Source organism: Chitinophaga sp. H8 (assembly GCF_040567655.1).
In the GTDB taxonomy this organism is placed as follows: Bacteria; Bacteroidota; Bacteroidia; order Chitinophagales; family Chitinophagaceae; genus Chitinophaga; species Chitinophaga defluvii.
This window is the reverse complement of sequence record NZ_JBEXAC010000002.1, coordinates 1,441,787-1,499,457: the sequence shown is the minus strand read 5'-3', so window position 1 is coordinate 1,499,457 and position 57,671 is coordinate 1,441,787. Positions and strand designations below refer to the sequence as shown.

At 44.3% G+C, this 57,671-nt stretch carries 52 protein-coding genes (2 of these 52 running past the window's edge); 24 read left to right on the top strand and 28 right to left on the bottom strand.

Annotated features, from left to right (window positions below; translation table 11 throughout):
* A protein-coding gene (locus ABR189_RS19990) for a helix-turn-helix domain-containing protein (RefSeq protein WP_354662244.1) crosses the window boundary here: on the bottom strand, positions 1 to 492 show its 5' portion. Its footprint begins 435 nt before the window's first position; only the first 492 of its 927 coding nucleotides appear in the window; the start codon lies at positions 490 to 492; the stop codon falls past the left edge of the window.
* Positions 493 to 664: 172 nt separating this feature from the next.
* Here ABR189_RS19990 and ABR189_RS19985 point away from each other — a divergent pair, with 172 nt between their 5' ends.
* Together ABR189_RS19985 and gyrB are read left to right on the top strand one after the other, a co-directional pair.
* Positions 665 to 2,341 (top strand): hypothetical protein, encoded by a 1,677-nt coding sequence (locus ABR189_RS19985; RefSeq protein WP_354662243.1) that lies wholly within the window; start codon positions 665 to 667, stop codon positions 2,339 to 2,341.
* Between the two features lie 121 nt (positions 2,342 to 2,462).
* Complete coding sequence (gyrB, locus tag ABR189_RS19980) at positions 2,463 to 4,445, top strand: DNA topoisomerase (ATP-hydrolyzing) subunit B (protein WP_354662242.1); 1,983 nt, start codon at positions 2,463 to 2,465, stop codon at positions 4,443 to 4,445.
* Between the two features lie 106 nt (positions 4,446 to 4,551).
* Here gyrB and ABR189_RS19975 read toward each other — a convergent pair whose 3' ends face one another.
* Both ABR189_RS19975 and ABR189_RS19970 read right to left on the bottom strand, forming a co-directional pair.
* Positions 4,552 to 5,769 carry a tetratricopeptide repeat protein gene (locus ABR189_RS19975; protein WP_354662241.1) on the bottom strand — a complete coding sequence of 406 codons (1,218 nt, stop codon included), beginning with the start codon at positions 5,767 to 5,769 and terminating at the stop codon, positions 4,552 to 4,554.
* Positions 5,770 to 5,774: 5 nt separating this feature from the next.
* The gene (locus tag ABR189_RS19970) at positions 5,775 to 7,109 is read right to left on the bottom strand and encodes an AAA family ATPase (protein ID WP_354663606.1); all 1,335 of its coding nucleotides are present in this window, start codon (positions 7,107 to 7,109) and stop codon (positions 5,775 to 5,777) included.
* Between the two features lie 157 nt (positions 7,110 to 7,266).
* Here ABR189_RS19970 and ABR189_RS19965 point away from each other — a divergent pair, with 157 nt between their 5' ends.
* The 4 genes from ABR189_RS19965 to ABR189_RS19950 all read left to right on the top strand — a co-directional run bounded on the left by ABR189_RS19965 (position 7,267) and on the right by ABR189_RS19950 (position 9,140).
* Positions 7,267 to 7,662, top strand: a complete 396-nt coding sequence (locus ABR189_RS19965) for a VOC family protein (protein ID WP_354662240.1) — start codon at positions 7,267 to 7,269, stop codon at positions 7,660 to 7,662.
* Positions 7,663 to 7,789: 127 nt separating this feature from the next.
* Entirely contained in the window at positions 7,790 to 8,239 is a 450-nt protein-coding gene (locus ABR189_RS19960; RefSeq protein WP_354662239.1) for a hypothetical protein, read from the top strand.
* 118 nt (positions 8,240 to 8,357) lie between these two features.
* A complete protein-coding gene (locus tag ABR189_RS19955) occupies positions 8,358 to 8,630 on the top strand; it encodes a hypothetical protein (RefSeq protein ID WP_354662238.1) in 273 nt (90 codons plus the stop codon).
* A gap of 192 nt (positions 8,631 to 8,822) precedes the next feature.
* Entirely contained in the window at positions 8,823 to 9,140 is a 318-nt protein-coding gene (locus ABR189_RS19950) for a hypothetical protein (RefSeq protein WP_354662237.1), read from the top strand.
* Positions 9,141 to 9,230: 90 nt separating this feature from the next.
* On the opposite strand, the gene ABR189_RS19945 is transcribed toward ABR189_RS19950, so the two are convergent.
* The gene (locus tag ABR189_RS19945) at positions 9,231 to 9,959 is read right to left on the bottom strand and encodes an SIMPL domain-containing protein (RefSeq protein ID WP_354662236.1); all 729 of its coding nucleotides are present in this window, start codon (positions 9,957 to 9,959) and stop codon (positions 9,231 to 9,233) included.
* A gap of 256 nt (positions 9,960 to 10,215) precedes the next feature.
* Between ABR189_RS19945 and ABR189_RS19940 the strand changes: the two genes are divergently transcribed.
* A complete protein-coding gene (locus ABR189_RS19940; RefSeq protein WP_354662235.1) occupies positions 10,216 to 12,141 on the top strand; it encodes a lectin-like domain-containing protein in 1,926 nt (641 codons plus the stop codon).
* Positions 12,142 to 12,146: 5 nt separating this feature from the next.
* Here ABR189_RS19940 and mfd read toward each other — a convergent pair whose 3' ends face one another.
* On the bottom strand, positions 12,147 to 15,539 hold the full coding sequence (gene mfd, locus ABR189_RS19935; RefSeq protein WP_354662234.1) for a transcription-repair coupling factor: 3,393 nt from the start codon (positions 15,537 to 15,539) through the stop codon (positions 12,147 to 12,149).
* A 202-nt stretch (positions 15,540 to 15,741) separates the two neighbouring features.
* Here mfd and ABR189_RS19930 point away from each other — a divergent pair, with 202 nt between their 5' ends.
* Complete coding sequence (locus ABR189_RS19930) at positions 15,742 to 16,467, top strand: ferredoxin--NADP reductase (protein WP_354662233.1); 726 nt, start codon at positions 15,742 to 15,744, stop codon at positions 16,465 to 16,467.
* 153 nt (positions 16,468 to 16,620) lie between these two features.
* Here the strand turns inward: ABR189_RS19930 and ABR189_RS19925 are convergent, their stop codons facing one another.
* From ABR189_RS19925 to dtd, 4 genes are all read right to left on the bottom strand, one after another.
* Positions 16,621 to 18,051, bottom strand: a complete 1,431-nt coding sequence (locus tag ABR189_RS19925) for a glycine--tRNA ligase (RefSeq protein ID WP_354662232.1) — start codon at positions 18,049 to 18,051, stop codon at positions 16,621 to 16,623.
* Between the two features lie 72 nt (positions 18,052 to 18,123).
* Positions 18,124 to 19,086: a YihY/virulence factor BrkB family protein gene (locus tag ABR189_RS19920; RefSeq protein WP_354662231.1), complete on the bottom strand. Its 963-nt coding sequence runs from the start codon at positions 19,084 to 19,086 to the stop codon at positions 18,124 to 18,126.
* Positions 19,087 to 19,103: 17 nt separating this feature from the next.
* Positions 19,104 to 19,430 carry a nucleotide pyrophosphohydrolase gene (locus tag ABR189_RS19915; RefSeq protein WP_354662230.1) on the bottom strand — a complete coding sequence of 109 codons (327 nt, stop codon included), beginning with the start codon at positions 19,428 to 19,430 and terminating at the stop codon, positions 19,104 to 19,106.
* A 34-nt stretch (positions 19,431 to 19,464) separates the two neighbouring features.
* Positions 19,465 to 19,917, bottom strand: a complete 453-nt coding sequence (dtd, locus tag ABR189_RS19910) for a D-aminoacyl-tRNA deacylase (RefSeq protein ID WP_354662229.1) — start codon at positions 19,915 to 19,917, stop codon at positions 19,465 to 19,467.
* A 154-nt stretch (positions 19,918 to 20,071) separates the two neighbouring features.
* Here dtd and arfB point away from each other — a divergent pair, with 154 nt between their 5' ends.
* Together arfB and ABR189_RS19900 are read left to right on the top strand one after the other, a co-directional pair.
* Positions 20,072 to 20,473, top strand: a complete 402-nt coding sequence (arfB, locus tag ABR189_RS19905) for an alternative ribosome rescue aminoacyl-tRNA hydrolase ArfB (RefSeq protein WP_354662228.1) — start codon at positions 20,072 to 20,074, stop codon at positions 20,471 to 20,473.
* An 85-nt stretch (positions 20,474 to 20,558) separates the two neighbouring features.
* The gene (locus tag ABR189_RS19900; RefSeq protein WP_354662227.1) at positions 20,559 to 22,100 is read left to right on the top strand and encodes an oligosaccharide flippase family protein; all 1,542 of its coding nucleotides are present in this window, start codon (positions 20,559 to 20,561) and stop codon (positions 22,098 to 22,100) included.
* A 186-nt stretch (positions 22,101 to 22,286) separates the two neighbouring features.
* Here the strand turns inward: ABR189_RS19900 and ABR189_RS19895 are convergent, their stop codons facing one another.
* Positions 22,287 to 22,931: an MBL fold metallo-hydrolase gene (locus ABR189_RS19895; protein ID WP_354662226.1), complete on the bottom strand. Its 645-nt coding sequence runs from the start codon at positions 22,929 to 22,931 to the stop codon at positions 22,287 to 22,289.
* Positions 22,932 to 22,989: 58 nt separating this feature from the next.
* Between ABR189_RS19895 and ABR189_RS19890 the strand changes: the two genes are divergently transcribed.
* The gene (locus tag ABR189_RS19890; RefSeq protein WP_354662225.1) at positions 22,990 to 26,352 is read left to right on the top strand and encodes a hypothetical protein; all 3,363 of its coding nucleotides are present in this window, start codon (positions 22,990 to 22,992) and stop codon (positions 26,350 to 26,352) included.
* A 30-nt stretch (positions 26,353 to 26,382) separates the two neighbouring features.
* Here ABR189_RS19890 and ABR189_RS19885 read toward each other — a convergent pair whose 3' ends face one another.
* The 5 genes from ABR189_RS19885 to ABR189_RS19865 form a co-directional block, all read right to left on the bottom strand.
* A complete protein-coding gene (locus ABR189_RS19885) occupies positions 26,383 to 27,066 on the bottom strand; it encodes a DUF1361 domain-containing protein (RefSeq protein WP_354662224.1) in 684 nt (227 codons plus the stop codon).
* Between the two features lie 21 nt (positions 27,067 to 27,087).
* Positions 27,088 to 27,459, bottom strand: coding sequence for a diacylglycerol kinase (locus ABR189_RS19880; protein ID WP_354662223.1), 372 nt, complete (start codon positions 27,457 to 27,459; stop codon positions 27,088 to 27,090).
* Positions 27,460 to 27,529: 70 nt separating this feature from the next.
* A complete protein-coding gene (gene creD, locus ABR189_RS19875; RefSeq protein WP_354662222.1) occupies positions 27,530 to 28,921 on the bottom strand; it encodes a cell envelope integrity protein CreD in 1,392 nt (463 codons plus the stop codon).
* Positions 28,922 to 28,972: 51 nt separating this feature from the next.
* Complete coding sequence (locus tag ABR189_RS19870; RefSeq protein ID WP_354662221.1) at positions 28,973 to 29,269, bottom strand: winged helix-turn-helix domain-containing protein; 297 nt, start codon at positions 29,267 to 29,269, stop codon at positions 28,973 to 28,975.
* 72 nt (positions 29,270 to 29,341) lie between these two features.
* A complete protein-coding gene (locus ABR189_RS19865; RefSeq protein ID WP_354662220.1) occupies positions 29,342 to 30,004 on the bottom strand; it encodes a hypothetical protein in 663 nt (220 codons plus the stop codon).
* A gap of 121 nt (positions 30,005 to 30,125) precedes the next feature.
* Between ABR189_RS19865 and ABR189_RS19860 the strand changes: the two genes are divergently transcribed.
* On the top strand, positions 30,126 to 32,633 hold the full coding sequence (locus ABR189_RS19860) for a DUF5686 family protein (RefSeq protein WP_354662219.1): 2,508 nt from the start codon (positions 30,126 to 30,128) through the stop codon (positions 32,631 to 32,633).
* A gap of 73 nt (positions 32,634 to 32,706) precedes the next feature.
* On the opposite strand, the gene ABR189_RS19855 is transcribed toward ABR189_RS19860, so the two are convergent.
* The gene (locus ABR189_RS19855) at positions 32,707 to 33,891 is read right to left on the bottom strand and encodes an aspartate aminotransferase family protein (RefSeq protein ID WP_354662218.1); all 1,185 of its coding nucleotides are present in this window, start codon (positions 33,889 to 33,891) and stop codon (positions 32,707 to 32,709) included.
* A 172-nt stretch (positions 33,892 to 34,063) separates the two neighbouring features.
* On the opposite strand from ABR189_RS19855, the gene ABR189_RS19850 reads away from it, so the two are divergent.
* Together ABR189_RS19850 and ABR189_RS19845 are read left to right on the top strand one after the other, a co-directional pair.
* On the top strand, positions 34,064 to 34,588 hold the full coding sequence (locus ABR189_RS19850; protein WP_354662217.1) for a gamma carbonic anhydrase family protein: 525 nt from the start codon (positions 34,064 to 34,066) through the stop codon (positions 34,586 to 34,588).
* Positions 34,589 to 34,651: 63 nt separating this feature from the next.
* Positions 34,652 to 34,804, top strand: coding sequence for a hypothetical protein (locus ABR189_RS19845; RefSeq protein ID WP_354662216.1), 153 nt, complete (start codon positions 34,652 to 34,654; stop codon positions 34,802 to 34,804).
* A gap of 180 nt (positions 34,805 to 34,984) precedes the next feature.
* On the opposite strand, the gene rsgA is transcribed toward ABR189_RS19845, so the two are convergent.
* From rsgA to ABR189_RS19820, 5 genes are all read right to left on the bottom strand, one after another.
* The gene (gene rsgA / locus ABR189_RS19840) at positions 34,985 to 35,914 is read right to left on the bottom strand and encodes a ribosome small subunit-dependent GTPase A (RefSeq protein ID WP_354662215.1); all 930 of its coding nucleotides are present in this window, start codon (positions 35,912 to 35,914) and stop codon (positions 34,985 to 34,987) included.
* A gap of 77 nt (positions 35,915 to 35,991) precedes the next feature.
* The gene (locus ABR189_RS19835) at positions 35,992 to 37,002 is read right to left on the bottom strand and encodes a vWA domain-containing protein (protein WP_354662214.1); all 1,011 of its coding nucleotides are present in this window, start codon (positions 37,000 to 37,002) and stop codon (positions 35,992 to 35,994) included.
* Between the two features lie 110 nt (positions 37,003 to 37,112).
* A complete protein-coding gene (locus ABR189_RS19830; RefSeq protein WP_354662213.1) occupies positions 37,113 to 38,069 on the bottom strand; it encodes a hypothetical protein in 957 nt (318 codons plus the stop codon).
* A gap of 66 nt (positions 38,070 to 38,135) precedes the next feature.
* Positions 38,136 to 39,002, bottom strand: a complete 867-nt coding sequence (locus ABR189_RS19825; RefSeq protein WP_354662212.1) for a DUF58 domain-containing protein — start codon at positions 39,000 to 39,002, stop codon at positions 38,136 to 38,138.
* A 114-nt stretch (positions 39,003 to 39,116) separates the two neighbouring features.
* On the bottom strand, positions 39,117 to 40,118 hold the full coding sequence (locus ABR189_RS19820; RefSeq protein ID WP_354662211.1) for an AAA family ATPase: 1,002 nt from the start codon (positions 40,116 to 40,118) through the stop codon (positions 39,117 to 39,119).
* Positions 40,119 to 40,447: 329 nt separating this feature from the next.
* Between ABR189_RS19820 and ABR189_RS19815 the strand changes: the two genes are divergently transcribed.
* The 4 genes from ABR189_RS19815 (at position 40,448) to ABR189_RS19800 (ending at position 42,566) form a co-directional block, all read left to right on the top strand.
* A complete protein-coding gene (locus tag ABR189_RS19815; RefSeq protein WP_354662210.1) occupies positions 40,448 to 40,786 on the top strand; it encodes a hypothetical protein in 339 nt (112 codons plus the stop codon).
* A gap of 71 nt (positions 40,787 to 40,857) precedes the next feature.
* The gene (locus ABR189_RS19810; protein WP_354662209.1) at positions 40,858 to 41,520 is read left to right on the top strand and encodes a peptidylprolyl isomerase; all 663 of its coding nucleotides are present in this window, start codon (positions 40,858 to 40,860) and stop codon (positions 41,518 to 41,520) included.
* 135 nt (positions 41,521 to 41,655) lie between these two features.
* On the top strand, positions 41,656 to 42,036 hold the full coding sequence (gene gcvH, locus ABR189_RS19805; protein WP_354662208.1) for a glycine cleavage system protein GcvH: 381 nt from the start codon (positions 41,656 to 41,658) through the stop codon (positions 42,034 to 42,036).
* Positions 42,037 to 42,179: 143 nt separating this feature from the next.
* Positions 42,180 to 42,566, top strand: coding sequence for a VanZ family protein (locus ABR189_RS19800; protein ID WP_354662207.1), 387 nt, complete (start codon positions 42,180 to 42,182; stop codon positions 42,564 to 42,566).
* A gap of 405 nt (positions 42,567 to 42,971) precedes the next feature.
* On the opposite strand, the gene ABR189_RS19795 is transcribed toward ABR189_RS19800, so the two are convergent.
* The 3 genes from ABR189_RS19795 to prfA form a co-directional block, all read right to left on the bottom strand.
* Positions 42,972 to 43,649, bottom strand: coding sequence for a YiaD family glycine zipper/OmpA-like lipoprotein (locus tag ABR189_RS19795; protein WP_354662206.1), 678 nt, complete (start codon positions 43,647 to 43,649; stop codon positions 42,972 to 42,974).
* 204 nt (positions 43,650 to 43,853) lie between these two features.
* On the bottom strand, positions 43,854 to 44,459 hold the full coding sequence (locus ABR189_RS19790; RefSeq protein ID WP_354662205.1) for a hypothetical protein: 606 nt from the start codon (positions 44,457 to 44,459) through the stop codon (positions 43,854 to 43,856).
* Positions 44,460 to 44,724: 265 nt separating this feature from the next.
* Complete coding sequence (prfA, locus tag ABR189_RS19785; protein WP_354662204.1) at positions 44,725 to 45,792, bottom strand: peptide chain release factor 1; 1,068 nt, start codon at positions 45,790 to 45,792, stop codon at positions 44,725 to 44,727.
* A gap of 154 nt (positions 45,793 to 45,946) precedes the next feature.
* On the opposite strand from prfA, the gene ABR189_RS19780 reads away from it, so the two are divergent.
* Together ABR189_RS19780 and ABR189_RS19775 are read left to right on the top strand one after the other, a co-directional pair.
* The gene (locus ABR189_RS19780) at positions 45,947 to 47,101 is read left to right on the top strand and encodes an amidohydrolase family protein (RefSeq protein ID WP_354662203.1); all 1,155 of its coding nucleotides are present in this window, start codon (positions 45,947 to 45,949) and stop codon (positions 47,099 to 47,101) included.
* A gap of 73 nt (positions 47,102 to 47,174) precedes the next feature.
* Entirely contained in the window at positions 47,175 to 48,266 is a 1,092-nt protein-coding gene (locus tag ABR189_RS19775; RefSeq protein ID WP_354662202.1) for a mechanosensitive ion channel family protein, read from the top strand.
* 113 nt (positions 48,267 to 48,379) lie between these two features.
* Here the strand turns inward: ABR189_RS19775 and ABR189_RS19770 are convergent, their stop codons facing one another.
* The 3 genes from ABR189_RS19770 to ABR189_RS19760 form a co-directional block, all read right to left on the bottom strand.
* On the bottom strand, positions 48,380 to 48,883 hold the full coding sequence (locus ABR189_RS19770) for a thioredoxin domain-containing protein (protein ID WP_354662201.1): 504 nt from the start codon (positions 48,881 to 48,883) through the stop codon (positions 48,380 to 48,382).
* 10 nt (positions 48,884 to 48,893) lie between these two features.
* Complete coding sequence (locus ABR189_RS19765; protein WP_354662200.1) at positions 48,894 to 49,460, bottom strand: MerR family transcriptional regulator; 567 nt, start codon at positions 49,458 to 49,460, stop codon at positions 48,894 to 48,896.
* Positions 49,461 to 49,578: 118 nt separating this feature from the next.
* Positions 49,579 to 50,550: a peptidoglycan DD-metalloendopeptidase family protein gene (locus tag ABR189_RS19760; RefSeq protein WP_354662199.1), complete on the bottom strand. Its 972-nt coding sequence runs from the start codon at positions 50,548 to 50,550 to the stop codon at positions 49,579 to 49,581.
* A gap of 396 nt (positions 50,551 to 50,946) precedes the next feature.
* Here ABR189_RS19760 and alaS point away from each other — a divergent pair, with 396 nt between their 5' ends.
* The 3 genes from alaS to ABR189_RS19745 all read left to right on the top strand — a co-directional run bounded on the left by alaS (position 50,947) and on the right by ABR189_RS19745 (position 55,197).
* A complete protein-coding gene (gene alaS, locus ABR189_RS19755; RefSeq protein ID WP_354662198.1) occupies positions 50,947 to 53,568 on the top strand; it encodes an alanine--tRNA ligase in 2,622 nt (873 codons plus the stop codon).
* A gap of 74 nt (positions 53,569 to 53,642) precedes the next feature.
* Positions 53,643 to 54,062, top strand: coding sequence for a hypothetical protein (locus ABR189_RS19750; RefSeq protein ID WP_354662197.1), 420 nt, complete (start codon positions 53,643 to 53,645; stop codon positions 54,060 to 54,062).
* 118 nt (positions 54,063 to 54,180) lie between these two features.
* Positions 54,181 to 55,197, top strand: a complete 1,017-nt coding sequence (locus ABR189_RS19745) for a PDZ domain-containing protein (RefSeq protein ID WP_354662196.1) — start codon at positions 54,181 to 54,183, stop codon at positions 55,195 to 55,197.
* Between the two features lie 91 nt (positions 55,198 to 55,288).
* Here ABR189_RS19745 and ABR189_RS19740 read toward each other — a convergent pair whose 3' ends face one another.
* Positions 55,289 to 56,671, bottom strand: a complete 1,383-nt coding sequence (locus ABR189_RS19740) for an aldehyde dehydrogenase (protein ID WP_354662195.1) — start codon at positions 56,669 to 56,671, stop codon at positions 55,289 to 55,291.
* 168 nt (positions 56,672 to 56,839) lie between these two features.
* On the opposite strand from ABR189_RS19740, the gene gatB reads away from it, so the two are divergent.
* A protein-coding gene (gatB, locus tag ABR189_RS19735) for an Asp-tRNA(Asn)/Glu-tRNA(Gln) amidotransferase subunit GatB (protein ID WP_354662194.1) crosses the window boundary here: on the top strand, positions 56,840 to 57,671 show its 5' portion. It continues 626 nt past the right edge of the window; 832 of the gene's 1,458 nt are visible here — the first part of the coding sequence; the start codon lies at positions 56,840 to 56,842; its stop codon lies beyond the right edge, outside the window.

Here is a 57,671-nt window from a genome sequence, read left to right as displayed (position 1 = left end):
CCCATCATAGTTGTGATGTACCATATGCTCCAATACCGCTTTTGATTTGGTACAGGGCTGTATGTTCTTCACAAAGGGTTTGCGGGATTGCAATTCAAACAGGGAGAAGTTGGTGGTACCTTTTTGCAGCGACTGGATAAAGGCAGGCTGAAAACGTACGGTAATAACATCTACAGAAGGTATTTTTTCACTACAGGATGATTTATCCTGACCATCTGCACACAGCTGGTCAGTACAGGCAGGATTTTTACAGTACTTGCTCCCGGCTACGCAATAACGTAGTTCAATAGCAGCAGACTGTCCGCGCTTGGCAGGCTGATACACCACCATCGCCACATCCTCTACCGGCAGCGGCTTATCGTAAGTAAAGCGCTGTAAGGTAAAGTCCAGGCAATCCGGCACCGTAATCGCATCCTGTTCCGCCAATTGCAACTGGTCGCTCATGGCTGGCTGCGGTATGGCCAATGATAGTATTTCCTGTATCTCCTTCAATCAACTGTAATTAAAATCCTTGCAAATTTAGGTAATCCATATTTAATCAGATACGTTTTGACACGCAGGTTACAAATATCCCCATTCCACTATCTTATCTTAAATTGTACTAATTTAATAAAACACCGTATAACAATACAGGTTGGTATGAATTTAGCAAACACATCCCCATATGGAAATGATGCCGAAAGCCCGTAAATACATCAGGATAGGATTTATCATCGTAGCACTGCTAACCGTTATTGTGCTTTGTACCGGCTGGTACCTGAGCCGGCACTGGAAAAAAGTGCTGAATACACAATTGAAGGAGTATGTAAAAGATATGTCCGACAGCTTATACACGCTCCAATATGCCGATTTACACCTGAATGTGCTCGCTGGTACCATATCCCTCCATAAAGCAAGCCTGGTAATAGATACTGCGGTATACCGCAAATTAAGGGAACAACAAAAAGCACCCTCTTTTTTATATACCCTGAGCGTAGACGACCTGGAATTACGCCACGTCAAGCTATGGCGTTATTTTGGACAAAAGGAAGTGAATGCCGGTGCACTCGTACTGCAAAGCCCCCATATTATCCTCGAACAAAATGCAGGTAATATAGATACCAGCCAGAAAAGGACTGCCTACCAGAATATTTCCTCCAAAATAAAGTCGCTGTATATAGGACGCCTGCTGCTGGACAATAGCCACCTGAAATATACCTATATCAAAAAAGACAGCAGCCTGATGATGACAGAACTCCACGAACTGAAGGTAAATGTAAACGACCTGCTGATCGATTCCATTGCGCTGAAAGATCCTACCCGCTTTTTATATGCCCGGAATTATGAGCTGGACCTCCACAATTACCGGCATCGTACCAAAGACAGCCTCTACTGGATGCATATACGGGATGTACATTACAGCGCGGCAGAACGCACGTTTACAATCGGGCAGTTTGAAGTGGAACCCCGCTATAATAAAGCGGATTTTGATAAACAGATCGGTACCCAGCAAGACCGGTTTCACGTGCGCCTGGATGGTATCAATATCCGGAATTTAAGGCCCACAGAGCTTTTACAGGACCAGGTGATCTGGGCGGATAAAATAGATATCAACGGCGGACTGGTAGACATATACCGGAACCGTACCCTCCCCATGCCTCCAGGCAATAAATTGGGACAATACCCCAACCAATTGCTGGCAAAACTGCCCATTCCGGTCAGAATAGACTCCCTGGAAGGCAGCCGCGTTCACATAAAATATACAGAACTCAGCCCCGAATCCAACCAATCAGGGGTGGTATCCTTCAAAAATACCCATGGTTTGTTCCGGAATATTACCAATATGGATTCCCTCGTAGCCCAAAACAATCACTGCATTGCAGATATGGATGCCATATTCATGGAAAGTGGTAAGCTCATGGCCCGGTTCGACTTCATCCTGGGTGATAAGGCAGGTAGTTTCGGGGTGTCCGGACAACTAAAAAGCATGAATGGCAAACAATTGACGCCTATTACCCAACCACTGGGTAAGATAGAAATCAAATCCTGCAATATCCAGGACCTTACATTTACCATCAAAGGGAATGAAAAAAGCGCCGCCGGTACCGTAAAATTCATCTATAATGACCTTAAAATAGCTATTCTGAAGCAGGAGGGCAACAGCCAGCAGTATAAAAGAAAAGGATTATTAAGCCTGGTAGCCAATGCCCTGGTGATCAAAGACAGTAACCCCCTGCCTGGCGAGGGCGTCAGAGTATCCCATCCACAATACACCCGCGATATCAAAAAATCATTCTTTAACCTGGTGTGGAAAACACTTTTTACCGGTGTCAAAGAAACAGCAGGCACCGGAAGGCTATAATACACTTTTTACTTTGATATCCCCCCTTAAAGCATGCCATCTTTTATGCGAATTAGCCTTATTTTTCGTATATTTGCATGATTCACTACTGATTTAGATCCTAACAGCATTTTCACCAAATATGAGCGAAGAACTAGTGCAAACAACAACTACCTCCAGCAACGGATATGATGCGGAGAGCATACAAGTATTGGAAGGACTGGAAGCGGTGCGTAAGCGCCCGGCCATGTATATCGGAGATATCGGTATAAAAGGTCTTCACCACCTGGTATATGAAGTGGTGGACAACTCAATAGATGAGGCCTTAGCCGGTTACTGCAAAAACATCGACGTCACCATTCATACCGATAATTCCATCAGTGTAAAGGATGATGGCCGTGGTATTCCTACCGGAATCCACAAAAAGGAAGGCCGCTCCGCACTGGAAGTGGTAATGACCGTATTACATGCCGGTGGTAAGTTTGATAAAAATACCTACAAGGTATCCGGTGGTTTGCACGGGGTAGGGGTAAGCTGCGTAAACGCATTGAGTACCCTTTTACATGTTACCGTTCGCAGTGGAGGCAAACTGTTTGAACAGGAATATCACCGCGGGGTACCGCAATACGCTGTACGGGAAATCGGTACCAGTGAAGATACCGGTACTACCGTGCATTTTAAACCCGACAACGAGATTTTCAAGGAAACGGTGTACAACCGTGAAATACTGGCCAGCCGCTTACGCGAACTGTCTTATCTGAACCGTAAAATCAAAATCAGCCTCACCGATGAACGCGAACTGGACGACAATGGCCAGCAACACAGCGAAATATTCTACAGCGAAGGTGGTATCACCGAATTTGTTCAGATGCTGGACAAAGGCGCCCGCCGTAACCCATTACTGCCCGAACCTATCTTTGTAGAAGTACATGACGCAGGCTCCAATGTAGCGGTAGAAGTAGCACTGGTGTACAACGACTCCTTCAACGAAAACATCTTCTCCTACGTTAATAATATCAACACCATCGAAGGGGGTACACACGTAGCCGGTTTCCGCCGCGCCATCACCCGTGTATTCAAATCTTATGGTGATAAGAATAAATTATTCGAAAAGTCTAAGGTAGAAGTAACCGGTGATGACTTCCGCGAAGGTTTAAGCGCTATCCTCAACATCAAAGTGCCTGAGCCTCAGTTTGAAGGTCAGACCAAAACCAAACTGGGTAACTCTGATGTAATGGGGGTGGTAGACAGTGCCGTTGCTGGTGTGCTGGAAGCATACCTGGAAGAACATCCGCGGGAAGCTAAAACCATTATCAACAAAGTGGTACTGGCAGCACAAGCCAGGGAAGCTGCCCGTAAAGCCCGTCAGCTGGTACAACGTAAAAGCGTGATGACCGGAAGCGGTTTACCTGGTAAACTGGCCGACTGCTCTGATAATGACCCGGAAAAATGCGAACTGTACCTGGTGGAAGGGGACTCGGCAGGTGGTACGGCAAAACAAGGCCGTAACCGTGCTTTCCAGGCTATCCTCCCTTTACGTGGTAAGATCCTGAACGTGGAAAAAGCCATGGAACACAAGATCTACGAGAACGAGGAAATCAAAAACATCTTTACCGCACTGGGGGTAACCATCGGTACGGAAGAAGATGATAAAGCCCTTAACCTCGCCAAACTCCGCTATCACAAACTGATCATCATGACGGATGCCGATGTGGACGGTAGCCACATTGCCACCCTGATCCTCACATTCATATTCCGCTACATGAAAGCCATGGTAGAAAGCGGATATGTATACCTCGCGCAGCCACCTTTATACCTGGTGAAAAAAGGCAAGGACCAGATTTATGCCTGGACAGAAGAAGACCGGAAAGCAGCAGTTGCCAAACTTGCCGGCGGTGGTAAAGAAGACAGCGTAAACATCCAGCGTTATAAAGGTTTGGGAGAAATGAACGCAGAACAACTGTGGGATACTACCCTCAACCCGGACAACCGTACCCTGAAACAGGTAACGATTGAAAGCGCTGCGGAAGCAGACCGTATCTTCAGTATGCTGATGGGCGACGAGGTACCTCCACGCCGCGAATTCATCGAATCTCACGCCAAGTATGCCAAGATTGATATCTAATCGTATATACTATTACGTTATTACAATAAAAAAGGTCCTGGTGAAAAACCGGGACCTTTTTATTTATAGTTTAATACTTTACGTGTAATCCGTTGTGCAATGACCGCTATTCTCTGGAGATAATGTAATTAGCTACCCACTGATAAGCAAACACTCCGATCAACATAATCCCCATCAGCACATTCAACGCCTCATTACTGATAAAAGCATAGATAATACCGGCCACAGCCAGCAGTGCCAGTACACCCGTATATAATTGCAACACCTTTTGTTTGCGCTTTGCTACAGGTGAATACATACTGGATGCCGGCAATAACAATACTCCTGCACCAATACAAAGCGCCAGGATACCTGCCATCTCCGTAAAGAAGAAAACAATTGCCGACAAAGCAGCTACCAGGATCAGGATACCGGTAATATTGGAGGCCTGCACTTCTTCTTTAGACAAGGCATATCTGCCATAGGCGTTTAAACGCAAAAACAGGTTGCTTACCGGCCCTATCAGCCAGGTAGACAGTACAAATATGGCCAGCAATACATACAAAGGAAAAAAGACCTTATTGGCTATCTGCGTGAGAATAAACACACCTACAATGATAGCCCACTGCATACCTGCCTTTTGCCTGCCCATAAAAAAAGCATAATTCAGGAACTGGCGATACAGCCAATACCTGGCTTTCATTGCCTGCACCATCCCATGCTTGGCCCACTGCTGATTAGGATCAATTTTAAGGGACTCCCGGAAATGTTCCAGCGACTTCCGGTGATCGCCCGCTTCCAGCCACTTCCAGCCCAGATTGGCATGGGTATAGGCATTTTCAGGATTATGCTCCAGCGCTTCATGCAAATCCGCAAAAGCGGCGGCTTTGTTCCCCAGACTGAACATTGCGTGAGAGCGGAGATTAAGACATACCTGATTTTCAGGATCCAGCGCCAAGCCTTCTTCTGCTTTTTCAAGAGCGCCCCGGTAATCTTTCTTCACTAACAATATCTGGCTCCACATCCCAAAGTAATCTGCCACATAAGGATGAATAGCCACCGCCTCCCGGATGGCATCAATGGCTGCATTGTACTGATCCGTCTCCAGTAATACCCTGGCATGCAGATACAGGAACCGGTCATCGTCCGGCACCATGCTGAGTGCATTTTTAATTACTGTAGCAGCGCTATCCGGCTGCTTGAGTTCCAGGTAACAAATAGCTAAGAGAAAGAGTCCATCTATATCATTAGCCTGGTGTTGCAGGTGCTGCTGTAACATGGTAACAGCATCCTGAAGGCGGCCCTGCTGCAGTAACAACTGAGCACGCTGAATTAATACAGGCATAAACGTTATTTCTTAATATCCAGGTATTTCAGCACATCATCATACAGCCCGGCTTCATTGGCATACAGCGCATAGTTACGGGCTGTATTAAACCATTCACGGGTGGTAGCTTTGTGCGTTTTTGCTGCCTTTAACAGCTCCTTTTGCGTAATGGGTAGTTGTACCCCTTTCTGCAAGGCTTCCAGCAACTTTTCTTCCACCGCTATATCAATAATAGCTTTCAGATCAGCACCGGAATAACCGGTAGTAGCTTTGGCCAGCGCAGCATAATCTACATTAGCTACAGGCTTGTCCTTCAGCTGCAACTGCAGGATGTCTTCCCGGCCCTGTGTATTAGGTGGTTCTACAAAAATAATCCGGTCAAAACGTCCTGGCCTGCGGAAAGCAGGGTCCAGATGCCAGGGCGCATTGGTGGCTCCTATGATCAGCAGATTTTCATTGTCGGCGGCAATACCATCCATTTCAGATAAAAACTGGTTGATCAGGTGACTGGCACCACTGCTGCGCATGGTATTGCGGTTGGCCCCCAATGCATCCACTTCATCAAAGAACAATACACAAGGTTTGCATTGCCGCGCCAGCTCAAACAAACTGTGCAGGTTCTTCTCACTGTTGCCGATCCACATATCCAACACATCATGTATGCCTACATTGATAAACTCTGCCTGTATCTGCCCGGCAGTTGCTTTGGCCAGATAGGTTTTACCACAACCCGGAGGACCATACAACAAAATACCCCCACCTGCTTTCTTACCATAAGCTTTATACAACTCAGGAAATTGCAAAGGCTTGATGATCTTCAGGTCTATTTCCTGCTTTTCCCGCTCCATACCACCTACATCAGAGAAATTGATGTCCGGCTTTTCCAGCAAAAACACCTTGCCTGTTTCATCCTCCTCATCTTCATCATCTTCATCCAGAGAGGATACATAATGCTGCTGTGTAACACGGAAATGGCCATCCAGGGTTTCATCCCTGAATCCCGGACTCAAGTGGAGCAGCTGCTCATAGATATCCCGCGCAGCTTCCAATGAATTTTCCTTTACCAATATGCGGCAATGCAGCAGCAAGGCATCAAAGTGATCCCCTTCATGCTGCTCCAGCTGCTCTAATACCACAATGGCTGCTGAATATTTCTGCTGATGATAAAAGGTACGGGCCAGCCCCAGCTCTGCAGCTGTGTTCTCCGGCGATAGCTCCAGCACTTTCCTGTATTGCTCTTCTGCCTGCACATATTCAAAATCCTGTAGCAACACCTGCGCCAGGTGCATACGTAAAGGAACATTCTCCGGTGAAAACTGTACGGCTTCCTGCAATTGTTTGATCACTTCTGTTGACATCAAAAAAACGTATCTTTTATTCGTGTAATAAGATTTGTAATAATAGTAATTTAACCCGCAAAAATATTGTTAATTATACTATTTTGGCTGTAAAGGTAACGGTGTTACAGTTAGCAAAGATACCTGCCCCCTGAACAACCCTTCAAAATCCCCGATTATGCAAAACACATTAGGAAGAATGGTACTGCTGGTGAAGGATTATGACGAAGCATTTTCATTCTATGAAACAGCCCTGGGCTTCAAAAAAATATTTGAAACAACTACCCCCAACGGTCAGCGCTTTCTTCACATCGCGCCTCAAACAGGTGATGCTACCGGCATATGGTTCCTGCAGGCACAAACGCCTGCTGATCTGCAACTGGTGGGCAAACAAACTGGTGGTCATCCTACTTTTGTACTCTATACCGATTCATTTGAGGAACTTCATCAGCAATTAATTTCACACCAGGTACGTATTACAAAAGCGCCCCAAACTACTCCCGAATACCAATTCCTGCATTTCCTCGACCTCTATGGCAATGAAATCATATTGGTGCAATTAAATCAATCATAAAAATATTACTCGCTATCAATTACTTACAAAACACACCAGCTACCTCTGTAAAATAACCCATAAATAAAATATTTAATTAGTAATATTCACTATATATTGCAACCATATTTATCCCTATACCACACCTATGCCTATGAAATTTAGATGGTTAATGCCTGCATTTTTTGCAGGCATAGCAGGATTGACCAGCTGTGAGAAAAAAGAAACCGTACCACAGGATGCCTTCTCTTTTAAAGTAGATGGTATGGCCTATAACGCCAACCAGATTTTTACTGAAATCATTGATACGGCAGGTAAAAAAGCATTGATCGTAGATGGTGTTTCCAACAACTTTGTAAACCATCAGGAGCTGATTGTTTTTTTTCCGGATGTGATAAAGCCCGGCACTAATACCAGGGCCAGCCTGACGTTGATGAATATCAAACAGGAAGGAGTGGGTTACATTACCAGCACATTAACTGTAAACATTACAAGCATTAATAGTAAGTACGCGGAAGGAACCTTTACGGGTACATTAACAAGTGGCGAAACTGAAAAGCCATTAACGGACGGGACTTTTAAAGTCTATATTCATTAATCATCGTTTTACGAACTATCAAAACAGCCCCGCCTTTTCAGGCAGGGCTTTTATCTTTTGTCATTCTACTTTCTAAGCGACCTCAAATAACTGACATTAATGTAAAGGATGATTTGTAATGAAACGAAAAAATGTGGCTCTGAAAACACAGCATTCAGGCACATCTGAAAAAGAAACAAACCAAACACCTATCTCTAAAAAACAAATGAATGACTTATTAAGTAAGCTGAACGATAGAGATAAAATTGAAATTTCAGGAACTGCCAGGATTTCAACACCCATTAGCGGAACTACAACTTCCAATTCGGCCAGGACTAATGATGATCATCCACTCCCCCGAAAAACCTACCAGTATAGAAGAGACGAACCGAGCTACCAAACCCAACCCTAATAAACAATCCTATAATACTATCAATTAATGGAACTTTAATAGAGACAATAACCTTTTTGATACCTTTGTCTTTTATAGAAATTACTTATCCAAGGCGGATATTAAAAATGCAGGTGCAGTGGAATGGATATATGATCCGAATTATGCTCCTGAATTTCTTAAAGCAACTGCAACTATACAAAAACTGTAAATTTGAAAAAAGTACTAACTATAATATTCCCATTATTTATTTTAGGGTGTAGCAATCAAAAAAGAATTGGTAAACGTCTTCTTCAATTACAAACTGATTATCAGACTGATTTAAATATTGATGCCAATCTTAAAAAATTGCGTAGCATGAAAAAATATAAATTAATTGAAAAAAAACTGGAGCATACGCTGGCACTCGGCCCCGATAGCACTGTGATAAATTCTACCGGAGGAACCGACTACTATTACAGAAATAAAAATAAAATAAAATACATTTTGTCCCACAACTTGAAGACAGAAAACATTCACTTCATAGAATAACTTCTAACCGCTTATTTAGCTATCAGAAAAAACAGAGGTTGTCTCAACTCAAATGAGACAACCTCTGTTTTAATACCCGTTCACCAATCATTATTTAATCGCAAATACGGCTCTTACTTCTGCACGTACTTTTATGGTCTTGAAGTCAATGTCAGGGATAGATTCTGCTACATAATCCCGGCTCACACTACCTGTCATTTTTCCGGTCATTACATTTGCCATCGGGCGTGCATCACTGTAATTATCAGTAGGGATTTCCTGCACTTCCAGCACGCCATTTATCTTTTCGCCAATACCATCCAGCATATACCCTGCTTTCTCTTTAGCAGCCTGTAAAGCCTTGATCTTTGCTTCTTTACGGAACTGATCCATTTTAGTATGGTTAAAGGAAGCAATATTTACATTTTCGATACCTTCTGCGTCCACTGCAAATAAGATGCTGTTAACCTTATCCAGCTTGCTCAGCTTAAGACGGTATTGCTTACGGGCAATAAAATCCTGATCGTTTTTCTTTTTACGCCAGAACCAATCATAGTTACTGCCATACACATTTTCAATGGTCAGGCTTTCCTTGGGAAGTCCTGCATCTGCTACTGCCTTTTGCAATTGTTTTTCCAGTGTGCTGATATCTACTTTGGTGCTTTTGTTCTTATTATACTCTCGCAGTGAAATATTCAGGAAAATCTCATCCGGTGTAATCTCAATTTCTGCGGAGCCGTTTACTTCAATCTTCTTTACCGGAGGCTTGTTGTCTGTCTGCTGTGCCCAGGTGGTCATGGCTAAAAATAAACCCGCTGCTAATAACATTACCTTTTTCATCTTAAACGTTTTGTATTTAATTATTAATGTTTGTTTTTATCGATCACATCTGCTTTATTAATACTGCAGATGCCTGTTACAAATTTTCACTAGCATGATGCACCCCTGTTTCCATTTTCCATAAAATACCCCAAAAAAATATTCCCAACCCCTTACTTTATAAAAATGAATATATGTGTAATGCTGGGTATGAAACGTTTAAACAAAGCATATGTTACACAAGAAAAAAACACTATTTTTCTAGTCATTCAAAAATATGCACAAAGCCTTATGCCTTCTGTTGTTAGTATTATCCCTCCATGTAATGGCATATGGGCAAACACCCTATATCTTAAACGGAGATGCTGTTCAGCGCACCTGCAATTGTTATATACTGACACCGGATGCGGGCTTTAAAAGCGGTACGGTATGGAATAAAAACAAGATCAACCTCCTCCAGTCATTCGACTATGTATTTGACGTAAACCTGGGGTGCAGAACTACCGGCGCAGACGGGATCGGGTTTATCCTGCAAACAAAAGGCACCAATCTGGGCGCTTCCGGGCAAGGCATCGGCTTCAAAGGCATTGCTCCTTCATTGGGCGTGATCATAGATACCTATCAGAACCTGGATGAGAACGATCCTGCTTATGATCACCTGGCCATCCAGGTAAATGGCATTACAGATCACAGCAGTCCCGAAAACCTGACTGGTACCATAGAAGTGTTGCCCAACACGAGTAACATAAAAGATTGTAAATGGCATATTTTCCGCATTAAATGGGATGCAGCCCGGCAGTTGCTGGAAGTAAGTGTGGATGGCCAGTTACGGCTCTCTGCCACCAAAGACCTGGTGAACGACGTATTTGGGGCGGATCCCATGGTTTATTGGGGCTTTGCTGGTTCTACCGGTGGGGAAATCAACGAACAACAGTTTTGTGCGGCCCTCCGTCCGCAACTCCGTTTTGATCATCAACAGCTGTTTTGCGAAGGCACACCCGTAGTGTTTGGTGATGACTCCCAATCTTTCGGTACCATAACCCACTGGTTCTGGGATTTTGATGATGGTACTACCTATACACAAGCACAGCCTCCGCCTCATCTGTTCCCACCTGGGCAATATGATGTTAAACTGGTGATCGAAGATAATAGTGGTTGTATTTCTGATACCCTGCAACAACGGGTGGCAGTGGATACTTACCCCATAGCCGATTTTACGGCCGACCTGTTATGTGTGGGCAGAACCATCCAGCTCAGAGATGCCTCTGCTGTAACCACCGGCACAGTGCAAAAATGGCAATGGGAACTGGGTAATGGTGCTACTGCCACCACACAACATCCTCAAACGGTTTATGACCGTCCTGATAACTATACCGTAAACCTTACTGTTACTACGCCTGGTGGCTGCAGTAACAGCGCCAGCAAAATACTGCCGGCCTACCCCATACCGGAAGTAAGCGCTCAGGGAAATAATGTTTGCCTGGGATTACCCGTAAATTTCACCGCCAATAACCTGACGCCACAGGTCAGCATCCGCGATTGGCTATGGCGACTGGATGATACCACTACCTCCGGCATACAAAATCCTACCCATACTTATCCCAATGGTGGTACCTATCATACAAGACTATACGCAATAAGTGAAGATGGCTGTGCATCAGACAGCGCTTATGCGGATATCAGTATTATTGACCTGAAACTGGACGCAGGACCAGATACGCTGGTGGCAGTACTGCAACCCTTACAATTACAGTCCGTTTCCAATGGTGCCACACAGTTCCAGTGGGAACCTGCTACAGGACTTTCCGATAGCCACATTGCCAATCCGGTAGCCATACTGCAGAAGGACCAGCAATTCCGCCTTACGGTAATGTCGCCGGAAGGATGTATACAAAAAGATTCCTTATTGGTACGTGTATATAAAGGCCCTGCGTTTTATGTGCCTACCGCCTTTTCTCCTAATGGAGATGGTACGAATGATTTTTTCCGTGCTATTGCAGCAGGCATTCCCAAGCTAGACTATTTCCGGGTATGGAATCGGTGGGGGCAGGAACTTTTTTATACCACTTCTCTTACCCGGAGCTGGGACGGTACATATCAAGGCATACCGCAGCCCATAGACACTTACATCTGGGTGATCAGTGGAAAAGATTACACCGGCAGGCAGCATGTACAAAAAGGGACATTAACCCTGATACGATAAGCTGGTTATTCCGTTTTTTCCGCCGGTGCTTTTTGCATCATGCCATGTAGGAAAGTATACATTTCAGTCATAGAACGGATACGTTCCACAACCAGCATAAAATTCTTTCCTACCTGCTTTAAGCGGGCATTATTGGTGCGTGTTTGAATGTAGTGTAAAATATGATGGAAGCCAGGAGATTCAAAGTAAGGAGAATCCGGATTGCTGATGAAATAACAACGTAGTTTCTCTTCTTTCAGCATCATCTTTTCAAAGCCCAGCTGGATTGCCATCCACCGGCAACGGATAGCCGCAAACAAATCTTTTACAGGAGCAGGAACAGGCCCAAATCGGTCCTGCAGCTCCATCTCAAAGACCTGCAACTTGTCTTCTGTAGCAATGTTATCCAGTTCCTGATAAAGGTTCAATCGCTCCTGTATACTTTCTACATACGTGTCCGGAATGAGTATTTCCAGATCTGTATCTATCGTACAATCATTAATGTAGTCTTTCTTCTCTTCCATCTGTTCGCGGAACAGCTCCCGGAATTCATTTTGCTTCAGCTCCCGGATAGCTTCGTCCAGGATTTTCTGGTACATATCAAAGCCTATCTCTGCCATAAACCCGCTTTGCTCACCACCCAGCAGATTACCTGCACCACGTATATCCAGATCGCGCATCGCTATCTGAAAACCACTACCCAGTTCACTATGCTGCTCCAGTGTTTGCAAACGTTTACGGCTGTCAGCAGGTAAGGTGCTCATAGGAGGTGCCAGCAAATAACAGAATGCTTTTTTATTACTACGCCCTACACGGCCACGCAGCTGGTGCAGATCACTTAATCCAAAGTGATGCGCATTATTGATGATAATTGTATTTGCATTCGGTATGTCCACCCCGCTTTCTACAATGTTGGTACACACCAGCACATCATACTTGCGGTCTATAAAATCCAGGACTACTTCTTCCAGCTGATGCCCTTCGAGTTGCCCGTGCGCAGTAGCAATAGACAAATCAGGACAAAGCCCCTGTATAAGCCCCGCTATTTCACCTAACCCCTTAATCCTGTTATGAATAAAATATACCTGCCCACCCCGCTCTGTTTCAAAATAAATAGCGTCCCTGATCTGGTCCTGGTCAAACACCAGTACCTCTGTTTCAATGGACTGCCGGTTAGGCGGAGGCGTATTGATAATGGAAAGATCACGGGCGCCCATCAATGAGAACTGCAATGTACGGGGTATAGGCGTAGCCGTTAATGTCAACGTATCCACATTGTACTTAAGTTGCTTCAGCTTTTCTTTTGCAGATACACCAAATTTTTGTTCTTCATCTACTACCAGCACCCCCAGGTCTTTAAACTTCACATCCTTACTCAGCAAGGCATGGGTGCCGATAATAATATCTATTTTACCTTCTGCCAGTCGCTGAAGGGTTTCTTTCTTTTGTTTGGAAGATTTAAAACGGTTCAGGTAATCAATGGTGCAGGGGAAATCCTTCAGCCTTTCAGAAAACGTTTTGTAATGCTGAAAAGCCAGGATAGTGGTAGGCACTAATATCGCAGCCTGCTTACCATCTACCAGTGTTTTAAAGGCAGCACGAACGGCTACCTCCGTTTTACCAAAGCCCACATCCCCGCACACCAGCCGGTCCATTGGCGCCGGCGACTCCATATCTCTTTTTACATCTGCCGTGGCTTTACTCTGATCCGGTGTATCATCATAGATAAAAGAAGCTTCCAGTTCGGTTTGCAGATAAGTATCCGGCGTATGCGCAAAACCTTCCTGCGCTTTACGTACCGCATACAAGCGGATCAAATCCTTCGCAATATCTTTAACCTGGGTTTTAGCCTTCTCTTTCAGCTTATCCCATGCATCACTACCCAGCTTGTTTACCCGTGGTTCTACCCCTTCCTTACCTGTATACTTACTGATCTTATGCAGGGAGTTGATATTTACATACAACAGATCGTTGTTTTTGTAAATAATGCGGATCGCCTCCTGCATTTTTCCGTTGGCCTCAATTTTCTGAAGTCCGCTATATACACCCACCCCATGATCAATATGCGTTACGAAATCGCCGGGTTGTAATTCCCGCAGCGTTTTCATGGTAATCGCCTTGTTCTTGTTGTAGGCCTGTTTTACTTTATACTTATGGTAACGCTGAAAGATCTGATGATCTGTATAACACGCAATCTTTAAGGTATGATCTATAAACCCTGCGCTGATAGGTACCGGAATAGGATAAAAAACAAACTCCGCTTTCAGGTCTTCAAAAATACTGCGCAACCTTTCCAGCTGCCGGGGATTATCAGCAAAGATAAACAGCCCGTATTTTTGTTTGTTATGTTGGTCCAGGTCTTTAATCAGCAGATCAAACTGCCTGTTAAAAACGGGTTGTTCTTTCGTTTCAAAATCAATAACTACAGGAGCAAGCTGCTGATCCTGCCACCAGTTATTATTTCCAAATACAATACAATGCCGCTGCAAAATTTCTGCGATCAGCTTGCTGGCCGGTACAAAATCATTTGCGGTAAGCGCCATCTCTTCCTCTTCATCTACCCTTACTTTTTTACCGGTTTGCAACCACTCATCCAGTCTTGTTTCCAGTTGTTCTACCACACCTGCCACAAAAGCAGGGTCCTTTATCCATACCACGGTATTTTCCGGCAAAAACTCCAACAGGGAAGTTTTCACATGTCCGGCGGTATGTGCGTCCATATTGGCAATCAGGGTAATCTGCGACAGCTTACGTTCGCTCAGCTGGGTTTCCGGATCAAACAAGCGGATGGAATCAATATCCTCCCCAAACAGTTCTATCCGGTATGGTTTCTCATTCCCAAAGGAGTAGATATCCAGAATACCGCCACGCACGGCATACTGACCAGGTTCATACACAAAATCAGTAGCGTGGAATCCCCAGCCTACCAGCTTTTCCAACAGAGGATCTACCTTCAGTACATCCCCCACTTTTAACTGTACCATGTTGGTATTAAAAGCAGCGGCACCGGCTACTTTCTCCCACAGTGCTTCCGGGTAGGTGACCAGGATTTTTTTGCGCACCGCATTCCCATCGGAAGAAAACCGCATGAGCGCTTCCGTTCTCAACATACTGTGGCTGCTGTTAAACTCCTGGAACTGTCCTGTTTTTTTATAGGAATCCGGAAAGTAAAATACATCCAGCGCCTGGCTCAACTGCTCCAGGTCATTATGGAAATAGGCGGCTTCCTCTTTATCGTTGAGGATAAAAAGATGATTTGCATCTGCATGTGCCCAGGCTCCCACTGCCACAAAGTTGATGGAACTACCCGAAAGAGCGGTCAACTGAAAGTGCTGTGGGGCGGACTGTTGTATCCCTTTTACCAGCGACTGCAGGCGGGTATCGCGTTGGTAAAGTTGTAAAACACCCTGTAAATTCATGAAGGTTGCAAAGATAAGGAATTTTAAAGCACCATAAACGGTGCCACACCTGCCTAAAACCATAAAAGCCTGACGGATCCTCCCCACCCGAAGCCACATGGCCATAACCCGGTTATCCGTCAATAGAAGCTGTTTTTAACAGGCAATACATAAGGGAAACCATTAACTTATTTTCCTTATATTTATAACAAACACCAACTCAATGTTAGAACAATGGCAAACTGGCTACGTCACAAAGATTGTGGACGCCACTCACAATACCCGCAGGTTTTGGATCAGCATTCCTGAAAAGGACCGTTTTGATTTCAAACCAGGTCAGTTTGTTACACTGGACCTGCCCATCCACGAAAAGAAGAATAAACGCTGGCGGAGCTATTCCATCGCCTCCCACCCTAATGGTAGCAATGAAATAGAGCTGGTCATCGTATTGCTGGAAGGAGGAGCCGGCAGTACCTATCTGTTCAATGAAATAAAGGAGGGGAGTGAGCTGACCCTTCGTGGCCCATTAGGGGTGTTTGTATTACCTGAACCACTGGAAAAGGAATTGTTCCTCATTTGTACAGGTACGGGCATTGCCCCTTTCCGCTCTATGGTACATCATATTAAAAAACATGCTATACCATACCAAAAAATCAACCTGATCTTTGGCTGCAGGTACCAGAAAGATCTCCTGTATGCGGAAGAGCTACAGCAATTGCAGCTGGAAATGCCTGGTTTTAACTATATCCCTACCCTCTCAAGAGAAGATCCCAACTGGCATGGGCAAAAAGGATACGTTCATAAAATTTATGAAGAAATGCTGGCTGCCGATAAGCGCCCGGCTAACTTTTTCCTCTGCGGATGGAAAGAAATGATTGATGAAGCCCGTCAACGTATTCAGGCTATGGGGTATGATCGTAAAGATATTCACCTGGAGCTGTATGGATAGCTCCGAGCCGTGAGCCACGAGCTGCGAGAACATATTTTGCTGTAAAATGCGACGAGCCACCCAATGCCATAAAAAAGCTGCGAGCCATAAACCGTAGTAAATAATCTACGGAGTATATCTCGCAGCTCAAAGCTCGTAGCTGGCAGCTCCTTTCTAGCGATTAATTTCCAACAAAACCATTTCCTTCACTTTTTCCAACGGCACACGTTCCTGCTCCATACTATCCCGGTGGCGAATGGTTACTGTGTTATCTTCTTTAGTCTGATGGTCGATTGTTACACAGAAAGGGGTACCAATAGCATCCTGACGGCGGTAACGCTTACCGATGCTATCTTTCTCTTCATAGTAGCAATGGAAATGCTGTTTACAAGTATCCATCAGTTCCCGCGCTACCTCCGGTAAACCATCCTTTTTGGTCAATGGCAATATAGCCAGCTTAATAGGCGCCAGCTTAGCCGGGAATTTCAGTACCACACGGCTATCTTGCTTATCTGCTGTACTCAGGTCCTGCTCTTCATAAGCATTACACATGGTCAACAGGAACATACGATCTACCCCTATGGAAGTTTCAATTACATAAGGAATGTAGTTCTGGTTGATCTCCGTATCAAAATATTGCAGCTTCTTCCGGCTGTATTCCTGGTGCTGTTTCAGATCAAAGTCAGTACGGGAGTGAATACCTTCTACTTCTTTGAATCCGATAGGGAACTCATACTCAATATCCACGGCAGCATCTGCATAGTGTGCCAGTTTGATATGATCTTTAAAATGATACTTAGCGGGGTCTACGCCCAGGCTCAAGTGCCATTTCATACGCTCTTCCTTCCATTTCTCATACCATTCCTTCTGTGTGCCAGGGCGGATAAAGAACTGCATTTCCATCTGCTCAAATTCACGCATACGGAAAATGAACTGACGGGCCACGATCTCATTACGGAAGGCTTTACCTATTTGTGCAATACCAAAAGGGATCTTCATCCGGCCGGTTTTCTGCACATTCAGGAAGTTAACGAAGATACCCTGAGCCGTTTCCGGACGCAGGTATATTTCGCTGGCATCCTCAGCCACGCTACCTACCTGGGTGGAAAACATCAGGTTAAACTGACGCACATCCGTCCAGTTGACCGTACCACTCACCTGGCATTTTATCTTGTTATCTTCGATTAACTTTTTCAACCCTTCAAAATCATTCTCTTTCAGCAACTCATCCATCTGCGCCAGCAAAGCTTCTCCTTCCGCCGGAGCCAGCGTTTCCGCATGTGCTTCCAGCAGATGATCAACCCGGTAACGCTTTTTGCTATCCTTGTTGTCGATCATGGGATCACTGAAATTATCTACGTGGCCGGATGCTTTCCAGGTGGTAGGATGCATAAAAATGGCAGCATCTATACCAACTATGTTCTCATGCAGCTGCGTCATGCTCTTCCACCAATAATCCTTGATGTTTTTCTTCAATTCAGAGCCATACTGACCGTAATCATATACTGCGCTCAACCCATCATATATCTCACTTGAAGGGAAAATAAAACCGTATTCCTTACAATGCGAAATGATCGCCTGGAATTTATTCTGATCTGTAGCCATAGTGGGGCAAAGATAATTTTGAAAATTGAATATACGTATGCTAATTTTTAATACCCCATTAACAATTAACGCTCACTTATTGAGGTGTATTGACTGTTGAGCGCCATGTTCCAGGGCCATTGCCTCCTCATGAGGGATTTCCGTTTCTTTTATCCAGACAGCATAATCATTCGGATAAATAGTAGATCCCCGGTATTGAATGTATACCCGTGTAAACACGGCCCCAAAATATAAGATCGCTGCGGAATAATATACCCACAAAAGAATGATCACAATAGAGCCGGCAGCACCATAAGAAGAGCTGATCTTACTGGCGCCCAGGTAATAACCTATTCCAAATTTTCCCAGCATAAAAAGCACTGCCGTGGTAACGGACCCTACCAATACATCCCGCCACTTGATCCGGGCATCAGGCAACACCTTAAAAATAATGGCAAAAAGCGAAGTGATGACAATCACCGTAATAGCGATATTTAACACGTAAATGGTTACCACAGCCAGTTCGGGAAACATAGTCGCCAGCCTTTTATTCAGGATCTCCATCAGACCATTGATCACCAGTGACACCAATAATATAAACCCCATGCTTACCACCAGGGAAAATGACAGTAGCCGGTTAAGCAACATTTTCAGCAGCCCCTTTTTAGGTTTTGCTTTCAGCCGCCAGATTTTGTTAATGGAATCCTGGATTTCTGCAAATACCCCTGTAGCACCAATAATCAGGGTAATAACCCCCAGTATAGTGGCCCAGCCGGCATCCTGCGATAAGGTAGCATTGCGGATCATATCCTGTATCTGTATAGCGGCATCACTTCCTACCAGCCCTTTAATCTGCCCATATACATTGTTCTCTATGGCTTCTTTCCCCAGAAACAGGTCGCAGAGGAAAATGATCACAATAAGCATAGGTGCTACTGAAAATATAGTATAATACGCCAGGGAAGCGCTCAGTTTCAGTACTTTATCATCAATAAAATCACTGCCTGACTGCTTTAATATCTGCCAGTAATCGCTTATTTTTCCAAAACGTTGCATACCTGTTTGATTTGTGCTTACTGCAATTTTTCATTATTACGATGCCGGTCAGCATCCCGGATACTCTTTTTGGCGAAGTTCTTCTCCAGTGCCGCTGTCATATCAATACCTGTTTGATTGGCTATACAGAGCAACACCCACATCACATCTGCCAGTTCATCTGCCAGCTCCTTATTTTTATCGCTTTCTTTAAAAGACTGGTCGCCATATTGTCTGGCCATTAACCGTGCCACTTCTCCTACTTCCTCCGTTAAAATCGCCATATTGGTAAGTTCACTAAAATATCTTACGCCGGTGGTATTCACCCATTTGTCAATACTTTCCTGTGCTTCCTGAATCGTCATAATATGCCTGTTTTATGTTTAAAAATAGCTGAAACTATTCCTTGTTCCTGGTATCAATCATAATAGTAACCGGACCATCATTCAGCAAGGCCACCTTCATATCTGCACCAAAGATACCTGTCTGCACCTCCCGGCCCAGATCCGCAGTCAACTGCGCAATCATTTTTTCATACAGGGGAATCGCGGTTTCCGGTTTACCAGATCGAATATACGAAGGACGGTTCCCTTTTTTGGTTGCCGCATATAAGGTAAACTGACTCACTAACAAAATCCCACCCTGCATATCTTTTACGGATAAATTCATCACCCCTTCCGCATCATTAAAGATGCGCAGGTTCACTATTTTATTGCTCAGCCAGGTGATATCTGCCATATTATCTGCATCTTCTATTCCCAACAATACCAGCAAGCCACCTGCTATCTCTCCGGTTATTTTGCCATCCACCGTAACGGAGGCCTGGGCAACCCTTTGTATAACTGTTCGCATATGTTCACTTAATAAAACCAACCCGGTTCCCCGGCAAATTATAGAAAATAACCTGTTTACACAGGGCACATATCTTAAAAAATTTCAACAGATAAGCTTTAAATAAATAAATTGCCAGTTCAAATAACCTTCATGGTTAATTAAAAAATACAATATGATTATTGAATTGTCCCCGGAAATTACTTTCCGCACCGCCCGCAGCGGTGGTAAGGGTGGACAAAATGTAAACAAAGTGGAAACCATGGTAGAAGGCTATTTTGATATAGCGGCTTCCACTTTATTCACTGCGGAACAAAAACAGCTGATCCGGGAAAAGCTGGCTAACCGTATCAATGCAGAAGGGCTTTTGCAGATAAAATCGCAAACCGCCCGTACCCAGCTGGGTAATAAGCAGGAAGTGATCAAAAAGATGAACGACCTGGTAAACAAGGCATTGATACCTCGTAAAAAACGTATCCCCAGTAAACCATCCCGGGCAGTAAAAGAAAAAAGACTGGCTTCCAAGAAGCTGTTATCTGAAAAAAAACAACTCCGGCGCAAAGGCCCGGAGTTGTAAATTGCATCCTTCATATAGCAGGCTATTACCTGTTGTACCTTCTTCTACCACGGAGAACCTTTATTTTTGATTTAAAATCCCGGCATTGAGCATAAAACAACTGGCAGGACAGACGATCTACTACGGATTAAGCAACATTGTGAGCAAGTTGCTCAATTATTTCCTCACCCCTTTTTACCTCGGAGGAATCCTCACCCAGGCTGCCTTTGGGGAAATGTCAAACGTATATGCCTACATTCCTTTTGCCAATATAATACTTACCTATGGCCTGGAAACGGCCTTTTTCCGTTTTGCCAAAAAGGACAATGAAGCCAGGGTGCTCAGCACTGCTACAATATCCCTGCTATTTTCTACGATCAGCATCACCATCCTGCTATTATTGCTCAAAGGCACTATAATTAATTCCTATACCGGCGAGCTGGCTGGTCTTGCAGGACATCCCCAGCTATATACCTATATTATTCTCATCATGGCTTTTGATGCCCTTACGGCCATCCCTTTTGCCCAACTCCGACAGGAAGGGCGGCCTAAACGCTATGCAGCCATCCGCATCGCGGGCATCACTACTACCATATTCTTTAATATCTTTTTCCTGAAACTATGCCCCGAATGGTACGCAAAAGGATACCACTGGCTGCCCAATGTAGAGGCAGGCAGCGACCAGCTGGGGTATATTTACTTAAGTAACCTGCTTGGTAGCGGGATTACCCTCCTGCTGTTTTTACCACAAATCATTCGTATCAACTGGCAATTTGACCCGCAGCTTTGGAAACAGATGCTGAGCTACGCACTGCCATTGATTATAGTGGGCATGGCAGGTATGGTCAATGAAACATTTGATCGGGCCTGGTTTTTACCACAATACCTCCCTGGTAATGACCTGGAGGCTAAAAAGGAAGTTATTGGTCTGTACAGCGCCAATTACAAGCTGGCGATCCTGATCACCATGTTCATACAGGCATTCCGGTTGGGGGCGGAACCCTTCTTCTTTAAACAGGCCAAAGAAGAAAATCCTCAGAAAACATATGCCCGCATTATGAAACTGTTTGTAGTAATGCTCTGCTTCATGTTCTTGTTTGTAAGCCTGTACCTCAATATCTGGAAGGCTTTTCTTCGCCAGGAAATCTACTATGAAGGACTCAGGATTGTACCTATTCTGCTGCTGGCCAATATATTCCTAGGGGTATACTATAATCTTACCATCTGGTTTAAATTGACAGATCGGACCAAAACAGGAGCAGTAATCACCATTATTACTGCCATACTGGCGTTTGCACTTAACTACTGGTGGATCCCCGTAATGGGATATTTTGGTGCTGCTCTGGCCACCATGGTATGTTACTTCATACAGATGGTAATTTGTTATGTATGGGGGCAAAAGCATTATCCCATTCCCTACCATCTGCCTAAACTTATTACCTATACGCTACTGGCCGTAATCATCTACTACGTGTATGCCTGGCTTAATAAAACCTGGCTGTCGCCGGAGGATATCTATGCAGTAAAGCCGCTTTCCCTGCTGGTAGCCACTACGTTATATGGGCTGTATGCCTGGTTTATTATCAAAATGGAGAAGCGGGAGTTTGCCAAACTTCCCGTAATCGGCAGGTTCGTTGCCAAACTGTAAGGAATGAACGAGGCATGCTAAATACAGTAGCAGAGTAGTATCTGCCATTATATTTAGCATGCCTCGGTACTTATTTACTTCCCGGTATGCTCCAGATGCCTTCGGGGGTACTTTACTATCAGCCTTTGGGCTGTTGCTGTAACCACGCCTCCTGGGTCAGGCAGCAACATACCAGCCTTTCTTTACCTATACTTCATTCAGAAAAGGGTTGTGCCGTTTTTCAAAGCCGATGGTAGTAGCTGGTCCATGCCCTGGCAATACCTTTGTATCATCCGGCAGCACAAACAGCTTTTCCCGGATGCTGGCCAGCAGGGTGGCATGGTTACCTCCCGGAAGGTCCGTACGGCCAATACTCTGATAAAACAACACATCTCCGCCAATCAGGAACTTTTCCGCGGCGCAATAAAAAGATACACTTCCCGGCGAATGCCCTGGTGTAAAAATCACTTCCAGCTCCACCCCGCCAAAGGAGATCTTATCCCCCTCCTCCAGATAGGCCGAAGGCATAGGGGACGGCTCAAAGCGTACATTATACATAGCTCCTACTTCAGGGGAACGTACCAGTACTATTTCATCCGCCCGATGAATTTCCAGCCCCACTCCATAAGTAACAGCTACCAGCTTATTCCCGAAAATGTGGTCCAGGTGGCAGTGCGTATTCAGCAGTCTTGTAACCTTTAACCCCTCCTTTTCGATATACAGGAGCAATTCCTTTCGCTCTTCTTCAAAATAACAGCCAGGGTCTATAATTATACACTCCCTTTTTCCGTTAATAAGAAGATAAGTGTTTTCCTGGAATGGATTAAAGGTGAATTGTTGGATTTCAATCATTCTTACCCGATTTTTGTCTAATTTTAAATCAGAACACAATATTATCAATACTTTCTGTATGAACCGATTTACTACCAGGTTATTATTCACCTGTACCCTATTACTTGGAACGATTGTATCGCAGGCCCAGACGAATACCGTGGAGTTCGGACAAAATCGTGTACAGCATAAGAATTTCAAGTGGAGGTTCTACCAAAGCAAGCATTTCAATACCTATTTCAGCCAAAACGGGCTGGAATTAGGGAAGTATGTGGCCCAGGTGGCAGAAAAAGAACTCCCCCAGCTGGAACAGTTTATGGAAACTTCTTTCCGGCAGCGCACCAATATTGTGGTCTATAACAGCTACGGTGAAATGAAACAGTCTAATATAGGCATCGGGGTAGACTGGCAGAATACCGGGGGAGTAACCAAACTGGTAGGTAATAAACTGATTGTATACTTTGATGGTGACCATGAAAATCTCCACCGTCAGATCAGACAAGGGATTGCCAGACTAATGCTCGAAACCTTATTATTTGGGGAAGATATTGGCGAATTTGCCGGTAATGCTGTATTAATAGACTTTCCGAAATGGTTCACGGACGGATTTATTGCCTACGCAGCAGAAAACTGGAATGCCAAGAATGATGAGGCGATGAAAGCGATCATCCTTTCCGGTAAATACAGCAATTTTAACCAACTGGCTTATGACCACCCACTGCTGGCAGGACACGCATTCTGGTATTATGTGGAATCTAAATACGGTAAAGATGCAGTGCCTTACCTCATGTACATTTCACGCATTAACCGCGGGCTGAAGAAAGGCTTTGAACAGGTGCTGAATCAAAACCCTAAAAATGCTACCAAAGACTTTATGCTGTATACCATGCGCAGGTATCAGCAGGATAACCGCCGCCGCCGACAGGTAACCAAAGGCCGTACCATCACTGCCAAGGAAACCAATAAATCCGACTTCTACCGCTTCCAGGCTAATCCTAAAAATAACTCCTACGCAGTGGTAGAATTCAAGAAAGGGGTATACCGTGTGCAAATTCAGTATGGATACAACACACACGTTATTCTGAAGAGCGGGGTACGCCAACTGGCCAACCAGCTGGATCCCAACTATCCCTTACTGGCATGGAACCAAAAAGGAAACCGCCTGGCAGTGATCTATGAACATGAAGGGAAAACCAAACTCCTGATCTACGACCTCATTACTAAAATAACAATTAAACAAGACCTCAAACAGTTCGACAGGGTAGTGGATATGAAGTACTTCTTCGAATTCGATAATACCCTGCTCTTATCTGCAATCAAGAATGGACACACCAACATATTTACATATAGCATCAGCAATTACAAGGTAGAACAGATTACCAACGACTCCTATGATAATCTGGAACCTTCTTTTGCAGCATTCCCAGGCAAAAGTGGGATTATATACGCATCCAACCGGCCATCCCCTCAAGCCAAAAGCGGGGATACCGTACTGCCTAATGGTCATTACAATATCTTCATGATAGATAACTGGAACAAGAGCTCTGAAAAACAGATCACCCAGCTAACTAACATGAAAACCGGTAATGCGCGATTACCAGTGCAATACAATACCACCCATTTCACATTCGTATCTGATGAAAATGGAATCCGTAACAGATATGCCGGCTTCTTTAAAACAGAAAGGGCGGGAATAGATTCCCTGTTCTTTGTCGGTTCTGAAATCCTGCACAACCCAACTCCGCTGGAGCTGGATTCTGCCCTGGCTGATTATGGTACTACTGCGCCTGATTCCGTACAGGCGGTAAGTATTACCAATGACTCTACCTATGTATTTCCGATCACTAACTATCAGTATGGCATTCAGGAATCAAGGGCTGCCGGTGACCAGGGAGAAGTGTCAGAGGTAATCGCCATGAACGATTATAAACGGCTGTATAAACTGAAAATAGATACCGTTGCCTTACGTAAACGGAATGTAAATGCACGCCCTACCAGCTTCCGCGCACGGCAAATGCATGAAGACAGCCTGCGGCTAGGATTACCAACTTATAACAGTGGTGCCAAAGACACTGCTGTCAAACATCCGGATTTCTTCCAGAGCGAGTTTGGCAATGAGCCGGCAGATACTACTGCAAAATCCAATGTGTCATCTTTTGATCAGCCTGAGCCGGAACCTATTCTTAAAAGGTCTAAACTGTTGCCGTATAAACTGAAATTCTCTTCAGATTATCTGATCGCACAAATTGACAACTCAGTACTGATTAACAGATACATGCCATATACCGGCCCTCCGGGTGGACCTATCCGGCTTACCGATCCCGTAAATGGATTGGTGCGTATAGGCATCAGCGACCTGTTTGAAGATTATAAATTCAGCGGCGGCTTCCGCGTTCCTTCTTCCCTGGACGGATCGGAATACTTCTTCTCATTTGCCTATCTGAAAAAACGGTTCGATTATAAACTGACTTATTACCGTAAGGTAGACCGGGCCGCTTTTGTAGGAGAAGGCGTGGAAATTCCTGTTAAACAAAAAACCAATCTGTACCAACTGGATATCCGCTATCCTTTTGATCAGGTTAGAAGTATCCGTATCCAAACCGGTATCCGGACAGACAGAATGGTATTCCTGGCAATAGATCCTTTTAAACGGGTACCTGATCTGAAAGAAAACTGGGCACTGTTAAGATTGGAATACGTACATGACAATACCATCAACCCGGCCATCAATATCTGGAACGGTACAAGATTCAAAATATATGGCGACCTGAACGGACAAATATCCGGTAACTATGGAGATGTATTCAACAATCCTAACAATCCGCCACCTAAAGGACGGTTTATGTATAATATGGGGATTGATGCCCGGCATTATGTTAAAATATACCGGAACTTCATCTGGGCTACCCGGTTCTCTGCCGACCTCTCCTGGGGCTCCCGTAAGCTGATCTATTACCTGGGTGGTACTGATAACTGGCTCAATCCTAAAATACACCAGACACCTGTGAACACAAACGAAAATTATGCGTTCCAGACACTGGCGGTAAACATGCGTGGCTACAAACAAAATATCAAGAACGGAAACAACGTGATGTTACTGAATACAGAATTACGTTTACCGGTATTTGCCACCTTTATCGACAAGCCTATTAACTCAGCATTCCTCCGTAATTTCCAGACAACTACCTTTATTGATATAGGTACTGCCTGGAACCAGAAACTAAGCTTTAAAGATGCGAATTATGCTATTTATACAGATCCATCCTCAGGGGTAACTACCAAGATCAAACAAGGTTTCCTGGGACCATTTGTGGGAGGATATGGATTCGGCGCCCGTACTACTATTGCAGGGTATTTCCTCAGGGTAGATGCCGGCTGGCCGGCTGTAGCTTTCTTCCGAGGCAGCCCTATCTGGTACTTCGGACTGGGAGTAGACTTCTAATCTCTCAACTAATAATAAAAAAATCCCGGGTCATACACGACCCGGGATTTTTTTTATCAATGGATAAACAAGGCTCAGAAAAACACCCATACAAATCGTAAATGCCCACGCTGCACGGAACTCCCACGGATGAAGTAAAATATCTCCAACTTCCGTCAACAATGCAAACGGATTAGTTACAATATCCCAACTGTTCCATCGCATAAAACGGCCTATATACACGCCCATACCACATAAAAACATTACCGGAAAAACAAACAGGGCAGCAGACCATTTGGGATATCTTGTACGCCACATGCTTTCCATTTCACAAATAGAGAGATATCCCATCAGCAAACCGTTCCAGGCAAATGAAAGCAGCAGAAATAAATCATACCACATAGGGGCGCCTCCTTTAGGCAAATGGAACAGGTCTGTGAGGATATAAGGAGCATTGGGTAAAAATGCCAGCCATACCAAAAAAGAAACCGTCCATATCCAGGTGGCTTTAAACTGGTAATTCCAGCTAAGCATATACCGGGTAATAGCGTAAGGAATAAATGCCAGGAACAAATTCCAGACCATTGAGATGTATTGCATTTTGCCCGTATGCAAAATGCGGCAGCATAACAAAGTAAGACTGAATAAAGTAGAGGCCCACAAAGTATATTGCAACCTGTTGCGGGCTATCCAGCCATTTACTATCGCAGCGGTCCTGTTTAAATTCAAATTCATATTCATTCAATAATTTTCATACTATAAGAAATAAGGCACAAATACAAGCCCTCCGGTGATAAGCGCTACCAGCGCGGCTACCAGCACCGCGCCGGCAGCCACGTCTTTAATCCATTTTACCCGTTCATGGTATTCCGGAGCCACATGATCCATTACTTTCTCAACAACCGTATTCAGCATTTCTGTTATCCATACCAGGCCTGTTACAATCGTTAGTAATATCCACTGCAAAACGGGTAGATGGCAATATATGCCGGCAACTATTACCAGTATCGTGGCCAAGGCATGTATCCGTGCATGTGGTTCACTTTTCAGGAAGGCACCTATACCACTGAAAGCATACCCAAAACTTTGCACCCGTTTACTAAAATAAGAGCGGTTTACCCCAGACATATTATATATTTTTCCATCTTTATGCTATAACGGCTTATCTTGTTCAATTTAAGCCAAAATCCGGCCAATCTTATGCGGCTTCCTCCCCTAAAGCATCCCAGCGGATTTTACGGCTGAAATACATCACAATAGCCAGAATAATAAATAAGCCAAGGCTTCCCATTAATAATGCCTGATCTTCTGACTGAATGATCACATAAATAAAACTGTACAGCAAGAGTAGTACACTCCCAATACCTATTCCCATACGATAACTTTTAAATACACTGGCAGTATACATGGTGATCAGGCCCAGGGTGAGTACAGTAGCTACCAGATATGCCAGGTTAAAAGTCAGCTGCTCTGCCAGGGCGATGAGCAAGGTGTAGAATATGCATAAGGCTATGCCGATCAGTATATATTGTAATGGATGCACAGCCCGGTGCTGTAACAATTCAATAAAATAAAACACCAGGAAAGTAAGTCCTATAATGAGGATCGCATATTTTACCGCACGGGTGGATTTCAGATAACCATCTACCGGCATAAAAAGTTTTACCCCAAAATCAGCAGTGCTGATGTCATAAGGATCCCCGCTTACCCAGCGCTGCGGGAAAGTTCGGTTCAGGTCCAGCACCTGCCAGGAGGCCGTAAAACCCTTTGCTGTGATCTCCCGCTTGTCAGGCAGGAAAGCGCCTGCAAAACTTGGATTAGACCAGTTCGACTGAAGGTTTACCTGCGTGGTTTTGCCAACAGGAGTGAAGAAGATTTGTTCAGACCCCTTCAGCATAAGGGTTATTTCAAACTCATACCCTTCAGCCAGCTTACCGGTCAGGCCGGCATCCTGCTTGCCCGCTGAACCAGGTTGATCCGTAGTAGTAACTACTGGTATACCGGCCTGAAGCCCCGTTGTAAATAACCCATTGGCAACCGCTCCCGGATTAAAGACAAAAGGTTTTCCATTCCACATTACCTGCGCTTCATTTCCAATACCACGCATATCACTCAGCCCAACCGCTAAAAAAGCTTTATTGAACTGTAGCATGTTCAATGGTACACTCAGTTTACTGGCATCCAAAGGCGAAAAGGTACCATTCAATTTCAACTGGGAATTATACACCGCCACTTCATAAATACCTCTTTTCCTGATTTCAGGTAACAGCTCCCCGTTAATAACCAGCTTATCAGGTAAAAAATAAGCGTACGCTATTTCTTCCTGTCCCTTTACTACCGCTGTATTCTCCGGAACCTTAATATAAGGTACTACCAGCACCGGACCAGCTACCCGTTGTGCGTTGGCCCATTTAGCACTTACCTCCGTAGTAGCCTCATCCTGCAAAGCTTTCCGCTCTGAAATAATGCCCAGGATTAACGCGGTGGGTATTAATAACATTAAAACAAGTATGCCAATAACAATGGCTTTTACAGCATAGGCATATCTTCTGAGAAAGCCTTTGGTTTCTTTAATTTCTGGTATTTCCATGGTAATGTATTTAAAAGCACTTTGTGTTTCAAAGTATAAAGACAAAAAAAATTACTTGGTAAACTTGATCATGCTCTCCAGCGCTGCCAGATGACCTTTGAATGCCTTTTCTCCTGCTGGTGTAATGGCATAGGTCGTGTTGGTTTTACGCCCGATAAACCCCTTATATACTTTCAGATAACCATTTTCCTCCAATGTATTCAGATGGGAGGCCAGATTGCCATCGGTAACCTCCAGCATCTGCTTCAGATCATTGAAGTTCACTTCATCGTTGACCATTAAAATGCTCATCACCCCCAGTCTTATGCGGCTGTCAAATATTTTATTTAAGTTACCTATTGGGTTCATCAAATCACAATTTTCTTAAACCAAGTGCAGACACACTCACTGCTATCTGCCTGTTTCCCAACATACAAAAAACTAGCTGGCAGTTGGGCGTGCATCGTGCGCTGCGGGCTGCCGCTCATATTTCCACCACATCAAAGCGCCATAAATAATGTGCAATACACCAAAGCCCAGCAGCCAAAAATAAAGCCCTCTTCTCAAAAAGAAAAGATTAATAACACCCAATATGATTTCGGTGATCCCCAAATAACGTATATCTGATAAAGTATACTTACTGGCATTTACCAGGGCAAGCCCGTAAAAAACAAGGCAGGTAGGTGCTACCATACCCTCCAGGTGGTTATATAACAAGCCGCCTATAAAAGCGCCACCAGCCGCCAGCGGAATCGCTACATTAATCAGCACTTTTCTGGAAGTAGCATCCCAGATAGGTAACTGATTCCGCCTCGCTCTCCGCCAGGTAAAAAATGTTCCTACACATAAAGCCACTCCTAATACTACTCCGGCTAATATGACCAACTTTATTTTAAGTAATTTAAAATCAGCCAGGTTAAAGGCACCGGTAGCTTCCCATCTCGTATAATAAGCTGTAAGCCAGGTATAGGCTATATATCCTCCGGCCAGCGCAGTAATACCGGCACTTATACCACTGAGCCCACTAAGGGAGATAAAACGGCTGCTCCGTTCCATCATCCGCCTTATATCACTTAATGTTTCCAGATGTTGCTGCTCATTCATATAAAAAGCACTTTGTAATTCAAAGTTACAATAATATCTAAAACAGCAAAATATATTTTTGACTATAAGTGGGGGTATCATTGCTTCTTGTTCGTCAAAAGATATAATATTGTTCCTAGTTATGATTGACTGGAAAAGGATATTGGCCTTATTTTTTTGCATAACCCTATGTTGCTCAAATCTGCATGCCCAGCAATTCAAGGTGAGTGGTGTGGTAAGAGATGCGCATTCCCAGGAGGTCATCCCCTTTGCTACTATCCGGTTTGTTGGCACCAATACAGGCATTGTCAGTAATGAAGCAGGCAAATATACATTTGAGTTAAGCAGTATCTCTGCTGATTCTCTCCAGGCAAGAGTAATGGGCTATAACTCACTGGTATTACCCGTAAATAAAAACACTCCCGAACAAATCATTGATTTTGAAATGACCCGGTCTGATGTTTCTTTAAAGACCTATGAGATCAAAGCCAATGTAAACTTTGCACTCATCCTCCTCAAACAAATTATCCGGCAAAAACCATTTAATAATTACAACAAACTGGATAATTACAAATACGAGGTCTACAATAAACTGGAACTGGATGTGAAGAACCTCAACAAGGATAAGATCAGTAAAAACCGCTTTACCAAACCCTTTGCCTTTATCTTTGATAATGTAGACAGTACCTCAGAAACCAAACCTTTCCTGCCGGTATTCTTGACAGAATCACTCTCTGATTATTATTACCAGCGAAGTCCTAAAAAAGTAAAGGAAGTGATCAAAGCCAGCCGTACTTCAGGAATCGACAACCAAAGTGTGGTTAAGTTTCTTGGTGGCATGTATCAGAACCTCAATGTGTATGATAATTTCATGCCAGTGTTTGACAAGCAGTTTGTAAGTCCTGTTAACAACAATGGTGCATTCTATTATGATTACAAAATCGCAGATACCCAGTATGTAAGCGGCCAACGGTTTATTAAACTAAACTTTGCTCCTAAACGTAAAGGAGAGAATACTTTTATTGGCGACCTCTGGGTGCAGGATTCCACCTATGCCATACAAAAAACTACCTTGTCCGTACCTAATGATGCCAATATAAATTTCATCAGAAAAATAAGCCTGGTACAGGAGTTTAAACAACTGGCCGACAGCTCCTGGTTCCTGGCAAAAGATAAATTCATTGCCGACTTCTGGGCACCAGCGCCCAGGCCCGGCAAAACCATTGAGTTCATTGGCCGGAAAACCACTACTTATGAAAGCATTGTTACCAACGATACAGCGGCTACCAATATCTTCACTAATAAGAACTTTCAGCAAAATGTAACCGTACTGGAAAATGCAGCCAATAAACAGGATACTTTCTGGGCTAAGAACCGGCACGACAGTTTAAGCAAAAATGAAGTAGGTATCTATCAAATGGTAGACTCCTTGCAGAAAATGCCACTCTTTCAAAGATACTCCAATACAATCCGGTTCCTGGCTACCGGGTACAAGCCGCTTGGCCCTATCGAACTCGGACCATACTATTATCTCTTTAGTAAAAACAAACTGGAAGGATTTCGCCTCCGCATGGATCTGGGTACTACGCCACAGTTTAATAAAAACATATACCTCTACGGATACCTGGCCTATGGCTTTGATGATCATGTATACAAAGGAAAGATATCAGCGTTGTGGTTGTTGAAAAGACACCCGCGTACCTACCTCTATGGTGCCTATACGAAAGACCTGGATAATGGTACCAAATATTATGATGAAGTGGGATCTGACAACATTTTCACACTCGCGATCCGCAAATCTGGCATACCACAAAAATTCCTGATGGTAGAAGAAAAGCGGATAGAGTTTTTTAAAGAATACTACAGTGGCTTTTCTTACCAACTATCCCTCGCTCATAAAAACTTCCACCCATTTGAACCGCTTCCTACCAATCTGCATTTTCCCAAAACAGCAGCAGGAAATGATCCTATGGTAAACACAGAAATGGAACTAAAAATCCGTTATGCATTCCAGGAAAAATTCCTCGAAGGAAATTATTACCGGGTAAGTCTGGGAAGTAAGTATCCTATTACTGAACTAAGATATGCTTTTGGTATACCTGGTGTCATGAATAGTGGCAACCGGTATCAGAAAATGGTCATGAGCATTTCAGACTACGTCAAGCTCCCCCCGTTTGGTACTTTATATTATAATCTATTTGCCGGAAAGATCTTCGGCACTTTACCCTACACCATGCTGGAAGTACACCCAGGTAATGAGATTTACTACTACAACAAATATGCCTTTAACATGATGAACCGTTTCGAGTTTATCAGTGATCAATACGCAGGATTTAATATAGAGCATACCATAGGCAATGGTATTTTTGGATATATCCCACTCATTAAAAAACTGAAGCTGCGGCAATTCTGGACAGCCAAAGGAATCATCGGTGCCTTATCTGAAGAAAACAAACAATTAAACTTTGTAGCCGGCTATCCTTTCCGTACACTGCATGGCAGCCCTTACCTCGAAGTGGGTACGGGAATAGAAAACATCTTCCGGTTTTTACGGGTAGACTTTGTTTGGCGGGTAGCACCAGGGACCATCCCTAATGACTCTTACAAGCGAAGATTTGGGGTATTCGGCAGCTTCAGGCTGCAATTCTGATCAGCTGCTGTAATGCCTGAAAAGAAAAACTGTACGGCGTTTCTCTTTTCAGACAATATCCTTCACAATATGCTTATGATACATTATCAAGTGCTTCACAGATGGTACGGCATGCAGTGCGTATCTCTTCCGGTGTGATCGTCAATGGTGGCGCTATACGCATACATTCCGGCGCAAACAGGAACCAGTCGGTTAAGATGCCTTTCTCTATACAATAATCAATTACCTTTTTATTTACTGCAAAGCTTTCCATCTCCACTGCTATCATCAACCCCAGAGAGCGTACTGCCCGGATGGCCGGATGCTGCAGATGTTGCAAAAATAGCTGCTCCTTTTCTTTAACCCCGGCTACCAGCTGCTCATCCAGCAATGCCTGCATGCCGGCCAGTCCCGCAGCACAGTTAACCGGATGTCCGCCAAATGTGGTAATATGTCCCAATACAGGATTATTTGTAAGGCTCCACATGATTTCACGTGATGCAATAAAAGCCCCCAGTGGCATACCACCTCCTAATGCTTTGCCTAATAGTAAAATATCAGGTACCACTCCCAGCTGCTCAAATGCCCATAGTGAACCATTGCGACCCAGCCCACATTGTATTTCATCCAGTATCAATAATGTACCGGTGGCAGTACATTTCTCCCGGAGTGCGTGTATCCAGTCCCGTTGTGGCACTATTACCCCCCCTTCTGCCTGCACACTTTCAGCTATTACACAGGCGGTACGTGTGGTAATACGATCCAGCGTTTCCCATGCATTGTATATCACATGCTGCACATCCGGGAGTAACGGGCGGTAGGCATTGCGCCAGTGTTCATCTCCCAGGATACTTAAAGACCCCTGTGTAGAGCCATGATAACTACGTTCAAATGCAATGATCTCTGTTCTGCCGGTGTATCTCTTGGCCAGCTTCATAGCACCTTCTACTGCTTCTGTTCCTGAGTTCGTAAAATACACACTATCCAAGGAGGAGGGCAGGTGAGCCGTAAGCAAACTGGCAAAAGCCACCTGAGGCGATTGTACCATTTCTCCATATACCAGCAGATGCATATACTGCTGCGCCTGTTCCTGTACTGCTTTTACAACAGCCGGATGACAATGCCCTACATTGCATACACTAATACCGGCTATCAGATCCAGGTATTGCTTGCCATTCACATCCCACATATACATGCCTGCCGCTTTCACTATTTCCAATGCCAGAGGGGCATCAGAAGTCTGCGCTACGTGCCGCAGAAAAAGTTGCCTGTTATTCATATCACTTGCTGCGCTTAATTTATGATGCGAAGGTAGGAGAAATGCAGGGAATGCTTTTTGCTTAATGCCACATATGCTATATTTGCGGAAACATATAAAGCAAAAGCCTCCCACTTCCGGCCATTGCTTTTATGCAGGAGCATTATCACTTTCAGCTTAAAAACTACACATCATGCCTGTAATCTTACCTGTAAAAGGAGTGTATCCCAAAATGGGAGAAAACTGTTTTGTGGCCCCCAACGCTACTATTGTAGGCGATGTGGTAATGGGCAACGAATGCAGCATATGGTTTAATGCCGTAGTACGGGGCGATGTCAACAGTATCCGTATGGGCAATAAAGTGAATATCCAGGATGGCGTTGTGATCCATTGTACCTACGAAAAAACCAAAACCGTCATTGGCAATAATGTATCAGTAGGCCATAATGCTATTATACATGGCTGTACAATCGAAGACGATGTACTGGTAGGCATGGGGGCTATTATCATGGATAATGCCCATGTAGGCGCAAATACCATTATTGCAGCGGGTGCTGTGGTGCTGGAAGGTACCCATATAGAAAAAGGTACCGTATATGCCGGTGTACCTGCCAAAAAGATCAAAGACATTAATATGGACCTCATCAGAGGAGAAATCAACCGTATTGCGGATAACTACATCATGTACGCCAGCTGGTTTAAGGAAGAAGAAAAATAATCCGCCAAAAGGCATTACACACTTTATAAAAAATAATTATATTGCAGGTAGAAATACCTCCCTATGAAAAAACTATTGGCATTACTCATGCTGACTGGTATACTTATTACCAGTTGTTCTTCCCAGAAATATGGTTGCCCGGGCAGCAACTACTACAGCAAAGACAATAAAAAACAAAACAGCAAAGCTGGCAAACAAATGCAGCGCCTATTCTGATCCGCTTATGAAACGATCCTTTCTTCTATTACTGGCAATAATGATAATAACTCTGGGAAGTTGCCGTACACAAAAAACCGGTTGCCCCCAACCTAAACCCAACTGGGGTGCTGAAAAGGTACTGGATGAGATGAATAAACCCAAAAAGGGCCGGAGAGGGTAAGAGGTCAGGCTATCCTCCTAATACTCTTCTTCTGTAATGGTTTCCAGAATAGTGGCATAGCTAACATAGCGCTCTACATTGATCTTGCCTTCGTTTACGGCCTCTTTCACCGCACATCCCGGCTCGTTAATATGCAAACAGTTGTTAAACTGGCACTCGCTGATATAAGGCTGCATTTCCAGGAAATAATGAGATAATTCTGCTTTGGGAATGTCTACAATACCGAATTCTCTTAGCCCGGGGGTATCAATAATTCGTCCTCCTTCTTTCAGGTCAAACATTTCTGCAAAAGTAGTGGTATGCAGCCCTTTACCGCTCCAACCACTGACTGCCTTGGTTCTCAGTTGCTGATCCGGCAACAGGGCATTGATCAGTGAAGATTTGCCCACCCCGGAATGACCGGACATCAATGTGGTTTTATTATGTAGCAGCGTACCCAGCTCCGGAACACCATACCCCGTGGTGGCAGAGGTAAGTATCACCTGATAGCCAATTTCAGTATAGAGCTGCTCATATTCCGCAAACTGTTCTACCTGCTTCTCCTTATACAGGTCCATCTTATTAAAGGCCAGGATTACCGGTATATGATAGGCTGCTGCCGTGACCAGAAACCGGTCTATGAATCCCTGAGAAGTACGTGGCTCTTTGAGCGTACAGATCAGCAATGCCTGATCCATATTGGCTGCAACGATATGTTTCTGATGCTTACGGTGAGGAGAACTTCTTACAATATAATTATGCCGGTCGGCTATTTCAGTGATCATCGCTGTATGATCTCCACCCTCTTCCGGTACAATTGCTACGGTATCTCCCACCGCAATAGGGTTCGTGGAGGTAATATCCCCGTCTTTTTTGAAAATCCCTTTCATACGGGCTTTGAAAAACTCCCCCGTGGTGCTTTTTACCACGTACCAACTACCTGTAGACTTGTAAACCGTTGCTTGCAATAGATCAATATTATAAAAGTGCCCGTAAAGTTAGGGCATTTTATGGTAGCGACCCCGTGTGAGGTTTGTAATCTGTATTAAGGTAAACTTCTGAACAAAGTATAGCGCAATACCATTTCCAGCAACAGGCAGGTGAGGGCTATCATCGCCAGCAGGAAAAAATGCTCCGTAAAACGCTTGTAAGAGGTAATCTCTACCTTGGTTTTTTCCAGCTTATCAATCTCCTGGTAAATGTTCTGCAGGTCATTGGTATTGGTAGCACGGAAATACTTGCCGCCGGTTTCATGCGAGATCTTCTTCATCAGGGGCTCATCTATCTGTACATCCTGCATCTGCATCTGTACGCTACCATCAGGCATAGTCATCGGAAAAGGGGCTTTCCCATAGGTACCTACGCCAATTGTATATACTCTTATTTTGAAGGCTTTTGCTATTTCAAGGGCTGTGAGGGGATCTACCAACCCAGTGTTATTCACCCCGTCAGTAAGCAGGATAATCACTTTGCTTTTTGCCTGGCTGTTACGTAAACGGTCTACTGAAGTAGCCAGTCCCATACCAATAGCCGTTCCATCCTGCAGCATGCCGCTTTTTATCTGCATGATCTGGTTCTTGAGTACCGCATGATCTGTTGTAATGGGGCATTGGGTAAAACTTTCACCGGAAAAGATCACCAACCCCATACGGTCACTGATACGCTTGTCCACAAAGTCCATCGCTACCTTTTTGGCAGCTTCCATCCTGTTGGGTCGCAGGTCTTCTGCCAGCATACTTCCTGAGATATCTATGCTCAATACGATATCAATCCCTTCACTATCTATATTTTCAGAAGTATTAGACGTTTGAGGTCTTGCCAATGCTACTACCAATGCAATAAATGCCAGCATCCGCAATGCCAGCAATAAGGGACGGAACCGCACCTTCCAGGATACCGGCAATCCTTTTAATCCTGCCAGGGAAGATACCTGCATAAACCCACGCTGCTTGCGCTGACGCGAAAAATACCAGTATATCATCACCGGTACCAGCAATAACAGCCAGAAAAAACCGGGATAAGCAAATTCTATATTTTTCCAGATCTCAAAATTCATCAGATCAATTACGAATTTTCATTTACAAATGGCCAACGCTTTACTCCTCACTTACTGCATTGGGATAATTACCAGTGAACAAATGCCTGCTGCTGCAAACCACCTGCATACTAAGGTTGCTGCTTAGGCGCCTCACCTGGCTGTGCTTCTCTCACTACTGCCGGTTTGGTCCAGGTCACAATTTCTGTTGCCTTGGTAAGACAATCTTCATGCTCCTGTGGCGTGGGCTGCATTTTAGCAAACTTCGCCAGATCAGCAATGATCAATATCGTTTGCAGCTTGTCCCGTTGTTGGTTCAGAATAGTCACCGGCTTAATATTCTGTAACAGTTCCGCACTGGTTTGCTCCAGGGCTGCTATCCCAAACTGATGCTCGAAATAATTACGTAAAATATCAGTGAGGCGGGTATAATATTGTTTGATATCTCCCTGTTCCCAGAGTTTTTCTCCCTTCAGCTCCTGCAATTGCCGCATCGCCATATCGTAAGGCGATTCCACCGGTCCGGTTACCACTGGTGCTTTTACCGGTTTCTTCCGGAAGTACCAGATCAATCCAATAATCAGTAATACAGCTACTGCGCCAATCACCAGGTACAGCCAATAATCCAGCAGATTCCAGGCTACTCCCTTTACTGCTTTGATCGGTTTAAACGCCTTGGTAGTATCTACGGCTACAGTATTTACATCGATGAAAACCGGTTGCGTAAATACAGAATCATACGAGCCATCTGTAACAGAGAATACTTCAAATTTGAGTGCGGGTATTTCCCAACGGCCGGAATCAAAGCTGGTTACTGTAACAGTTTGCTTAAAAAATTTCTCTCCGGGGGCAGTCGCTGTATCCAGTTCTGAACGGTTTACGACTTCAAAATGACTGAAAGAATCTGGCAGACTGGGGAAAAACACTTTAAAACTGGCTCCTTTTAAACCCTCCAACTGTACACGGGCAGAAAGTTCCAGCTTTACATGCTCTCCAATCCGGATTTTATCGGTATCAGCACGTGCCTGAATATCCAAATAATGCTGCGCAAAGGTCTTGCCAGGACATAATAGATATCCCAGCAACATAAATAAGAAAATACGATTTATTACTTTGACTTGATTACGCATGATAAATTAGCTCCCCTTTAATACTTATGCTCTGTTCAGGAAAAACACCTGCAATGCTTTTACATAGTCCTCATCTGTACGCACCGTAACCAGTTCTGCACCGCTTTTGAGGAAAGCATTACGGCAATACTGTGAATGTTGCAGAAACTGTTGTGTATAATATTCACGTACACGGCGGTCGGCTGTATCTACCCATTGTAATGCTCCGGTTTCTGCGTCCGACATCTGAATCAGCCCTACCGGTGGCAATTCCTTATCCCGCTGATCATACACATGCACGCCTACCATATCATGCCGCTTGGAGGCAATGTTCAAGGCATCCTGGTAATTGCCAGACAAAAAATCACTCAATAAAAAAACAATACTCCGCTTCTTGGTGGCATTGTTAAAGAAACGCAAGGTTTCTGACAGGTTCGTTCCCTTTCGTTTAGGTTTAAACGATAGTAACTCCCTGATGATGAAAAGAATATGTGATTTCCCCTTTTTAGGCGGAATATACTTTTCCATGCCATCACTGAAAAATATCACTCCCACCTTATCATTATTCTTAATAGCCGAAAAGGCCAGCACAGCACAAATCTCTGCTATCAATGCCCGCTTATCCTGCTTAACGGTACCAAAATCAGCACTTTCACTCACGTCTACCAGCAGCATAACCGTTAGCTCCCGCTCTTCTTCAAATACTTTGATGAAAGGATGATTGAACCGTGCAGTTACATTCCAGTCTATAGACCTTACATCATCTCCAAACTGGTAATCCCTTACCTCACTGAACGACATACCCCGGCCTTTGAAAGCGCTATGGTATTCGCCTGCAAAAATATGATTGGTAAGCCCTTTGGTCTTGATCTCGATCTGCCTTACCTTCTTTAATATTTCAGCCGTATCCACAGGAATAAATTACGAGTTATCAATTATCAATTATCAATTACAAAACTATCCGGTGTCTGAAAACTGTAAAACTACCCGGCCGGAATACCGGCCGTACAACAGCCATCCTAACTACTACGGTACTTCTACTGCATTCAGGATTTCGCTCAGGATATTTTCACTGGTTACATTTTCCGCTTCTGCTTCATAAGTTAAGCCCACACGGTGGCGCATCACGTCAAAGCATATACTGCGCACATCTTCCGGAATTACATATCCCCGGCGCTTCATAAAGGCATAGGCTTTGGAAGCCAGTGCCAGGTTAATACTTGCTCTTGGAGAGCCTCCGTAAGAGATCAGCGGCTTCAGTTTCTGCAACTTGTATTCCTCCGGATTACGGGTGGCAAAAACGATATCTATAATGTAACGTTCAATCTTTTCATCCATGTACACTTCCCGTACCAGTTTACGCGCTTCCAGGATATCTGAAGGCTGTATCACCGGGCGGATCGCTACAGCGCCTTCCGGGTTGAGGTTCTGACGGATAATCTGTCTTTCTTCTTCCTTGCTGGGGTAGCCAATGACTACTTTCAGCATAAAACGGTCTACCTGTGCTTCAGGCAGATTATAAGTACCTTCCTGTTCAATCGGATTTTGTGTAGCCAGTACCAGGAAAGGATCATCCAGTTTGAAGGTAGTATCTCCAATAGTAATTTGCCTTTCCTGCATCGCTTCCAGCAAGGCACTTTGTACTTTGGCCGGGGCACGGTTTATTTCATCAGCCAGGATAAAGTTGGCAAAAATAGGCCCCTTACGTACCATAAACTCATTACGTTGCTGATTATATATCATCGTACCTACCACATCCGCCGGTAGCAGATCCGGTGTAAACTGTATACGGCTGAATTTGGCATTAATAGCAGATGCCAGTGATTTAATGGATAATGTTTTGGCCAATCCCGGCACACCTTCCAGCAATACGTGCCCCTGTGCCAGCAGCCCTATCAACAGCCTTTCCACCATATAACGCTGGCCTACTACAGCTTTGCCCAGCTCCATATTAAGCAGATCTACAAAGGCACTGGCCTGATGAATCTTTTCGTTTAATTGACGGATATCAGACGATGTATTTTCCATGCTATTTATTTTTCATTTGAATTCAGGTTTGCTAAAATAAACATTCTACCATCAAAACATCCAGGCTCCTGGTACATTGTGCCGTTAAAATGCTGTTAAACTTGCTACCGTAGGGCATTTTCCGGTTATTACCCCTGCCATTTATGCCATTACAATACGCTTCACCGTTAATGACATATTTTCCTGCACTCCGCTACAAGCGGCACCCAATTTAATAAAGCCTGGGCATATTTATATAATATTTTTACGTATAACGTACATTTGCACCGAATGCTGCGGGCTTACAGCTATAGCAGCTATTATTTTTAATATGTACAATTATAATATTTATGCAGGATGATTTTGAGCAGCGATGGCAACCAGTGGAAACCATGTTAACAGAACGTTTTGGTAAAACACCAGATATGGAAGCCATCCTTTTCCTGATCGGTATACAGGAACTGGGCAGTGCCAAAAAGAAATTTACGAAAGAACAAAAACAGGACCTGATGCATATTGCGGTATGCACCCTACTCAGCCAAAGCGGATATTTTATACTGGATGGCTACGATAAAGACGGCTGGCCACACTTTAAAGAAGGTGATCCGGTACCTAAAATGGATGCGGAAGAACAGGAAAGGTTCTTAAAAGAACACATTATTACCTATTTCTTCAAAGACGAAGAATAATCTTACAAGGCCGGTGAAGTGCATTACCATGATACTCAACCGGCCTTTTTATTTTAACCACAGGAAACGCTATGAAAAGACTGTTACTATTTTTTATCCTGTTTGTAACCACTACAACAGGCTTAATGGCTAAAAACAGAAAAGTAAAGATTATTACCCCTTATGGTACCATGATCATTAAACTATACGATCAAACGCCATTACACCGGGATAACTTCATTAAACTCACCCGGGCACATCTGTACGATAGTGTACTGTTTCACCGGGTCATCAGCGGATTCATGATACAGGGTGGTGACCCTGATTCCAAACATGCCAAGGCAGGGCAACAACTGGGTGAGGGCGATGTGGGCTATACCATCCCTGCAGAGTTTCAGCTGGACCTTTTCCATCGTAAGGGGGTACTGGCTGCAGCACGGGACGACAACCCCCAGAAAGCTTCCTCCGGATGCCAGTTCTATATCGTTCAAGGCAAAAAACTGACAGACGAACAGCTCGACAAAATCGAACAAACCCGGCTGGGCGGTCGTAAAATACCGGTAGACCAACGGGAAATCTATAAAACAATAGGAGGTACCCCTCAATTGGACCAAAGCTATACCGTATTCGGACAGGTGGTAAAAGGAATGGAAGTGATTGACAAAATAGCGGCGCTCAAAACGGATAAAAATGCGCGCCCGCTTCAGGATGTTCCTATGAAAATAAGACTGGTAAAGAAATGGCTGTTCTTTTGATCATTCACGCAACGCCAGCCTATACCTCCTCAAAGTTAAAAAAGGGTTATTTCCCCCAATTTTAAGCAGGGGCAAATGGCATTTTTTCTTTTCTCCCTACAATCCTGTATTTTTACGGCTCAAAATCAAACTTGTATGAATTTTCCGTCAAATCTGCGCTACACAAAAGACCATGAATGGGTTTCATTGGAAGGGAATATCGCTACTATTGGTATCACTGATTTTGCACAACGCGAATTGGGTGATATCGTATTCGTAGATATTGCTACGGTGGGTAAATCACTGAACGCAGAAGAAGTATTTGGTACAGTAGAAGCTGTAAAAACAGTATCTGACCTTTTCCTGCCTGTATCCGGCACTGTAAATGAAGTTAATCCTGAACTGGAAAATGCACCGGAACTGGTAAATCAGGATCCGTATGCTGCCGGATGGATGGTGAAAGTAACTGTCAACAATCCTGCAGATGTTGAAGGTTTGCTGGATGCAGCTGCTTATCAGGCACTTGTAGGCGAATAAGTCTGTCTTAATACCTGGCATATTTAACCTTTCATATATAATGGACAACAGGTTTTGTATCATCATACATACCTGTTGTCCATATTTATAATAGTAGTATCCGCACGGAAATATTGTTAACTGAACGAGCCAATAAGGAAGGAATGAAAACACTGAAATATTATTTACCGGCCATCTTATGGATACTACTCATCCTTTTTCTTTGCACACTTCCCAGTAAAGACGTTCCAAAGGTTTCCTGGTTTGGAAAACTCCCGGTTGATAAAATAGTACACTTTTGCCTCTGGGGTGGTACCGTATTCTTTCTCTGTATTGGTTATTTCAGACAAAACAAACATATCTCCGCCCTGACTATGGCCGTAATGGCCCTCCTGGCAGCCTGCTATGGCCTGGCTATTGAATTAGTCCAAAAATTCCTTACCAGTAGCCGCAGCTTTGAATGGGACGACCTCCTCGCTGATTCCCTTGGCGCATTTGCCGGCATCTGGGTGTTCAAATTATTCCGCAAGTGGTTTATTAAGAGCCGTTAGCTGTTGGCAGTTAGCTATTAGCTGAATGCAGCGGACCGTAAACACATCCTGAAAAGCCTACCTGAAGCTTGGTAAAAGCGTGCTATAGATATGGTTAAGCTATGAGTAAACTACCTTTCCCTATGCTTGAAGCATGGTTAGAGCATGGTTAAAGCATAGTTAAAGCATAGATAGAGTATGAATAGAGCATAAAAGGCTATAAAAAGGGTATAACAAAAACATCCTGTGAGGCAAAATTACCACACAGGCAACAGATCATTAGCATATAACTATCATTGAACCATCCGCTGCATTGCGCTAAAAGCTTTCTTCCGCTGCATTTGAGCTAATAGCTAACAGCTCAAAAAAAAATCCCCCCGGCATTACCGGAGGGATCAATATATTAAATTTGTACTAGTATACTAATTACTGCCCAGCTTCTTTCTTGGCATCAGATTTCATCTTGTCATTTGCGAAGATAGCAAACTCTACACGACGGTTCTTAGCACGGTTAGCATCAGAATCATTAGGCACTTTAGGCTGCTTTTTACCATACCAGTATGCCTGTATACGGTTAGCTGCCACACCTTGTGCTTTCAGGGCATTAGCTACTGCATTGGCGCGTCTTTCAGAAAGACCGTCATTGTAAGCATCGGTACCTCTGTCATCTGTATGACCTTCTACCCGTACATAAGTATCAGGATATTTGTTCAGTACAGTTACCAGCTGTGCAATGTTCTGCTGCGCAGTTGGGGTCAGGTCTGATTTATCAAAGCCAAACAATACACCGGAATCAAAAGTAACGTTGATACCTTCACCTACCCTTTCAACGGTAGCATTAGGTACCTCTGTTTTAATATCCTGTGCCTGCTTATCCATCTTTTTACCAATCAAAACACCAGCACCACCGCCCACTACGGCACCAATAATAGCGCCTAAGGCTGTGTTACCAGCTGCTTTACCAATTGCTGCACCGGCAGCGGCTCCACCACCAACACCTATTGCTGCACCTTTTTTAGTATTGTCCATACTCTGCCAGGTTTTACAGCTAAATAGCATGGAAACGGACAAGGCCACGACTACCAGTACATTCATTCTTTTCATTGTAGTAAGTTTAAACATGAAGTGTAATTTTTCGAAGATCAAAATTAACGGAATTATAGAAACAAATACTTTGCCAGTTTCTATTTCTGCCTTCAAATAATTGATTCCGATTTAATAATGGGTACAAAAAAAACATTACCTATACCTATAGATGACAGGTATATCATATATAAACAAGGGTAATCACTTCTTGTAAACAAAGAATCAGCCTAAAAGGTTTTTAAGCATTCCACCAAGGCCACCTTCCTCATTGCTCTGGGACTGCTGTTCCGCCTGTTGCGCTTTAGCTCCACCGGAAAGTGCTCCCATCAGGTCTTTTAAATCTACCTGGCCATCGCCATTAGCATCCAGCCCGCCTTTAAACTGGCCTAAGATACCATCCAGGTTCAAACCGGCCGCCTTTCCTCCGGTTAAAGAGTTCAAAATACCAGGCAAACTAAAGCTACTGTTATTGGGGTCATTGGTTTTCTGCACGAGTGAGCCTAATACTGTAGGGATCAGGCTGGCAGCCAATTGCGTGGCAGCTCCTTTATCCATATTAAATTTCTGTAACAGGCTATCGATGAAATTACCGGAAATCTTATTTACCAGGGGGTTACTCTGGTCTGCAATGCCATTACCGCTGCTCTCTCCCAATAAGCCAAGCACTTCCATACCATTTCCATTGGCCAGCTCGTCCTGTAGTCCCGCAGCAATAGATTGGGTAGCTGCGCCTATTACAGCATCATTGTTTTCATTTGGTACAGCAGGATTATTGACAACGGGTTCCTGCGCATTTTCCCGTACGAGTTGCATGAGTTGCTCTAACATGATTGATAAGATTTGGAAGGGTGGATAATTGTGGTAGTATCATTGGTGGCAACCATTCTACCTGTATCCGGTAAAATGACTGTTACTAAATGTAAGGGAATTCCATGGGCTGAAAAAATTTAATGCACAAAGGATCATAGGAAGCCCGGAGCTGTTTACAGCTGGCTGGCAGGCACTTTCCACCTGTATTAATACAGATGGATAACGGGTTTCTTAACAATAAAATAGCATCGCTGCCAGCTGTAAACAATTGCACTGCGAAGGATTACATACCCCCCTGTTTCAGCTTCTCTGCATTCTCGGCAAACTGAAGGGCCTGCAACATTTCCTGAATATCTCCATTCATAAAAGCATCCAGATTATACATCGTCATGCCGATACGATGGTCCGTAACCCTTCCCTGAGGGTAGTTATAGGTACGTATCTTGGCAGAGCGGTCGCCCGTAGATACCAGACTTTTACGCTGGGAAGCAATGGCATCTTCATGTTTACGTACTGCCGCCTCGTATATACGCGTACGTAACATCTTCATAGCAATATCACGGTTCGAATGCTGACTGCGCCCTTCCTGACACTCTACAATAACGCCGGTAGGAATGTGGGTAAGCCTTACTGCCGATTCTGTTTTGTTTACGTGCTGTCCACCTGCTCCGGATGAACGGAAGGTATCCATTTTAATATCAGCCTCCCGGATTTCCACATCCACCTCTTCTGCCTCCGGCAGCACCGCTACAGTGGCGGCAGAGGTATGTACCCTGCCCGAACCTTCAGTGGCTGGTACACGCTGCACCCGGTGAACACCGGATTCAAATTTAAGGGTGCCATACACATCATCTCCATTCACTTCTACTACCACCTCTTTATATCCTCCGGAAGACCCCGCATTCTCATTCATAATATTAATACTCCAGCCTTTGTTCTCACAATAGCGGAGGTACATCCTTAAAAGATCTCCTGCAAAAAGACTGGCCTCATCTCCACCGGTACCTGCCCGGATCTCCAGGATCGCATTCTTGTCATCCTGCGGATCTTTCGGAATCAGCAAATTGCGGATATTAGCTTCCTGCTCCTCTTTCTGTAACTGCAAAGTCTCTGTCTCCTCTTTTGCCAACTCCCGCATTTCCTCATCTCCACTATCCAGTACTTCCTTATTAAAAGCAATGGAATCCAGTAATTTTATATAAGCATCATATGCCTTTACTACCTTTTCCAGCTGACGGTATTCCTTGCTCAGCTGGCCAAATTTTTTGTTATCACTTACTACTTCCGGATTGGTAAGTGACATGGACACCTGCTCAAAACGGCCTTTTATGGCTTCCAGTTTGTCTATCATAATTATCTTTGACTTTGAAGTCTGCAGTTTACAGTTTGCAATTTACAGTCTTGAAGGCATATTGTCCGGATAAGTGAAAACTGTAAACCGCCAACTGCCCACTAACTAAATTGGGATGCAAAATTAACACCAATTACCTTAAATAATAACAGGGATGTCCAAACAGATCAAATTAAAGGGAAAAGATATATTTGACGGGTACCGGTTGCTGGGCGAAAACAAGGTATTGGTATTAACCGGGGACGGTACGGTAGAAAGCATACTGGACAAGGATTTAGCAGGGGAGGACATCCGGGAGGTGGCAGGTATTTTATGCCCCGGATTTGTGAATACCCACTGCCACCTGGAATTATCCCATATGGCAGGTAAGGTGCCCGAAAAAACCGGACTGCCTGCTTTTTTGACCACCGTCATGGAACATAGAACGCCCCCCTCCCCGGAAGCCATGGCCCAGGCTATGGCAGCTGCCGAAGCTGCTATGTGGCAATCGGGTATTGCCGCGGTAGGAGATATTGCCAATACCACCGCCACCCTGGATATCAAACAGCAGGGACGGCTGTTTTATCATTCATTTATCGAAACCATGGGCTTTGTGGAAGCAGCGGCGGCCAACCGGTTTGCACATAGCAAAGAAGTATATCAACAGTTCAATGCCATTAATGGTACGATGCATCATACTTCTATCGTGCCCCATGCACCTTATTCTGTGAGCAAGGCATTATTTGAATTACTGGCAAGTGTACACCCTAATACCCCGGTAAGTATCCATAACCAGGAATGCCGGGCTGAAAATGAACTCTACATAGACAAAACAGGGGCCTTCGTTGACTTCTACCGGCATTTTGGTATTCTTATCAATGGGTTCGCTCCTTCCGGTCACACCAGCCTCCAAACCTACCTGCCCTATATGCAGCCAGGTAAACTGCTGCTGGTACATAACACCTTTACTACGGAACAGGATATCCTGTTTGCTCAGGCCCAACACCCGGACGTATACTGGTGCTTTTGCCCCCAGGCTAACCTGTATATTGAACAAACACTTCCGGATATTTCCTGCTTTCGCAGGCACCATTGTAATATTACCCTGGGTACCGATAGCCTGGCGTCTAATCATCAGCTCTCTATATGGGCCGAAATACAGACCATTCAACAACATTTCCCCGATATTCCGCTGGAAGAGCTGTTACAATGGGCTACCTTAAATGGGGCGCATGCATTAAACATAGTGGATACATATGGCAGCTTTGAAAAAGGGAAGAAACCAGGTGTAGTGGCTTTACATCATCTCCATAGCGAACGTATCATATAACCCTTAAATAAATATCTTTGCGCCATACGGCACATAAAATAACATATTGCCGTACCTGACTTAACCACTTCATATGAACACATTTTTAGACCAGGTCATCCTCGACAACCCGGTAAGAGATTACCTGGCACTGGCAGCTGTACTGTTATTCGTTTTTCTGATCAAAAGATTCCTTTCCAAAGGAATTGCCACACTCATTTTCCGGCTGGTAAGGCGCTGGTCCCCCCAAATGGATCAACGGGATTTTGTAAACCTGCTGCTCCGCCCGCTGGAATACTTCCTGGTACTGGTTACTTTTATGGTCACCATCGACCGGTTTACTTTTCCACAACAGCTGAACATCAAGCTCTACAACACTTTTACGCTTCAAAACGCCACAGATACCATCCTGAAAATGGTGTTCAGCATGAGCATTATCTGGATCATGCTGAGACTGATAGATTTCATTGCAATGGTGCTGCAGAAGAAAGCGGAAATATCCAACGACAAAAGCGATGCGCAGTTCATCGTATTCTTTAAAGATTTCTTCAAAGCGATTGTCTTTATTTTCGGGGCGATCCTCTTTATCCGGATATTGTTTGGCAACGGGCTGGTAGAAAAGATCATCGCTGGCCTTGGTATCGGTGCTGCTGCACTTGCATTGGCTGCTAAAGAAAGTATTGAAAACCTGATAGGCTCCTTCATCATATTTTCTGACAAGCCATTCCGTGTAGGCGATACGGTAAAAGTGGATGCTTTCCAGGGCACCGTAGAAAAAATAGGGCTGCGCAGTACCCGTATCCGCACACCGGAAAAAACATTTGTAACTGTTCCCAATAAAAAGATGGTGGATAGCATACTCGATAATTTCACCCTGCGTACCCAACAGCGGGTGGCGATCAAACTGGAACTGGCAGGCAATACCCCGGCGGATAAAGTCCTGCTCCTCCTACAGGATATCAAAGCATCCCTGGAAACTAACCCCAATGTGCTGGAAGGGTTTACGGTGAACCTCAACGACTTTACCAAAGACACCTACGTTATCCAGATTGCTTATATGACCTATATTATTGATGGCAACCGATATGCTGCATTACGCGAAAACATTAACCTGCAGGTAATCAGGTCTATGGAACAACATGATATCAAACTAAGTAAACCAGGAGAAACACCTTCGGCACAGTAACGGCTATATTTCCTGTAATACATAATGGATCAGCCTTCATGAAAAATGAAAAGGGGACGTATCAAAAAACTGATACATCCCCTTTTTATAAATAGGTTTATTAATCGGCAATATTATTCGCCCTTTTCCTTACGGTTCATTTTCAGCAGCAAACGCGCCACTTCACTTTCAATGGTTTCTTTAGATTCACCTACCAGGCGACCTTCTTCCTTGCCATCTTTCATGATAATAAAAGTAGGCACCTTTTTCAGCTTATAATCAGTAGGTGCATCAGTTTGCAGCTTTTCATCCGCACCCCACACCATGATCTGTTCTTCACTGCTGGCCAGGATCATCGTCTTGTATAACTTAGGCAACAGCTGACGGCTGGTTTCATCCCAGGTACCTATCAATGCTATAATGTTATATTTCCCCCTGTTTGATTTAATATAATCAACCATTTTATCGTTGGGCGTATAAGAATTTACTCCATGATAAAACCAGGCAAGATCCTGATCATTCATAAAGGTTTTCATTTCTATCCGGCCTTTTATTACCTTATCAGTTTTACTGGTTTGTGCCCATGAAAGGGAGGTCAGTAACAGTGCGCCGCCTAATAACAATGTTTTCAATCGCATAATCTTATTTTTATAATTGATCTTTCAGTTCAGTCAAAAATCCTCTTACCTTTAGCAAAGCCTGTACCATTTCGAAATTACGGGCTGCTAACTTTTTATCTTCTTTCAACTTTTGCTTGGCGCCTTCTATAGTATACTTTCTTTCCCGCAACAAGTGATAGATCAGTTTCAGGTGGTGAATATCCTCCTGCCTGAATAACCGGTCACCTTTTCTGTTCTTCTTAGGCTGCAGTATATCAAATTCATTCTCCCAATACCTGATCAGAGAAGCATTTACTTTAAACATCAGCGCTACTTCGCTGATGGAGTAATATTGTTTTTCTAATGTCAACTTATCTAATTCTTTAATCAGGTCCGGGTTATCCAACACTGCTTTTAATGATTTACGTCCACGTTTTTTCCCCTTCGCTGTAATGGTAGTAGTGTCTGCCTCCACCGCCACAGCTGATGTTCCGTTAGCATCTGCTGCATCCACCGGAGGTTTCACTTTAGGAAGCAGCACAGTCACCTTATCCGTAGCTGGCGGGGGTGTTGGTGGCTGATCCGATGATGGAAAAAGGTCCAATTGGTGAATCATGATAATAACAATATGGCAAATATCTGTTAGAAAGATGAAATTAACCAGTCCTTCACAAAAACATATTCCATGCAGCAATTTCCATGCTAAACACCTAAAATCCGCTATTTATCCGGTATTAATCGAATGATTGGTTGCCCGAACGGGCAATCTTCAGCATCCGGTCAAACTCTTCCGGCGTAAGATCATTAAAGAAGAAATATACCGGGTCTACTTTCTCTCCATTCTTGATTACCTCATAATGGCAATGCGGCCCGGTAGACTTTCCGGTACTGCCTACCCATCCTACCACATCACCTCTTTTCACAGACTGTCCGGTTTTTACCTTCATACGCAGCATATGCCCGTACAACGTTTTATATCCATAACCATGGCGTATCACCACATGATTGCCATACCCTACATCACTTAAACTCGCTTCTTCTACTACACCATCTCCGGTGGCATAGATAGGGGTACCACTGGGTGCTGTAAAGTCAAGCCCGGCATGGAATTTAACGGTTTTGTAGATAGGATCAATCCGGTAACCAAAGCCGGAAGCAATCCTGTTCAGATCTTTATTGGCCACTGGTTGAATAGCCGGAATAGATACCAGCATCTTCTGCTTGTTCTTTACCAGCTCGTCAATTTCTTCATATGATTTAGATTGGGCCTGTACCCGGTTTACCAACTCCTTCAACAAGCCTGCAGTGGACGCAATAATATCACTGCTGGCAAACGACGACAACTGACTCACTTCCTCATCCTTATCAATCTTTCCTTCCCGGGTACTGTCCGGAATAGGAGAGGCTTCAAATATTACCCGGTAAATTTCATTATCCCGCTTCTCCAGCTCTCCCAACTTTCCCTTCATCTCATTCATCCGCCCTTTCAACCCGTCAAAATTCTCCCGCATATTGTCCAGCTCCGCCCGTAATGACTTTTCCTTAGGAGAATCCAGGAAACGGTAAGAAACGGTAAGAAACAGCGCTCCGGTAACGATGGCCGCCGAAAGAAATCCTAATATCCGCAGTATTTTTACCCGCAGCGATACTACGAGCTTTTCATATTTAAGGGTTTGGGTATTATAAAAATATTTGACCTTCTTCATGCATCAGGGTTGTACTTTGTGCCAGAACATCCATGTCCTAACGTCATTACAGCTGTTTTATTTCAGAGGCTTCAAACTTATGGATGCATTTTCGAAAGACGTAAAACACAAAAATCCGTTGCCCACATTTACTTCATCACAAAAAACCGGCAGCATAATGCTCCCAGTCCAAACCTCATTTGAATAATCATACAGGTTTCAATATTTTTGCACTCCCGCTTTAATATAGCAGGTAAATAAAGCGTACAAACCTAAATGAATTAGACTAAAACGGCAATCTTTTAAGCTTCAAATTTCTAACTATCTTAAGATCAGCTTAAAATACAAATTAAAGTCAAATTTAATTTAGACACAATTATAAAATTTAAAATACATATTAATCCGCTTCAATATTTTATGACAGCTTCCGAGATCAGACAGCAATTCATGGACTTTTTTGCCTCCAAAGGGCACCAGATCGTCCCTTCCGCGCCTATAGTAGTAAAAAATGACCCCACCCTTTTGTTCACCAATGCGGGCATGAACCAGTTTAAAGACTACTTCCTGGGCAACAAGGTACCGGCCCATAAACGGGTGGCTGATACCCAGAAATGCCTGCGCGTAAGCGGAAAACACAATGATCTGGAAGAAGTAGGGATCGATACCTACCACCATACCATGTTTGAAATGCTGGGCAACTGGAGCTTTGGCGACTACTTTAAAAAAGAAGCCATCGCCTGGAGCTGGGAACTATTGACGGAAGTATACAAAATACCGAAAGACAGGCTCTATGTAACTGTGTTTGAGGGAGATGCAAATGAAAACCTCCCTAAAGACGAAGAAGCTTATAACTTCTGGAAAGAAGTGATCGCGGAAGACCGTATCCTCCTGGGAAACAAAAAGGATAACTTCTGGGAAATGGGAGATACCGGCCCCTGCGGCCCCTGCTCGGAAATCCACGTAGACTGCCGCCTGGATGATGAACGGAGCCAAGTACCCGGCAGCACCCTCGTCAACGCAGATCACCCACAGGTGATAGAAATATGGAATAACGTATTCATGCAGTTCAACCGGCAGAAAGATGGGAGCCTGGTGCCTTTACCGGCCAAACATGTGGATACCGGTATGGGGCTGGAACGCCTCGTTAGGGTATTGCAGGGCAAACAGTCCAACTACGATACCGACCTCTTCATGGGTACCGTACACACCACCGAAAAGCTGACAGGTAAAGTATATACCCAGTCTGATGATAAAAAAGATGTGGCTTTCCGGGTAATCGCAGACCACATCCGCGCCATCTGTTTTACCATCGCGGATGGCCAGCTGCCCTCCAACAACGGTGCCGGCTACGTGATACGCCGTATCCTCCGCAGGGCAGTAAGATATTATTTCTCTTTCCTGGAAGTGAAAAAACCACTGCTCCATGAACTCGTACCGGTACTGGCACAGCAATTTGCCCATGTATTCCCGGAATTACAACAACAACAGGAGTTCGTGAAAAAAGTAGTGTTTGAAGAAGAAAATAACTTCCTCCGCACCCTGGACAGCGGTATCCGCCGGATGGAAGATGTAATGGGCAAAGCCACTACTAAAGCAGTAGATGGCAAAACCGCCTTTGAATTATACGACACCTTTGGCTTTCCCCTGGATCTTACCAACCTCATTGCTGCGGAAAATGGCTTTGCCGTAGACGAAAAAGGCTTTGAGGCTGCCATGAAACAGCAAAAAGACCGCTCCAGGGCTGCTACTGAACTGGATATGGACGACTGGACCATCCTGGATGAAACACCTGCCTCCGTTTTTGTAGGTTATGAACTCCTGGAAACCAATACCAAAGTCCTGAAATACCGTAAAATAAAGGCCAAAGGCAAGGAACAATACCAGGTAGTGCTGGCCCAAACCCCTTTCTATGCAGAAAGTGGCGGACAAGTGGGTGATACCGGGATCCTGTTCTTTGATAATGAAGCAATTGCGGTAACAGATACCAAGAAGGAAAACGACCTGATCGTTCACTTTACAGATACACTGCCCCAACAGATACAGGCACCGGTAAAAGCAGAAATAGACAAGGCCAAACGCAGCAATACTGCCCGCCATCACTCTGCTACACACCTCTTGCATGCTGCCCTCCGGGAAGTACTGGGTACACACGTAGCCCAGAAAGGCTCCCTGGTAAATGCAGATTACCTCCGGTTCGACTTCTCCCATTTTGCCAAGGTGACTGATGAAGAACTGGCCCGGATAGAAGCGATCGTTAATGAAAAGATCCGCCTCAATATACCGGTTGTGATCAAGGAGTTGCCCAAAGAACAGGCACTCCAGCTGGGTGCGATGGCCCTGTTTGGTGAAAAATACGGAGACATCGTACGGGTGGTAATCATGGACCCGGCCTATTCTGTAGAATTATGTGGGGGTACCCACATTGGCAGTACCGGTGAGCTGGGCCTGTTTAAGTTTACGGCGGAAAGTGCCGTAGCTGCCGGAGTACGCCGTATTGAAGCAGTTACCGGTAGCAAGGCGGAAGACTATATAAACGAACAGCTCCTGCAACTGAAAGCGGTAAAAGCTGCCCTGAAAAATCCGAAGGAACTGCTGAAAACAGTGGAAACACTGATACAGGACAAAACTACACTGGAAAAACAAGTGGAAGCACTGGAACTGGAAAAAGTGAAACAAATGGCCGTGGGATTGAAATCTGCAGCGGAAAATATAAATGGGGTCAACTTCCTGGGCAAAGTAGTAACAATCAGCACTGCGGAAGGATTGAAAAACCTTGCCTTTGCACTGAAAAATGATATACCGGACCATGTGCTGGTGCTGGCGGCTAATATCGCCGGCAAAGCAAGTGTGGCCCTGCTGATAGCAGATAACCTGGTAACTTCAAAAGGTTGGGAAGCACCCAAAATGATCAAAGAACTGGTAGCCCCCCTCATAAAAGGCGGCGGTGGAGGCCAGAAAAACTTTGCAACAGCAGGTGGCCAGGAAACAGGCCAACTGGAACAGGTAATCCAGAAAATAAAAGGAGCCATCCAATCATAACCGGTGGCAAATATTAACCGGGGCTGAACGCCTGCTAACATATACCTGCGTTCAGCCCCATCTATCCCCCTTTTATGAAATACATATTCCGGCTTATCTTCGTATTCATCATAACATGCCTCTTTTCCTGCGAGAAGGAACCGGAAAATATTGTGGAATACCAATACCTCATCGCTAATCACGCCCCCTATGAAGTGAAAGTATGGCTGCGGAGCAAAACATCCGCTTCCCTGCCAGGAAAAGACACTTCCCTCATCATCCCCTCCGGCGGCATGAAAACCATTCAGAAAATCACGAATCATACCCAGTATACCGTTAATAATTTTGAAGCTGATAATCACGTGATATCCATCGCCGACAGTATCGCGATCTTCAATCCCTATAAGAAGCAGGGCCGCTTTAATCTTTGCAAAACCAAACGCTGGAATTACCTGAAACTAAATGATCAGCAGGCTCAATATATCCTGACCATATACAAACTGGATTTCAGATAACCCCCCTTTTTAACATTCCCTTAAAAAACTATCCCCCTTTTTAACTTTTCATTTGTGCAATCACCGGTAAATTTGCAACGATCAAATGATTCAATTACTAATAAAAACATCAGTTGTTATGAGCAAATTACTCCAACGCCTTACCCTGGCTGGTATTACTTGTTTTGCTTTAACTGCTTCCTCAGGCGCGTGGGCACAGGATCAGAAAAAAGATACCCTGGGAGAGTTTGATGAAATTATTATCAAACCCAAAGGCACCCAAAATGGGAAAGTGACGGTAGAAATCAAAGATGGAGAAGTGTGGGTAGATGGCCAGAAAATGGATAACTACAAAGATGGAAATATCTCCGTATTACGCCGCAAAGTAACACCTGTAGATGGCAACAGCTTCTCATTCGATATGTCGCCCCATAAAGGTATGCAGCTCTTTAAATTTCCGGACAATGGCAGCATGCTCCCGGCAGGAGGTAGCGCAGTGCTGGGTGTGATCACAGAAAAGCAGGAAGCTGCCGGCGCTACCATAAAAACAGTAGCTCCGGAAAGTGCTGCAGAAAAAGCAGGTTTAAAAACCGGGGATGTCATTACCAAAGTAAATGATGACAAGATCAATGAACCCAAAGACCTGTTTGAAAAAATCGGTACTTTCAAACCAGGAGATAAAATAACAATTACCTATCTCCGGAATAAAAAACCAAGTACGGCTACTGCTACCCTTGGAAAAAGAGATCAGGAAGAGATGAATCAATTCAATATGATTCCAAGAGGCGGACAAGGCAATAACTTCTTCGACCTGCTGCCGCCTAACCGTGGCCAGGATTTCAACGATCCGTTTGAACGTTTTAATGGCTCCTCCCAGGGACCTAAGCTGGGCCTCTATGTACAGGATACAGAAAAAGAAGAAGGTGCTGCCGTATTGGAAGTAAAACCCGGATCTGTTGCCGAAAAAGCTGGCTTTAAACCGGCAGATATCATTACCCAAATGGCTGGCAATGCAGTAAAAAATGCGAAAGATGTGACTGCTGCATACCGGGAAAATAAAGGTAAAAGTACAATCACTGCAACGGTTAAACGTGATGGAAAATCACAAACACTGGAGATTAAAATTCCTAAGAAATTAAATACGGCCGAGCTGTAAATATCACAGTAATACAAAGCATAAAAAAAGAGGAGCTGCCTGAAAACAGTTCCTCTTTTTTATATCAGTAAGTTGAGCTGCCATCTTCTTCCTACTTAGCCATCATCTTTAATAGCTTCAGTTTGTTTTTAAACGGGGGATACTTTACCGGCACATCCAGCCAGGTACCCGTTTTCATCACTCCTTTACGGTGCGTAAATGTTTCAAAGCCATAGATACCGTGATAATTCCCCATACCACTGTAACCAGCACCTCCAAAAGGCAGCTCAGGATTGGCAAGATGTACCAGCGTATTGTTAATACAGCCGCCTCCGAACCTTACCTGCTCCAGTAATATCTTTTCTGTTCTTTTGCTTTTGGTAAACACATATAATGCAAGTGGATAGGGATGCTGCCGGATCAGCTGTACCGCATGCGGTAAATCATCATAAGCAATCACCGGCAGGATAGGACCAAAGATCTCCTCCTGCATCACAGGATCTGTCCATGCTACCTCCTCCAGTATCGTTGGGCCGATATAGCGTTGCGCTTCATCTGTGGCTCCCCCAAAAACCACCTTCCCTGACGCTAGATACTTACACAACGTTTCATAACGTTTGGTATTTATGATACGCCCGTAATCTTCACTTTGCGCCGGATCTGATCCGTAAAACTCCGTAATGGCAGCTTTCAGTTCATCCACTAGGGCAGCTTTCACATTTTTATGTACCAATACATAATCCGGTGCTACACACGTTTGTCCGGCATTCCAGTATTTACCCCATACGATTCGTTTAGCCGCAACTTTTAGATTCACCTTTTCATCTACCAGACAGGGCGACTTTCCCCCCAACTCCAGGGTAACCGGTGTGAGGTGGGGTACCGCCATCTCCATTATTTTCTTTCCTACAGGAATGCTGCCGGTAAAGAATACATGGTCAAAACGGTATTGCATAGCCTCCGGTATTACCACGCCTCCATCTCCCTGTAGTACTGTAATGTATTTGGGATCAAACGTGTCCTTTATCAGCTTTTCCGTAACCACCGCTGTAAAAGGTGCCAGCTCTGAAGGCTTTAACACCGCACAATTCCCCCCACAGATGGCTCCCACCAATGGTCCCATCAGCAATTGAAAGGGATAATTCCAGGGAGCAATAATTAAAGTAAGCCCCAATGGCTCTTTGTATACCCTGCTGTTACTTGGATAATACATCAGTGGAGAGGTAACCTCTTCCGGCTCCATCCATGTTTTCAGATGTGCCAGTGCATGGTTTATTTCCTCATACATAAACCCCACTTCACTGCCATAAGCCTCTACCGCATGTTTGCGCAGATCACGGTACAGCGCATCCAGTATTTCCTGTTCATGTTTTTTGATAGCCTTCTTTAACAATTGTAACTGGGCTTTACGAAAGGCGTAGGGCCTGGTGGCGCCTGATTCAAAATAAGATTGCTGGGCTTTGTATATATTACCTATACCAGGTAAGTTACTCATGGGAATAGCATTTTATGATTGCAACTTGTTGAAGATAACGCTTTCTCCCGGTACCGTAACGCGTTTTAACCAGTTTTTAAGGTGGCCCTGCGCCCTATAAACCCTGAACTGCAACACGCTTTCCTTTGCAACTTTAATTGAATATATTTGCGCTAATCAGTCCGGTATATGAGTGCAAACATTGACTATAGTAAATACGAAGTAGTGATAGGCCTGGAAGTACACGCACAGTTGCTTACAGCCAGTAAATTATTTTGTGGCGACAGCGCTGCCTTTGGCGGCGCGCCCAATACCCATATCAGTCCTATTACCCTCGGACATCCAGGTACCTTACCCAAGCTAAACCGGAAAGCAGTGGAATATGCTATTAAACTGGGGCTGGCCTGCCATTGTGAGATAGAAAAGGAGAACTACTTTGCCCGTAAAAACTATTTCTACCCCGATTTACCTAAAGGATACCAGGTATCCCAGCATACCGCACCTATCTGCAAAGGCGGATACGTACCCATTCAAACAGAAAATGGTAGCCGTAATATCCAGCTCAACAGGATTCACCTTGAAGAGGATGCCGGCAAATTACTGCACGACCAGGATTCGGCTGATAGCCTTGTGGATTACAACCGGGCAGGGGTGCCCCTGGTAGAAATTGTAAGCGAACCCGATATGCATACCAGCGAAGAAGCTTACGTTTACCTCACCGAACTGAGAAGGCTGGTCCGCTATCTCGAAGTATGCGATGGCAACATGGAGGAAGGCAGCATGCGCTGTGATGCCAATATCTCTATCCGCCTCATGGGAGAAAAAACCCTGGGCACCAAGGTAGAAGTAAAGAACATGAACTCCATCCGCAACGTGAAAAGGGCAATCGACAACGAAGTAAAAAGACAAATAGAACTGGTGGAAGCAGGGGGTACCCTCCTACAGGAAACCCGCAGCTTTGATGCCAGCAATGGCAGCTCCTTTTCCATGCGCTCTAAAGAAGAAGCTAATGATTACCGCT

Excerpts from the sequence above, each read along its gene's own strand:
- ABR189_RS19985 (WP_354662243.1), top strand. The coding sequence starts at position 665 with ATGGAAATGATGCCGAAAGCCCGTAAATACATCAGGATAGGATTTATC.
- gyrB (WP_354662242.1), top strand. The coding sequence starts at position 2,463 with ATGAGCGAAGAACTAGTGCAAACAACAACTACCTCCAGCAACGGATAT.
- ABR189_RS19975 (WP_354662241.1), bottom strand. The coding sequence starts at position 5,769 with ATGCCTGTATTAATTCAGCGTGCTCAGTTGTTACTGCAGCAGGGCCGC.
- ABR189_RS19970 (WP_354663606.1), bottom strand. The coding sequence starts at position 7,109 with ATGTCAACAGAAGTGATCAAACAATTGCAGGAAGCCGTACAGTTTTCA.
- ABR189_RS19965 (WP_354662240.1), top strand. The coding sequence starts at position 7,267 with ATGCAAAACACATTAGGAAGAATGGTACTGCTGGTGAAGGATTATGAC.
- ABR189_RS19960 (WP_354662239.1), top strand. The coding sequence starts at position 7,790 with ATGCCTATGAAATTTAGATGGTTAATGCCTGCATTTTTTGCAGGCATA.
- ABR189_RS19955 (WP_354662238.1), top strand. The coding sequence starts at position 8,358 with ATGAAACGAAAAAATGTGGCTCTGAAAACACAGCATTCAGGCACATCT.
- ABR189_RS19945 (WP_354662236.1), bottom strand. The coding sequence starts at position 9,959 with ATGAAAAAGGTAATGTTATTAGCAGCGGGTTTATTTTTAGCCATGACC.
- ABR189_RS19940 (WP_354662235.1), top strand. The coding sequence starts at position 10,216 with ATGCACAAAGCCTTATGCCTTCTGTTGTTAGTATTATCCCTCCATGTA.
- mfd (WP_354662234.1), bottom strand. The coding sequence starts at position 15,539 with ATGAATTTACAGGGTGTTTTACAACTTTACCAACGCGATACCCGCCTG.
- ABR189_RS19930 (WP_354662233.1), top strand. The coding sequence starts at position 15,742 with ATGTTAGAACAATGGCAAACTGGCTACGTCACAAAGATTGTGGACGCC.
- ABR189_RS19925 (WP_354662232.1), bottom strand. The coding sequence starts at position 18,051 with ATGGCTACAGATCAGAATAAATTCCAGGCGATCATTTCGCATTGTAAG.
- ABR189_RS19920 (WP_354662231.1), bottom strand. The coding sequence starts at position 19,086 with ATGCAACGTTTTGGAAAAATAAGCGATTACTGGCAGATATTAAAGCAG.
- ABR189_RS19915 (WP_354662230.1), bottom strand. The coding sequence starts at position 19,430 with ATGACGATTCAGGAAGCACAGGAAAGTATTGACAAATGGGTGAATACC.
- dtd (WP_354662229.1), bottom strand. The coding sequence starts at position 19,917 with ATGCGAACAGTTATACAAAGGGTTGCCCAGGCCTCCGTTACGGTGGAT.
- arfB (WP_354662228.1), top strand. The coding sequence starts at position 20,072 with ATGATTATTGAATTGTCCCCGGAAATTACTTTCCGCACCGCCCGCAGC.
- ABR189_RS19895 (WP_354662226.1), bottom strand. The coding sequence starts at position 22,931 with ATGATTGAAATCCAACAATTCACCTTTAATCCATTCCAGGAAAACACT.
- ABR189_RS19890 (WP_354662225.1), top strand. The coding sequence starts at position 22,990 with ATGAACCGATTTACTACCAGGTTATTATTCACCTGTACCCTATTACTT.
- ABR189_RS19885 (WP_354662224.1), bottom strand. The coding sequence starts at position 27,066 with ATGAATTTGAATTTAAACAGGACCGCTGCGATAGTAAATGGCTGGATA.
- ABR189_RS19880 (WP_354662223.1), bottom strand. The coding sequence starts at position 27,459 with ATGTCTGGGGTAAACCGCTCTTATTTTAGTAAACGGGTGCAAAGTTTT.
- creD (WP_354662222.1), bottom strand. The coding sequence starts at position 28,921 with ATGGAAATACCAGAAATTAAAGAAACCAAAGGCTTTCTCAGAAGATAT.
- ABR189_RS19870 (WP_354662221.1), bottom strand. The coding sequence starts at position 29,269 with ATGAACCCAATAGGTAACTTAAATAAAATATTTGACAGCCGCATAAGA.
- ABR189_RS19865 (WP_354662220.1), bottom strand. The coding sequence starts at position 30,004 with ATGAATGAGCAGCAACATCTGGAAACATTAAGTGATATAAGGCGGATG.
- ABR189_RS19860 (WP_354662219.1), top strand. The coding sequence starts at position 30,126 with ATGATTGACTGGAAAAGGATATTGGCCTTATTTTTTTGCATAACCCTA.
- ABR189_RS19855 (WP_354662218.1), bottom strand. The coding sequence starts at position 33,891 with ATGAATAACAGGCAACTTTTTCTGCGGCACGTAGCGCAGACTTCTGAT.
- ABR189_RS19850 (WP_354662217.1), top strand. The coding sequence starts at position 34,064 with ATGCCTGTAATCTTACCTGTAAAAGGAGTGTATCCCAAAATGGGAGAA.
- ABR189_RS19845 (WP_354662216.1), top strand. The coding sequence starts at position 34,652 with ATGAAAAAACTATTGGCATTACTCATGCTGACTGGTATACTTATTACC.
- ABR189_RS19835 (WP_354662214.1), bottom strand. The coding sequence starts at position 37,002 with ATGAATTTTGAGATCTGGAAAAATATAGAATTTGCTTATCCCGGTTTT.
- ABR189_RS19830 (WP_354662213.1), bottom strand. The coding sequence starts at position 38,069 with ATGTTGCTGGGATATCTATTATGTCCTGGCAAGACCTTTGCGCAGCAT.
- ABR189_RS19820 (WP_354662211.1), bottom strand. The coding sequence starts at position 40,118 with ATGGAAAATACATCGTCTGATATCCGTCAATTAAACGAAAAGATTCAT.
- ABR189_RS19815 (WP_354662210.1), top strand. The coding sequence starts at position 40,448 with ATGCAGGATGATTTTGAGCAGCGATGGCAACCAGTGGAAACCATGTTA.
- ABR189_RS19810 (WP_354662209.1), top strand. The coding sequence starts at position 40,858 with ATGAAAAGACTGTTACTATTTTTTATCCTGTTTGTAACCACTACAACA.
- gcvH (WP_354662208.1), top strand. The coding sequence starts at position 41,656 with ATGAATTTTCCGTCAAATCTGCGCTACACAAAAGACCATGAATGGGTT.
- ABR189_RS19800 (WP_354662207.1), top strand. The coding sequence starts at position 42,180 with ATGAAAACACTGAAATATTATTTACCGGCCATCTTATGGATACTACTC.
- ABR189_RS19795 (WP_354662206.1), bottom strand. The coding sequence starts at position 43,649 with ATGAAAAGAATGAATGTACTGGTAGTCGTGGCCTTGTCCGTTTCCATG.
- ABR189_RS19790 (WP_354662205.1), bottom strand. The coding sequence starts at position 44,459 with ATGTTAGAGCAACTCATGCAACTCGTACGGGAAAATGCGCAGGAACCC.
- prfA (WP_354662204.1), bottom strand. The coding sequence starts at position 45,792 with ATGATAGACAAACTGGAAGCCATAAAAGGCCGTTTTGAGCAGGTGTCC.
- ABR189_RS19780 (WP_354662203.1), top strand. The coding sequence starts at position 45,947 with ATGTCCAAACAGATCAAATTAAAGGGAAAAGATATATTTGACGGGTAC.
- ABR189_RS19775 (WP_354662202.1), top strand. The coding sequence starts at position 47,175 with ATGAACACATTTTTAGACCAGGTCATCCTCGACAACCCGGTAAGAGAT.
- ABR189_RS19770 (WP_354662201.1), bottom strand. The coding sequence starts at position 48,883 with ATGCGATTGAAAACATTGTTATTAGGCGGCGCACTGTTACTGACCTCC.
- ABR189_RS19765 (WP_354662200.1), bottom strand. The coding sequence starts at position 49,460 with ATGATTCACCAATTGGACCTTTTTCCATCATCGGATCAGCCACCAACA.
- ABR189_RS19760 (WP_354662199.1), bottom strand. The coding sequence starts at position 50,550 with ATGAAGAAGGTCAAATATTTTTATAATACCCAAACCCTTAAATATGAA.
- alaS (WP_354662198.1), top strand. The coding sequence starts at position 50,947 with ATGACAGCTTCCGAGATCAGACAGCAATTCATGGACTTTTTTGCCTCC.
- ABR189_RS19750 (WP_354662197.1), top strand. The coding sequence starts at position 53,643 with ATGAAATACATATTCCGGCTTATCTTCGTATTCATCATAACATGCCTC.
- ABR189_RS19745 (WP_354662196.1), top strand. The coding sequence starts at position 54,181 with ATGAGCAAATTACTCCAACGCCTTACCCTGGCTGGTATTACTTGTTTT.
- ABR189_RS19740 (WP_354662195.1), bottom strand. The coding sequence starts at position 56,671 with ATGAGTAACTTACCTGGTATAGGTAATATATACAAAGCCCAGCAATCT.